59 protein-coding genes, 1 tRNA gene and 1 pseudogene (1 of these 61 only partly in view) are annotated in these 54,990 nt (G+C 67.3%); 41 read left to right on the top strand and 20 right to left on the bottom strand.

From position 1 onward, the window contains the following. The 3 genes from AB0F17_RS57395 to AB0F17_RS57385 form a co-directional block, all read left to right on the top strand. Window positions 1-461: the 3' portion of a carboxymuconolactone decarboxylase family protein gene (locus AB0F17_RS57395; protein ID WP_358042979.1), read on the top strand. Its footprint begins 13 nt before the window's first position; only the last 461 of its 474 coding nucleotides appear in the window; its start codon lies beyond the left edge, outside the window; its stop codon occupies window positions 459-461. A gap of 190 nt (window positions 462-651) precedes the next feature. Continuing rightward, on the top strand, window positions 652-996 hold the full coding sequence (locus AB0F17_RS57390; RefSeq protein WP_358042976.1) for a hypothetical protein: 345 nt from the start codon (window positions 652-654) through the stop codon (window positions 994-996). 444 nt (window positions 997-1,440) lie between these two features. Beyond that, complete coding sequence (locus AB0F17_RS57385; RefSeq protein ID WP_358042973.1) at window positions 1,441-1,707, top strand: hypothetical protein; 267 nt, start codon at window positions 1,441-1,443, stop codon at window positions 1,705-1,707. A gap of 163 nt (window positions 1,708-1,870) precedes the next feature. On the opposite strand, the gene AB0F17_RS57380 is transcribed toward AB0F17_RS57385, so the two are convergent. Beyond that, window positions 1,871-2,089 carry a hypothetical protein gene (locus AB0F17_RS57380; protein WP_358042970.1) on the bottom strand — a complete coding sequence of 73 codons (219 nt, stop codon included), beginning with the start codon at window positions 2,087-2,089 and terminating at the stop codon, window positions 1,871-1,873. A gap of 559 nt (window positions 2,090-2,648) precedes the next feature. Between AB0F17_RS57380 and AB0F17_RS57375 the strand changes: the two genes are divergently transcribed. After that, complete coding sequence (locus AB0F17_RS57375; RefSeq protein WP_358042967.1) at window positions 2,649-3,059, top strand: VOC family protein; 411 nt, start codon at window positions 2,649-2,651, stop codon at window positions 3,057-3,059. A gap of 269 nt (window positions 3,060-3,328) precedes the next feature. Here the strand turns inward: AB0F17_RS57375 and AB0F17_RS57370 are convergent, their stop codons facing one another. Then, entirely contained in the window at window positions 3,329-4,351 is a 1,023-nt protein-coding gene (locus AB0F17_RS57370) for an aminoglycoside phosphotransferase family protein (protein WP_358042964.1), read from the bottom strand. Between the two features lie 29 nt (window positions 4,352-4,380). Here AB0F17_RS57370 and AB0F17_RS57365 point away from each other — a divergent pair, with 29 nt between their 5' ends. The 10 genes from AB0F17_RS57365 (at window position 4,381) to AB0F17_RS57320 (ending at window position 14,151) form a co-directional block, all read left to right on the top strand. Further along, window positions 4,381-4,785: a RidA family protein gene (locus AB0F17_RS57365; protein ID WP_358042961.1), complete on the top strand. Its 405-nt coding sequence runs from the start codon at window positions 4,381-4,383 to the stop codon at window positions 4,783-4,785. Between the two features lie 70 nt (window positions 4,786-4,855). Continuing rightward, window positions 4,856-5,779, top strand: coding sequence for a serine hydrolase domain-containing protein (locus tag AB0F17_RS57360; RefSeq protein WP_358042958.1), 924 nt, complete (start codon window positions 4,856-4,858; stop codon window positions 5,777-5,779). 258 nt (window positions 5,780-6,037) lie between these two features. Continuing rightward, window positions 6,038-6,832 (top strand): phosphatase PAP2 family protein, encoded by a 795-nt coding sequence (locus AB0F17_RS57355; protein WP_358042955.1) that lies wholly within the window; start codon window positions 6,038-6,040, stop codon window positions 6,830-6,832. Between the two features lie 367 nt (window positions 6,833-7,199). Then, window positions 7,200-7,823, top strand: coding sequence for a hypothetical protein (locus AB0F17_RS57350; protein WP_358042953.1), 624 nt, complete (start codon window positions 7,200-7,202; stop codon window positions 7,821-7,823). Window positions 7,824-7,849: 26 nt separating this feature from the next. Continuing rightward, the gene (locus tag AB0F17_RS57345) at window positions 7,850-8,791 is read left to right on the top strand and encodes a hypothetical protein (RefSeq protein ID WP_358042950.1); all 942 of its coding nucleotides are present in this window, start codon (window positions 7,850-7,852) and stop codon (window positions 8,789-8,791) included. A gap of 294 nt (window positions 8,792-9,085) precedes the next feature. Then, window positions 9,086-9,355, top strand: coding sequence for a hypothetical protein (locus tag AB0F17_RS57340; protein WP_358042947.1), 270 nt, complete (start codon window positions 9,086-9,088; stop codon window positions 9,353-9,355). Next, window positions 9,345-10,475: a helix-turn-helix domain-containing protein gene (locus tag AB0F17_RS57335; protein ID WP_358042943.1), complete on the top strand. Its 1,131-nt coding sequence runs from the start codon at window positions 9,345-9,347 to the stop codon at window positions 10,473-10,475. The genes AB0F17_RS57340 and AB0F17_RS57335 overlap by 11 nt, the downstream gene beginning before the upstream one ends. Before the next feature lie 94 nt (window positions 10,476-10,569). Next, window positions 10,570-11,793, top strand: a complete 1,224-nt coding sequence (locus AB0F17_RS57330) for a thiolase family protein (protein WP_358042940.1) — start codon at window positions 10,570-10,572, stop codon at window positions 11,791-11,793. A gap of 4 nt (window positions 11,794-11,797) precedes the next feature. Continuing rightward, window positions 11,798-13,333 (top strand): AMP-binding protein, encoded by a 1,536-nt coding sequence (locus AB0F17_RS57325; protein WP_358042937.1) that lies wholly within the window; start codon window positions 11,798-11,800, stop codon window positions 13,331-13,333. Window positions 13,334-13,335: 2 nt separating this feature from the next. Continuing rightward, the gene (locus AB0F17_RS57320; protein WP_358043051.1) at window positions 13,336-14,151 is read left to right on the top strand and encodes an SDR family oxidoreductase; all 816 of its coding nucleotides are present in this window, start codon (window positions 13,336-13,338) and stop codon (window positions 14,149-14,151) included. Here the strand turns inward: AB0F17_RS57320 and AB0F17_RS57315 are convergent. Further along, the gene (locus AB0F17_RS57315; protein WP_358042934.1) at window positions 14,093-15,343 is read right to left on the bottom strand and encodes a M20 family metallopeptidase; all 1,251 of its coding nucleotides are present in this window, start codon (window positions 15,341-15,343) and stop codon (window positions 14,093-14,095) included. The genes AB0F17_RS57320 and AB0F17_RS57315 overlap by 59 nt on opposite strands. Window positions 15,344-15,424: 81 nt before the next feature. Here AB0F17_RS57315 and AB0F17_RS57310 point away from each other — a divergent pair, with 81 nt between their 5' ends. The 4 genes from AB0F17_RS57310 (at window position 15,425) to AB0F17_RS57295 (ending at window position 20,045) form a co-directional block, all read left to right on the top strand. Beyond that, a complete protein-coding gene (locus AB0F17_RS57310; protein ID WP_358042931.1) occupies window positions 15,425-16,465 on the top strand; it encodes an Lrp/AsnC family transcriptional regulator in 1,041 nt (346 codons plus the stop codon). 79 nt (window positions 16,466-16,544) lie between these two features. After that, entirely contained in the window at window positions 16,545-17,762 is a 1,218-nt protein-coding gene (locus AB0F17_RS57305) for an alpha/beta hydrolase-fold protein (RefSeq protein ID WP_358042928.1), read from the top strand. Continuing rightward, window positions 17,755-18,915, top strand: a complete 1,161-nt coding sequence (locus tag AB0F17_RS57300) for a serine hydrolase domain-containing protein (RefSeq protein ID WP_358042925.1) — start codon at window positions 17,755-17,757, stop codon at window positions 18,913-18,915. Before AB0F17_RS57305 ends, AB0F17_RS57300 begins: the two co-directional genes overlap by 8 nt. Beyond that, window positions 18,912-20,045 carry a hypothetical protein gene (locus tag AB0F17_RS57295; RefSeq protein WP_358042922.1) on the top strand — a complete coding sequence of 378 codons (1,134 nt, stop codon included), beginning with the start codon at window positions 18,912-18,914 and terminating at the stop codon, window positions 20,043-20,045. The genes AB0F17_RS57300 and AB0F17_RS57295 overlap by 4 nt, the downstream gene beginning before the upstream one ends. A gap of 7 nt (window positions 20,046-20,052) precedes the next feature. Here AB0F17_RS57295 and AB0F17_RS57290 read toward each other — a convergent pair whose 3' ends face one another. Continuing rightward, complete coding sequence (locus tag AB0F17_RS57290) at window positions 20,053-21,300, bottom strand: MFS transporter (RefSeq protein WP_358042919.1); 1,248 nt, start codon at window positions 21,298-21,300, stop codon at window positions 20,053-20,055. A 91-nt stretch (window positions 21,301-21,391) separates the two neighbouring features. On the opposite strand from AB0F17_RS57290, the gene AB0F17_RS57285 reads away from it, so the two are divergent. Next, on the top strand, window positions 21,392-22,294 hold the full coding sequence (locus AB0F17_RS57285; RefSeq protein WP_358042916.1) for a LysR family transcriptional regulator: 903 nt from the start codon (window positions 21,392-21,394) through the stop codon (window positions 22,292-22,294). A gap of 92 nt (window positions 22,295-22,386) precedes the next feature. Next, the gene (locus AB0F17_RS57280) at window positions 22,387-22,875 is read left to right on the top strand and encodes a phosphotransferase (protein ID WP_358042913.1); all 489 of its coding nucleotides are present in this window, start codon (window positions 22,387-22,389) and stop codon (window positions 22,873-22,875) included. Between the two features lie 795 nt (window positions 22,876-23,670). Here AB0F17_RS57280 and AB0F17_RS57275 read toward each other — a convergent pair. Both AB0F17_RS57275 and AB0F17_RS57270 read right to left on the bottom strand, forming a co-directional pair. Further along, entirely contained in the window at window positions 23,671-24,003 is a 333-nt protein-coding gene (locus AB0F17_RS57275; protein ID WP_358042910.1) for a helix-turn-helix domain-containing protein, read from the bottom strand. A gap of 4 nt (window positions 24,004-24,007) precedes the next feature. Further along, entirely contained in the window at window positions 24,008-24,370 is a 363-nt protein-coding gene (locus AB0F17_RS57270; protein ID WP_358042908.1) for a type II toxin-antitoxin system RelE/ParE family toxin, read from the bottom strand. Window positions 24,371-24,989: 619 nt separating this feature from the next. Here AB0F17_RS57270 and AB0F17_RS57265 point away from each other — a divergent pair. Both AB0F17_RS57265 and AB0F17_RS57260 read left to right on the top strand, forming a co-directional pair. Continuing rightward, window positions 24,990-25,268: a hypothetical protein gene (locus AB0F17_RS57265; protein WP_358042904.1), complete on the top strand. Its 279-nt coding sequence runs from the start codon at window positions 24,990-24,992 to the stop codon at window positions 25,266-25,268. 359 nt (window positions 25,269-25,627) lie between these two features. Further along, the gene (locus AB0F17_RS57260) at window positions 25,628-25,993 is read left to right on the top strand and encodes a hypothetical protein (RefSeq protein WP_358042901.1); all 366 of its coding nucleotides are present in this window, start codon (window positions 25,628-25,630) and stop codon (window positions 25,991-25,993) included. 221 nt (window positions 25,994-26,214) lie between these two features. On the opposite strand, the gene AB0F17_RS57255 is transcribed toward AB0F17_RS57260, so the two are convergent. Together AB0F17_RS57255 and AB0F17_RS57250 are read right to left on the bottom strand one after the other, a co-directional pair. After that, on the bottom strand, window positions 26,215-26,793 hold the full coding sequence (locus tag AB0F17_RS57255; RefSeq protein ID WP_358042899.1) for a hypothetical protein: 579 nt from the start codon (window positions 26,791-26,793) through the stop codon (window positions 26,215-26,217). A 43-nt stretch (window positions 26,794-26,836) separates the two neighbouring features. Beyond that, window positions 26,837-27,106, bottom strand: a complete 270-nt coding sequence (locus tag AB0F17_RS57250) for an inositol monophosphatase family protein (RefSeq protein WP_358042896.1) — start codon at window positions 27,104-27,106, stop codon at window positions 26,837-26,839. Window positions 27,107-27,330: 224 nt separating this feature from the next. Between AB0F17_RS57250 and AB0F17_RS57245 the strand changes: the two genes are divergently transcribed. The 3 genes from AB0F17_RS57245 (at window position 27,331) to AB0F17_RS57235 (ending at window position 29,059) form a co-directional block, all read left to right on the top strand. Beyond that, the gene (locus AB0F17_RS57245; protein ID WP_358042893.1) at window positions 27,331-27,591 is read left to right on the top strand and encodes a CopG family transcriptional regulator; all 261 of its coding nucleotides are present in this window, start codon (window positions 27,331-27,333) and stop codon (window positions 27,589-27,591) included. Next, window positions 27,588-28,001, top strand: a complete 414-nt coding sequence (locus AB0F17_RS57240; protein ID WP_358042891.1) for a PIN domain-containing protein — start codon at window positions 27,588-27,590, stop codon at window positions 27,999-28,001. Before AB0F17_RS57245 ends, AB0F17_RS57240 begins: the two co-directional genes overlap by 4 nt. A 692-nt stretch (window positions 28,002-28,693) precedes the next feature. Beyond that, window positions 28,694-29,059, top strand: coding sequence for a hypothetical protein (locus AB0F17_RS57235; RefSeq protein WP_358042888.1), 366 nt, complete (start codon window positions 28,694-28,696; stop codon window positions 29,057-29,059). A 246-nt stretch (window positions 29,060-29,305) separates the two neighbouring features. Here AB0F17_RS57235 and AB0F17_RS57230 read toward each other — a convergent pair whose 3' ends face one another. Continuing rightward, window positions 29,306-29,590 carry a hypothetical protein gene (locus AB0F17_RS57230; RefSeq protein ID WP_358042885.1) on the bottom strand — a complete coding sequence of 95 codons (285 nt, stop codon included), beginning with the start codon at window positions 29,588-29,590 and terminating at the stop codon, window positions 29,306-29,308. A 368-nt stretch (window positions 29,591-29,958) separates the two neighbouring features. Between AB0F17_RS57230 and AB0F17_RS57225 the strand changes: the two genes are divergently transcribed. Then, entirely contained in the window at window positions 29,959-30,519 is a 561-nt protein-coding gene (locus tag AB0F17_RS57225; protein WP_358042882.1) for a GNAT family N-acetyltransferase, read from the top strand. A gap of 118 nt (window positions 30,520-30,637) precedes the next feature. On the opposite strand, the gene AB0F17_RS57220 is transcribed toward AB0F17_RS57225, so the two are convergent. The 3 genes from AB0F17_RS57220 to AB0F17_RS57210 form a co-directional block, all read right to left on the bottom strand. Beyond that, window positions 30,638-31,462 carry an inositol monophosphatase family protein gene (locus AB0F17_RS57220; RefSeq protein ID WP_358042879.1) on the bottom strand — a complete coding sequence of 275 codons (825 nt, stop codon included), beginning with the start codon at window positions 31,460-31,462 and terminating at the stop codon, window positions 30,638-30,640. After that, window positions 31,459-31,995, bottom strand: a complete 537-nt coding sequence (locus AB0F17_RS57215) for a DUF5919 domain-containing protein (protein WP_358042876.1) — start codon at window positions 31,993-31,995, stop codon at window positions 31,459-31,461. The genes AB0F17_RS57220 and AB0F17_RS57215 overlap by 4 nt, the downstream gene beginning before the upstream one ends. A gap of 294 nt (window positions 31,996-32,289) precedes the next feature. After that, window positions 32,290-33,597, bottom strand: a complete 1,308-nt coding sequence (locus AB0F17_RS57210; RefSeq protein WP_358042873.1) for a hypothetical protein — start codon at window positions 33,595-33,597, stop codon at window positions 32,290-32,292. Between the two features lie 839 nt (window positions 33,598-34,436). On the opposite strand from AB0F17_RS57210, the gene AB0F17_RS57205 reads away from it, so the two are divergent. From AB0F17_RS57205 to AB0F17_RS57195, 3 genes are all read left to right on the top strand, one after another. Continuing rightward, entirely contained in the window at window positions 34,437-34,649 is a 213-nt protein-coding gene (locus AB0F17_RS57205; protein WP_219529428.1) for a hypothetical protein, read from the top strand. After that, window positions 34,642-35,091, top strand: a complete 450-nt coding sequence (locus AB0F17_RS57200; RefSeq protein WP_358042870.1) for a type II toxin-antitoxin system VapC family toxin — start codon at window positions 34,642-34,644, stop codon at window positions 35,089-35,091. Before AB0F17_RS57205 ends, AB0F17_RS57200 begins: the two co-directional genes overlap by 8 nt. Window positions 35,092-35,368: 277 nt before the next feature. Continuing rightward, a complete protein-coding gene (locus AB0F17_RS57195; RefSeq protein WP_358042868.1) occupies window positions 35,369-35,992 on the top strand; it encodes a hypothetical protein in 624 nt (207 codons plus the stop codon). Here AB0F17_RS57195 and AB0F17_RS57190 read toward each other — a convergent pair. The 4 genes and pseudogenes from AB0F17_RS57190 to AB0F17_RS57175 form a co-directional block, all read right to left on the bottom strand. Continuing rightward, window positions 35,993-36,214 (bottom strand): annotated as a pseudogene (locus AB0F17_RS57190) (DUF433 domain-containing protein). Window positions 36,215-36,711: 497 nt separating this feature from the next. Beyond that, a complete protein-coding gene (locus AB0F17_RS57185; RefSeq protein WP_358042865.1) occupies window positions 36,712-36,966 on the bottom strand; it encodes a hypothetical protein in 255 nt (84 codons plus the stop codon). Further along, complete coding sequence (locus AB0F17_RS57180; protein WP_358042862.1) at window positions 36,967-37,338, bottom strand: DUF6247 family protein; 372 nt, start codon at window positions 37,336-37,338, stop codon at window positions 36,967-36,969. It lies immediately after the preceding gene. Window positions 37,339-37,854: 516 nt separating this feature from the next. Beyond that, a tRNA-Gly gene (locus AB0F17_RS57175) sits at window positions 37,855-37,928 on the bottom strand. A 98-nt stretch (window positions 37,929-38,026) separates the two neighbouring features. Between AB0F17_RS57175 and dcd the strand changes: the two genes are divergently transcribed. The 3 genes from dcd to AB0F17_RS57160 all read left to right on the top strand — a co-directional run bounded on the left by dcd (window position 38,027) and on the right by AB0F17_RS57160 (window position 40,941). Continuing rightward, window positions 38,027-38,602: a dCTP deaminase gene (dcd, locus tag AB0F17_RS57170; protein ID WP_358042859.1), complete on the top strand. Its 576-nt coding sequence runs from the start codon at window positions 38,027-38,029 to the stop codon at window positions 38,600-38,602. A 711-nt stretch (window positions 38,603-39,313) separates the two neighbouring features. Further along, window positions 39,314-39,931: a DUF47 family protein gene (locus AB0F17_RS57165; RefSeq protein WP_132627671.1), complete on the top strand. Its 618-nt coding sequence runs from the start codon at window positions 39,314-39,316 to the stop codon at window positions 39,929-39,931. A gap of 5 nt (window positions 39,932-39,936) precedes the next feature. Next, window positions 39,937-40,941, top strand: coding sequence for an inorganic phosphate transporter (locus AB0F17_RS57160; protein ID WP_358042856.1), 1,005 nt, complete (start codon window positions 39,937-39,939; stop codon window positions 40,939-40,941). Here the strand turns inward: AB0F17_RS57160 and mshD are convergent. Then, window positions 40,874-41,839, bottom strand: coding sequence for a mycothiol synthase (mshD, locus tag AB0F17_RS57155; protein WP_358042853.1), 966 nt, complete (start codon window positions 41,837-41,839; stop codon window positions 40,874-40,876). The two genes, AB0F17_RS57160 and mshD, sit on opposite strands and share 68 nt — an antisense overlap. Before the next feature lie 108 nt (window positions 41,840-41,947). On the opposite strand from mshD, the gene AB0F17_RS57150 reads away from it, so the two are divergent. Next, entirely contained in the window at window positions 41,948-43,732 is a 1,785-nt protein-coding gene (locus AB0F17_RS57150; RefSeq protein ID WP_358042850.1) for a bifunctional metallophosphatase/5'-nucleotidase, read from the top strand. Between the two features lie 99 nt (window positions 43,733-43,831). Here the strand turns inward: AB0F17_RS57150 and AB0F17_RS57145 are convergent, their stop codons facing one another. Then, window positions 43,832-45,178, bottom strand: coding sequence for a HAMP domain-containing sensor histidine kinase (locus AB0F17_RS57145; protein WP_358042847.1), 1,347 nt, complete (start codon window positions 45,176-45,178; stop codon window positions 43,832-43,834). 241 nt (window positions 45,179-45,419) lie between these two features. Between AB0F17_RS57145 and AB0F17_RS57140 the strand changes: the two genes are divergently transcribed. Both AB0F17_RS57140 and AB0F17_RS57135 read left to right on the top strand, forming a co-directional pair. Continuing rightward, window positions 45,420-46,409, top strand: a complete 990-nt coding sequence (locus AB0F17_RS57140; protein ID WP_358042844.1) for an NAD-dependent epimerase/dehydratase family protein — start codon at window positions 45,420-45,422, stop codon at window positions 46,407-46,409. Between the two features lie 49 nt (window positions 46,410-46,458). Next, window positions 46,459-47,865: a cytosine permease gene (locus AB0F17_RS57135; protein ID WP_358042841.1), complete on the top strand. Its 1,407-nt coding sequence runs from the start codon at window positions 46,459-46,461 to the stop codon at window positions 47,863-47,865. Window positions 47,866-47,879: 14 nt separating this feature from the next. On the opposite strand, the gene AB0F17_RS57130 is transcribed toward AB0F17_RS57135, so the two are convergent. Beyond that, window positions 47,880-49,649 (bottom strand): alkyl sulfatase dimerization domain-containing protein, encoded by a 1,770-nt coding sequence (locus AB0F17_RS57130; RefSeq protein ID WP_358042839.1) that lies wholly within the window; start codon window positions 49,647-49,649, stop codon window positions 47,880-47,882. Between the two features lie 99 nt (window positions 49,650-49,748). Here AB0F17_RS57130 and AB0F17_RS57125 point away from each other — a divergent pair, with 99 nt between their 5' ends. Genes AB0F17_RS57125 through AB0F17_RS57110 form a run of 4 tightly spaced genes read left to right on the top strand, consistent with a single transcriptional unit; the run spans window position 49,749 to window position 52,601 of the window. Beyond that, window positions 49,749-50,378: an HAD family phosphatase gene (locus tag AB0F17_RS57125; protein ID WP_358042836.1), complete on the top strand. Its 630-nt coding sequence runs from the start codon at window positions 49,749-49,751 to the stop codon at window positions 50,376-50,378. Then, a complete protein-coding gene (locus tag AB0F17_RS57120; protein WP_358042833.1) occupies window positions 50,375-50,848 on the top strand; it encodes a GNAT family N-acetyltransferase in 474 nt (157 codons plus the stop codon). Before AB0F17_RS57125 ends, AB0F17_RS57120 begins: the two co-directional genes overlap by 4 nt. Window positions 50,849-50,866: 18 nt before the next feature. Beyond that, window positions 50,867-51,805, top strand: coding sequence for a ribose-phosphate pyrophosphokinase (locus tag AB0F17_RS57115; protein WP_358042831.1), 939 nt, complete (start codon window positions 50,867-50,869; stop codon window positions 51,803-51,805). Window positions 51,806-51,824: 19 nt separating this feature from the next. Further along, window positions 51,825-52,601: an SDR family oxidoreductase gene (locus tag AB0F17_RS57110; RefSeq protein ID WP_358042828.1), complete on the top strand. Its 777-nt coding sequence runs from the start codon at window positions 51,825-51,827 to the stop codon at window positions 52,599-52,601. A gap of 417 nt (window positions 52,602-53,018) precedes the next feature. On the opposite strand, the gene AB0F17_RS57105 is transcribed toward AB0F17_RS57110, so the two are convergent. Continuing rightward, a complete protein-coding gene (locus AB0F17_RS57105; RefSeq protein ID WP_358042825.1) occupies window positions 53,019-53,444 on the bottom strand; it encodes a hypothetical protein in 426 nt (141 codons plus the stop codon). Window positions 53,445-53,686: 242 nt separating this feature from the next. On the opposite strand from AB0F17_RS57105, the gene AB0F17_RS57100 reads away from it, so the two are divergent. Together AB0F17_RS57100 and AB0F17_RS57095 are read left to right on the top strand one after the other, a co-directional pair. After that, the gene (locus tag AB0F17_RS57100) at window positions 53,687-54,496 is read left to right on the top strand and encodes a DUF5753 domain-containing protein (protein WP_358042823.1); all 810 of its coding nucleotides are present in this window, start codon (window positions 53,687-53,689) and stop codon (window positions 54,494-54,496) included. Continuing rightward, a complete protein-coding gene (locus AB0F17_RS57095) occupies window positions 54,493-54,705 on the top strand; it encodes a DUF397 domain-containing protein (RefSeq protein ID WP_358042820.1) in 213 nt (70 codons plus the stop codon). Before AB0F17_RS57100 ends, AB0F17_RS57095 begins: the two co-directional genes overlap by 4 nt. Window positions 54,706-54,990: the final 285 nt, after the last annotated feature.

Below are 54,990 nucleotides of genomic sequence, written 5' to 3'. Positions count from 1 at the left end.
TGAACGTCTTCGGCAACCCGACCGCGGGCAAGTTCCTGAAGCACATCATCTCGGCGGACAAGGTGCTCTCGGACTCGACGCTACCGGCGGCGACGCAGGAGCTGGTGAAGCTCCGCGCCAGTCAGATCAACGGCTGCGGCTTCTGCACCGACATGCACACCAAGGACGCCGCGCACGCCGGAGAGACCTCGGTCCGCCTCAACCTGGTCGCGGCCTGGCGGGAGGCCACGGTGTTCACCGACGCCGAACGCGCCGCCCTGGAGCTGACGGAGCAGGGCACCCGCATCGCCGACGCGGCCGGTGGCGTCACGGACGATGCCTGGGCGAACGCCGCCAAGCACTACGACGAGGACCAGCTCGCCGCCCTGGTGTCCCTCATCGCCCTCATCAACGCCTTCAACCGGCTGAACGTCATCATCCAGCAGCCCGCCGGCGACTACCAGCCCGGCCAGTTCGGATAACGAGCAACTCCCGGCCGGGACCGCCGGTGCCGTCTCGTACCAGCAGCAGCACCACACAGGCCAGGATCGGCTTGTCCCGGTCGATGGCGGGGGGATGCTCAGGCTCCTTTGTACCCTGGGTAGCAAGCGCGCCCTCGGGATCATCCCGGAGCCCGGAGCGCCCTCGCCAGAGGCGTGAAGGGGGTCGTCCATGCGCCTGTTGAGGCTCCTTGCGGGCTGGTACTGGCGATTAGATGCGTTCTTGGACGGCGACGTCAGGCCGCATCGCGGTCAGCGGTTCGCTGCGGCCCATCCTGTGCGCCTCGGGCTGATCGTGGGCCCTGCCTTTGGGGCGCTCATGGGCGTCATCGTGTTGATGTGTGCCGCGCTTGGAGCAAAGTACGCCTTCACCCTGTTCTCCCTGCTCTTTTGCCTCGGCGGTGCCGTCGTCATGGGGGTGTTCTTCGTGGGCTTGGGCTACCTCGGGCGCTGGCAGCAACGGCACTACGGGTACTACCCGCATGAGGTCCAGGATGAGCCCGGCAGCCATGCATAGCGGCCCGGACAGTTCTGCCCAGATCCCGCGTTGACCGGCGAGCAGGGATTCGGGTGACGTACCAGGAACAGAAAGCGCACCTCGGGCAGCACTCTGGTCAGCCACAGCAGATCAATGGCGTACTCGTTGTACTTGTCGCCCCACCTCGGCCGGCGGCCGTAGCACTCGAAGATTATCGATCGCGACAAGGCCGTGGCATCCTGATCGCCGTCCGCCACACGCCCGGCCGCCTCTCGCAGGACCTGTTCGGTACGCGCTGACCAGTTCGCCGCACCAGGTCCAGTCGCCGGCTTCCGGCGCATGGCGTGAAGGACCTCCTCCGCTCTGAAATGGCGGCATGCCAGGTCATCCGCCCTCAGCCAGCGTCGAAGCAGGTACGGCAACCGCCCGTTGACCGTGAACAGCCCACCGACGCGCGTAGGCGCTCCCCACGCGGGACAGTCGATGTTCTGGCAGTACGTGCTGCGCGACATTCCGGCGCTGCTCCTCGGCACGCACCGCCGCCTCCGACTGGCCGTGCCCACGGTGATCCTGGGCGGCGCACCGGACCCGGTGATACCGCCGGACCTCCTGCCGGGCGGCGAACGGTACGCCGACGACCTCACGGTCCGGGTGGTCCCGCCGGCGGGTCACCTCCTGCACGAGGAGTGCCCGGAGGTGGTGGCCGAGTCGTTGCGCGCGCTGCAGGCTCGTGTCGGCCGGTCGGCGTAAGCACCGACCGGTCGCGGCGCCTCCGCTCCCAGACGCACATGGACCGGTACACGGCAGACCACAGTGAGGTGATCGTTCGTCGGCGCCAAGGGATCGGTGGACTTAAGGGTCCGCGTCCGCGGACCTGCCGCTCACGATTGCCTCCCGAGCAGAAAGCTCCTGCTCACGTATCGCTGTTGCACCCCTTCAGCGCCACCACGTAGAGCGCCAACTCTTCTGTCGTGACGCTCTCCTCCCCCATGGGAGGCGGCCCCTCCATCACCTTCACGTCCATGTAGGGAGAGAACGTCGCAGTGATCTCAGGGACGGGCTGCTGCACCGTCGCTGGTGCATTCTCAGCGATCCAGGCATCGATCAGCTTGTCCGTATATGACGTCGACATCAGGCAAGACGCTCCGACCGGGGCCGCCGCTGTAATCGTGGGAACTGCGGCCAGGGCCATGCCAGCCACGACTGCGACGCGCCACCCCACTGCTTCCTCCCGGCTCTTCGATTACCGGCCTAGCATGCCCCGTCTAGATCACAGACGCGACAAGGGCTCAGCCGGTCACGCGGGCAATAGTTGTGGCTGTACAGGCTAGGGCTGCCGGAGTCCCACAACCCTGAACACACCTGAAACGCCACCGGAAGCCGGGGTTTCCACCGGGCCGGTCCCGGTTGCCGACGTTCTCCAGTACGTATTCGTCGGAGAGGGGAGTCGGCTGGCCGATGATCACGAGCCCCGTCAGGGAGTGTGAGCCCAGGGGGAAGGGCAGGCGCTTCCGCCGATGCCCCCAGTGGAGGAACAGCGCCTGGCATCGTGCACACGCCGCCACACCGAAGATACGCTCATAGGCCTTCGCCATGAGAGCGGGTGACGGGAATCGAACCCGCGCTGTGAGCACCCCCATGGCATGACGATGAGATTGCTGGGGTGTTCGGGGAACTGCCAGAGTGGCGAAGTGTCTCGACTTGTTCCTGAACTGATCTGCTCCGACATCCAGGCCAGCCTGGCCTTCTACCGCCTGCTGGGCTTCAGGATTCGCTACGAGCGCCCCCAGGAGCGATTCGCTTACCTGGAACGTGGTGGGGCGGACCTGATGCTGGAGCAGCCGTGGAGCCGGGACCGTCTCTACCCGCGCGCGGAACTGGACTACCCCTACGGGCGTGGGATCAACCTCACTGTCGAAGTGGATGACGTAGACCCGATTCACACCACGCTGCTCGCTGCCGGCCACGAGATGTGGCTGCCGTTGGAAGAGCGCTGGTACGAGCGCACCGTCGACTCCGTAGGCGTCCGCCAGTTCGCGGTGCAGGACCCGGACGGCTACCTACTGCGCATCTCTCAGCACCTGGGGACCCGCCCTCGATAACCACCCGCGGCTTCAACTCGGGCGCGCCCTCCCCAGCGGATACGCCGATTCTTGTGCGCCGACAGGTTGTCCAGAATCACGTAGGTCGGGGCGAGGAAGCCCGGAGGGGCCAAGATCAAGACGGGTCGAACCCGCGCTGTCAGCTTGGGAACTGCGAAGATCGCAGCTCGTGAGCGCTGTGAGCTGGGGAGGAAACCGGTTCTGAGCGACCGTGATTGACCCTGCCTAATTGCCGTTAATCGCACGACGACGATCGGGATCATTCAAGCTCAGACAGGCGATTTATCGGCCTGGATGCGTTCCAGGGTCCGTCGTCCCATCCGGCTCATGGCCGGGTTGGTTTCGAGGTAGTACCAGACAAGCCCCATCGCCTGCTCGAATGCCCACGCTTTGCCTCGCTCCCATTCAAGGTCGCCGCACTCGAGGTCCAGGCGGAGCACCTGCCGCGGCCCAGCCTCGAGCAGATGCCAGGCACTCACGAGATCCAGAGCAGGGTCGGCCGGTCCGAAGCCGCCGACGTCGAGAATCCCAGCCAGCCGACCAGCGGACACAAGCACGTTGCCGGGGATGAGATCACCGTGGGTCATCACGTCGCCGTCTTCGCGCGGCAGACTTCGAAGACTTTTCCATATCTGGCGAAGACGCCGAACGTCCAGGAGTTGTTCGCTGCGCTTGAAACAGGTCTCCATCCATACATCGTGTGATCGAAGGTCGCCTCCCCGGCCTTTGCCGGCGAACATGCGGCCATGCGTGTCGATCGTGCGCAGGTCATTGATGAGATCGGCCAGGTCGTGGGCGAATGCGACAGATTCGCCCGGGTCCTCATCGGTGGCCACGACGCCGGGCAGCCAAGTCTGCACCGACCATGGAAGTGGGTATCCCGCGCCGGGTTCACCGAGCGTGACCGGCTCGGGCGTGGGGAACCGCGTGCGACCCGCCAGCTCGCGGGCTGCTTCCGCTTCGGACTCCAGCCAACGCCGCGTTGAGTCGACGTGCCCGGCCTGTAGAGGGAACCGAGCTGCGAAGCGGTCGCCGATGCCGAAGATGGCGTTGACCGTCCCATGGGCAGCGATGCCTGTGATGGGAAGGCTCCGCCACTCAGGGAACTGCTCATCCACCAATGTGCGCACTGTCTCCGGTGACACTGTCAGCTGGTCGGCGTGCATCTTCACGCCGGAAGCGTTCCGCGTCTCAGCCTTCTCCTGCAACGTGTTTTCGGCCCTGTAGGGCGACTTGAGGCTATGCCGCGGGATGATCTTGAGGGATTCCGGTGAATTTAAATCGATGTACACCTCGCCGGGTGCGCTTGAATAATGAGCCGGTGATCGAAAGGTTCAATCCGTCGACGGTTCATGAACCGGCCGGCTACAGCCATGTGACCATCTCCAACGCCGACCGGCTCGTGCACCTGGCCGGCCAGTGTCCGCTCGACCTCTCCGGCGAGGTGGTCGGCGACCCCGGTGACTTCACCGCGCAGACCGAGCAGGTGGTCACGAACTGCCTTGCGGTACTGGCGGCAGCCGGCGCCACCCCCGCCGACGTGGTCCGGTCGGTGATCTACGTGGTGAGCCCGGACAGCGACATCCTCTCCGCGGTGTGGTGGCAGCTCAAGGCATCACCACTGGCTGAAGCCTTCACCACCGCCAGCACATTGCTAGGAGTGACGTCGCTCGGATACCAACGACAACTCATCGAGATCGACCTCACCGCGACACTGTCGGCCTGAACCGATGCCGTCGAACTCCGACCGAACTCCTGCACCACGGCTTCGTGACCGGACCGCCGCTCTGACCAGGATGGCCGGCTACGGCGCCCACGACCCGCTCATGGTCGGCGTACAGCAGGACAACGCACCGCCTGCCTTCCTGACCAGTGGACGGACCACAGCCGGGGAGCCGTTGACTGCCGGCACGATCGTCTACACCGCATCGCTGTCCAAACAGATTACGGCCGCCTGCGCGGCTCTACTCGTGCAACAGGGTCGGCTGGACACCGAATCAACTTTGGCGCAGTGGATGCCCGAGCTCCCCACGTGGGCGGGCACCGTGCGCCTGCGCCATCTGATCTCCCACACGAGCGGCCTGCCCGAGGTCGTCGAATTCGACGATCTCCATCGCGCGAAGCTCGACCGCACCACCGCCGGCGTCATCCACGCACTTGTCCGGCTCGACCACCTCGTCAGTACACCGGGGACCGAATACCGCTACTGCAACGCCGGCTACGTCTGCCTGGCCGTCATCATCGAACGCGCGGCGAGCCGGCCGCTGTCCGACTTCGCCCGCGAGCACGTGTTCGCCCCGCTCGGGATGGCCAACAGCCGGTACTGGTCCGGCCCGGCCCCGCATCCGCCCGGAGCCGCACCCCTCGACCCGCACTACCCGGCACCGCTGTCCCTCGGCGACGGCGGGGTCTGGTCCACAGCCCCGGACCTCATCCGCTGGAACCAGGCCCTGGAACGCGACGAGCTGGGCGTCTCCGCGCTCCTGCAAGCGCCCGGCCACCTGGACGACGGCACGCAACTCGACTACGCGTGGGCCCTCGGCGTCCGCGAGCACGCAGGCCGGCGGATCTACCGGCACGGCGGTAGCTGGGCCGGGCTGAGCGCGCAACTCGTCCGCCTCGCCGATCAGTGCTCCAGTTTCGTCATCATCGCCCTGGACGACGACGAGGACCGCACGGCCACTTTGGCCCAAGCCATGATCGAGGAACTCACAACCTAGAGTCGTCGCGAATCTCATCAGAGGGCGGTCCGGTAGGTCACGTCCGCGGCAGGAACACCAGCGCCCGATGCCCTCCTCATTTCGCGCTCGGGCAAGGTGCCGACAAGTTGCCCGGGATGAAACTGAGGATGTCTCGCCCGTGATCGTCGATGCCGAGACGGCACGGTGCGTGCGCGTAATCCACCGACTCGAGAAGTGCCAGGACCTGGGCGGCGAACGCGGCACCCGCTTCACGCGGGGTGAAATAGTGTGACCCGCGTGAGCCTGCGTGAGGTGGCCGCCGACCGGTTATCGTGCCTGGTCGCATGGGCCCGGTCAGCCGCACTTGTCGGGAGGATGGGTGGGCGCCCCGCACCCCTCGTCGAAGTGGCCGGCCTGCTGCTCGTGATCCTGCTCTTCTCGTGGCTTCATGCCATCGCCGGGAAGGACGTCGCAGCCGCGACCGCCAACGCTCTGGCCCTGCAATCCATAGAGCGGGCCCTCCACCTGGACATCGAGCTGAGGGCGAACCAGTGGCTGACCGAGCATCCATCCCTCATCCAGTTGGCGGTGTACTACTACCGCCTGTACTACCTCGCGATCATCGGTGTGCTTGTGTGGGTCTACGTCCGGCACGCCGATGTCTACATCAAGGTCCGCCGGACCCTCGTCGCGATGCTGGTCCTCGTGCTACCCGTTTTCTGGGCGCTGCCCATGTCGCCCCCACGGTTCGCCCTACCGGGCGTCGTCGACATAATTGCCGGGCACGACCTCTTGGGCGGCCATGCTTCGCGAGGGATCGAGAACGGCCAGAACCTGTATTCGGCGATGCCCAGCATGCATGTGGGGTGGTCGTTGTGGTGCGCGTATGCCGCATGGTACGCGCTGCGCGCCTCCCACCCACGGCTGGCGCTGCTGTCGTGGATCTTCCCGCTGGGTATGACGGCAGTTGTGCTCATCACGGGGAACCACTACGTCCTCGACATCGCCGGAAGCGCCGTGTTGCTGGCCGTCTCCATCGCTGTCGTATCAGTGTGGGGCCACCTCACCGAGCACCGACGTGCTGGGGGTTGAGCGCCTACGATCTTGCCGTCCGCCACCCACACCAGGTCGATCGCCGCTGAGCCGAACATCCGAACGTTTCCTCGCCCGAGGAGAGACAGGCCGTAAAGCCATGGTCATGGAACGCAACAGGTACCGGCCATCGGCCGCCCGCCGGGCGTCACACTGCTGTCCGCGGCCATCGCCGTGTTCTCCTTCGATCTTGGACTGCGCACTCGAAGGATCACGCGATGGCCGCCTCCCCATGAACGCGAAGGCGATGCGGTTGAGCGGGGTGTGGGGCACTGAGCTGGGCGTACGGCCGGACGGGAGTGACCGTGATCGACCGCCCGTCGCCCTGTCTGATTGCACACGACCAGAGCCCTGACCTCGGAAGGCCATGATCGGTACGCTGCTCGTCATGGGAGACGGTGCGGCATCTCTGCGGCTGGTGGACGTAACGTCGGCGTTAGAGGCGGCTCTCACCGCGCTGAAGGCTGTGGGGGCCGATCCGATGTACCGCGTGGGTGGCACAAGTGCCGCTCTGCTGCAAGGTGTTCATCTTCCTGTCGGAGATGTTGACGTCTTGGTGGCTCGGCGCGAGGACGTGGACACGGTCGCTGCCGCTCTCTCGTCCTTTCCCTGTCTGTATGCGGCATCTTGGTTCCCCGAGAGTTCGCAGTATTTCGCTAGGTACGAGGTGAACGGGGTCCAATTAGAGATCAGCACGGTCGAGCACGAGACCGACTCCGATGAGATGGAGTGCATTGGCCGTGGCCCGTGGCAGCACTACGTCTTGATCACGTGTGGCTCGCATCGTGTTCCTGTGGTGCGCCTGGAACTGCGGTTGGCCACAGAACTCTTGCGTGATCGGTCCGATCGATACGAACCTCTCCTCGACCACATGGCCACGCAGGGGTTCGATGCTGATCTTCTGGATAGGGCCATGGCTGCTCGCGGTCTTTCGGTGGAACGACAGCGCTTGGTTCACGACCGCCTAGCCTCCTCGCCCGACCGGCCCTGATCACCAAAAACCCGGCTGGAGGAGCGTTGCCCCACTTACTGTTCACAGATCACCGTGACGGTGACCTGGACGAGTTGCATCTGCGGATGGAGCCGTCCGCCTCCGGCTATCCGGACGTGGCCGGCTGCGCCGCCGAACTTGCCGACCTGCTCGCCGCCGCGCCCAGCGGACCTCGCGTCCTCACGGTCGGCACCACAGTCCGCCACACGGCCCGCTATCGGGAGGTGATGGATGTTCTTGTCGCGATGCGACCGCCTGTGGAACGACTGTATCTGGGGGACTACACGTACCCAGATAAGTGGGGCGAGGTCATACCTGAGGACCTGGACAAGGACGGTGAGGGTTGGGTGACCGAAATCGAGGTGCCCGATGAGTTCTGGCCGGCTATGCGCACCCTGCGCCACCTGGTGCTCCACGGCGACCGCCTGCGACTCCACGCGATACGGTCTCCGGCCCTGACCCGCCTGGCGATCCGCTGCGACACGATGTCCCCGCGGTGCGTCGCCGACCTCGGCGGTGCCGGCCTTCCCGCACTCGACGCCCTGGAGATCTGGCTCGGCAACTACAACTATCAGTGGAGCGGTGGCATCTTCGGCTCGTATACCGGCACCGCCGCTGACCTGCTGCCTCTTCTCGCGGCCGACGGCTACCCTGCTCTGCGACACCTCAGGTGCTGCGCCGACATCGCCGACGAACTGGTCGAGGCACTCGCCGGGTCCCCCCTGCTGCGCGACCTCGACACGCTCGACCTTTCCGGAGGTGGGCTGACCGACCGCGGAGCCCGATTCATCGCCGCGAATCAGCTGGCCTTCTCGGGCCTCCGGCGACTCGATCTCGACGGCAACATGATCGGTACGACTGGGCAACGTCTTCTCGCGAATACGGTCGAGGTCGCCCACCTTGGCACCCAACGCGAAGAGTTTCACAGCAAGCTCGTCAAACCGCAGCGTGCCCTGCTGTTCGGCTGACACACGGCAGGGCAGTGATCGTGGGGACGATGTAGGTTCCCGGGGCATGCTCGAACTGCATCGGCGTCGCGCGGATGTAAAAGGACGACGAGGACGGCAGAGCGGCGGGGGTCCCATCACCGGACGGCCAACAGGAGTGGGTCCTGTCGGTGGCGGTGACGCAGTTGGGCGGTCGTCCGGTGGTGGTCTCCGGCGGCCGCAACGGTACGGTGCTGGTGTCGGACCTGGCCACCGGCACTCCTGTCGGCAAACTCCTCGACGGTTACCAAGGACCGGTCCGGTCGGTGGCGGTGGGTGGGGCAACTCGACGGCCGCCCGGTGGCGGCGAAGGAGATCACACGGTGGGTACGGGACCTAGCCAGCGGCGAACCGACCGGCAACCGCACTCCCGCCACCTCGGAGCGGCTCACCGCCCTGGAGCTCCAGATCGCCCGCCTGGCCGCCCAGAACCGCGTCGGCCGGCTGTCCCACCGCACCGTGAGCACCCGCCGCGCTACCGCGCGTTCCGCACATTCGGCATCTCCTCGCGCGGCCGGCTCCGAGACGTGCTCCCATGACGCGTGAGGCGTTCGACCTTGCCGTGCGGCGGCTCGCGAGTGACGGCGACCTGCTGTTGGAGCGCACGCTCGTTCTGCTGGGCGAGCTGGCGTCGTACGCGCCGATCCCGTCGGCCGCGCTGGCGGAGTCGGCGCGGCGCAACCTCGACACGGCGGTGCGCACACTGCGATCCGGGCGGGAGCTCGCGCCGGAGGAGCTGCCGGAGTCCGGCATCACCCGTGATCGGGCGCGGCAGGGCGTGCCGATCGAGGACATGCTGTGGGGCTACCGCGCGAACATCGGGGTGATCCAGCGGCGGTTCATCGAGATCGCCTTCGCCGAAGGGGTCGCCCCGGAGTTGACGCTCGACGGCTCGCGGCTGCTGTGGTCGCTGGGCGACGCGTTCACGCACCAGGTCATGCGCTGGTATCAGGAATGGACCGTCGAGCAGGCCCTGCGCGACTCCCATCTGCGCGAGGAGTTCGTCCGCGACCTGCTGACCGGCACGATCGGCCAGGCTGACCTCGGCCGCCGCTGCGCCGCCTATGGGCTGGACGAGTTCGGGCGGTACGCCGCGGTGCGCGCGCGGGGCGAGAGCAGGGGCGGCGTCGAGGAACTGCGGCGCCTGCTCGAACGCGGAGGCAGCGCGCCCGGCAGGCCGGCGCTGATCGCCGTGCTCGGCGGCGACTGCGCCGGAGTCGTGGCGCGCAGGCCCGCGCCCGTGCCGGGGCTGGTGGTCGGCATGGGGGCGCGAGTGCCGCTGGCCCGGCAAGCCGAGTCCTTCCGTACCGCGGGCAACGTGCTGGAAACGGCCACGCGGCTGCGTACCGAGGGGGTGTTCGCCCTGGAGGACCTCTCGTGGCGGGTCGCCGCCGCGAACGCCCCCGAGGTCGGGGCCTACCTGGTGGAGCGGTACCTCGCGCCGCTGCGCGAGCACGGGGAGTTCGGCCGGCAGTTGGAGGTGACGCTGCGCGCCTATCTCGACAACGGGCAGAACATCGCCCGCACCGCGGCCGCCCTCGTCGTGCACGTCAACACGCTGCGCCATCGCCTGAACAGGTTCACCGAGCTCACCGGGGCATCGCTGGCATCCACCGAGGTGATCGTCGAACTGGCGTGGGCCCTGGAGTTCGACGCCCTCGGCTGATTGGACCATCGCACAACCATGGTCGGCGGTTTCGACCTCGACGCCCGATTCGTCGGCGCGCCAGCATGGCTGGTGATCGAAGGAGTTGGTCGAGGTGAGTGAACCCGTGTGGATCGCCGGGGCCGGCATGACGGCGTTCGGCGTCCATCCCGACCGCGGCGTGCGGGATCTGGTACGTGAGGCGGTGACCGGCGCGCTGGACGACGCCGGGTTGACCCTGGGCGAGGTGGAGGCCGCGTTCTACGGCAATACCGCGCAGGGCGCGCTGGAGGGCCAGCTGATGGTGGGCGGCCAGATCGCTCTGCGGGCTCTGGGGACGCGGCGGATTCCGGTGTTCAACGTGGAGAACGCGTGCGCCACCGGGGCGACGGCGTTGCACCTGGCGGTGAACCACGTCCGCGCGGGCGCCGCGGAGGTCGCGCTGGCTGTCGGCGTGGAGCGGATGAACGTCGGCGACCGGACAAGGACCATGAAGGTCTTCGAGGGCGGGTACGACGTGTCGGCGCCGGAGGAACTGGAGCGCGTGCTCGCCGAGCTCGGCGGAGACGTCGACGACTCCTCGGTGGGCCGCCGGAGTGTCTTCATGGACATCTACGCCGCCATGGCCCGCTCCCACATGGCGGCGTTCGGGACCACGCGGCGCCAGATCGCGGCGGTGGCGGCGAAGAACCACCAGCACGCGGTACACAACGAGAAGGCGCACTACCGGGTCGCGATGACCGTGGACGAGGTGCTGGCGGGGCGAGCGCTGTCGTACCCGCTGACGGTACCGATGTGCTCGCCCACCACCGACGGCGCCGCGGCGGCCGTGGTGGTCGGCGGCCGGGCGCTGGCGCGGCTCGGCTCGCGGCGCTCGGTGCGCGTGCTGGCCAGCGTCGTCGGCACGGGCGACACCCGCGCGCTCGGCGACCACGACCGGGCGATCACGAGGCTGCTCGCGCAGCGGGCGTGGGAGCAGTCGGGAGTGGGGCCCGAGGACGTGAACGTGGCCGAGGTGCACGACGCGACGGCGTTCGCGGAGATCGCGCAGACCGAGCTGCTCGGGCTGTGCGCGATGGGAGAGGGCGGCCACGCCGCCGAGTCGGGTGTCACGTCGCTCGGCGGACGCCTGCCGGTCAATCCCTCGGGCGGCCTGGAGTCGAAGGGCCATCCGCTGGGGGCGACCGGGCTCGCGCAGGTGTATGAGCTGGTCACGCAGCTTCGAGGCGAGGCCGGCGCGCGGCAGGTGGCCGGTGCGCGGGTCGCGGTCGCCGAGAACGGCGGCGGGTTCCTCGCCGGAGAAGAAGCGGTCGCCGCGATCACCGTGCTGGGCGGGTGAGGGCATGGCGATCATCGACTTCTTCGACCGAGGCTGGCGGCAGAACCCGTCCGGGGCGGCGTACGTCATGCACGAGCACACCTGGACCTACGAGCAGGCCGGCCGGCTCTCGTGCCGGATCGCGCACGCGCTGCTCGCCAAGGGGTTCGCCCGCGAGACCAAAGCGGCCGTCCTGTCCCCCAACGACCCGGTCGCGTGGATCTGCGTGCTGGGGATCTGGCGCGCCGGTATGACGTGGGTGCCGTTGAACCCGGCCGCCCCGATGGATGACAACCGCCTCCTGCTCGACAGGTTCGACTGCGAGGTCGTGTTCTTCCACAGCTCACTGGAGCCGGTGGTGGAGCGGCTCCGGCCGATGCTGCCGGGGGTGCGACAGTACGTCCGCGTCGACTCGCTGGCCGACTTCGTCGAGGGCGCGGACGACAGGCCGCCCACGGTCCGGTACGACCTGGACGACGTGGTCGCGGTGGCCCCGACCGGCGGGACCACGGGCCTGCCGAAGGGCGTGATGAACACCCACCGGAGCTTCGCGGCGTCGTTCGCCCACCAGATGCTGGCGATCTCCTACCGGGCCGACGAGCCCATCGTGAACCTCGCCGCCGCGCCCATGACCCACGCGTCGGGGCTGCTGACCATGCCGGTCACCGCGCGCGGCGGCACCGTCGTCATCCTGGACAGGGCCGAACCGGCTGCCGTACGGGAGGCGATTCAACGGCACCGGATCACCGAGCTGTTCCTGCCTCCGACCGTGATCTATCGCATGCTGGAGCTGCCCGGGATCGACCGCGGCAGCTTCCCGTCGCTGCGTTACCTGCTGTACGGCGCCGCACCCATGTCGACGGAGAAGCTCGCCCGCGCGATCGGGGTGTTCGGCCCGGTGCTGATGGAGTGCTACGGGCAGATGGAGGCGCCCGCGGCCATCTCGTTCCTGCGGCCCGAGGAGCACTTCGTCGACGGCGAGCTCGCTCCGCCCGAGCGGCTCTCCTCCTGCGGCCGGCCGTACCCGCTGATCAGCGTCGAGATCCGCGACGCCGCGGGCCGCCCGGTCGAGAGCGGGGAGCCGGGTGAGATCTGCGTCCGGGGCGACCTGGTGATGAAGGGCTACTACAACGCGCCCGAACTGACGGCCGAGACCGTGGCGGACGGCTGGCTGCGCACCGGCGACATCGGCTTCCTCGACGAGGGCGGCTACCTGCACATCACCGACCGGGAGAAGGACATGATCATCTCTGGCGGATTCAACGTCTACCCGAGCGAGGTCGAGCAGGTCATCTGGGCGCATCCCGCGGTCCAGGACTGCGTGGTCGTCGGCGTGCCGCATGACGACTGGGGCGAGGCCGTCAAGGCGGTCGTCGAGCTCAATCCGGGCGAACAACTGACCGAAGGCGAGCTCATCGACCTGTGCAGGCAGCGCCTGGGCGGCATCCGGGCGCCGAAGACCGTCGACTTCGTACGCTCGCTGCCGCGCAGCGCCAACGGGAAGGTCCTGAAGAAGGCCGTCCGTGAGCCGTACTGGGCCGGGCGCGAGAAGCGGGTGTGACGATGGGAGAGCTCGACGGCAAGGTCGCGATCGTCACGGGAGGCGGCTCCCTCGCCGCCGGGATCGGCAACGGCCGAGCGGCCGCGGTACGGCTCGCGGAGTCGGGCGCGCGGGTCGTCATCGTGGACATCTCCGACCGGAACATGGCCGAGACGCAGGAGCTGATCGCCGACCGCGGCGGGGAGTGCCTGTGCGTGCGGGGCGACGTGTCCCTCCCCGACGACTGCGCCGCGATCGTGCGACGCGCGGTCGAGACCTGGGGCCGCGTCGACGTGCTGGTGAACAACGTCGGTGTCGCCGGGCCACCCGGCACCGCGGTCGACGTCGATCTCGACGCCTGGGACGCCTGCCTGCGGGTCAACGTCACCTCGATGATGCTCATGTCGCGGTTCGCGATACCGCGGATGCGCGCGGCCGGCGGCGGCTCGATCGTCAACCTGTCCTCGGCCGCCGGGCTGATCGGCGGTCATCCATCCCTCGCCTACAGCACGGCCAAGGGCGCGATCGTCAACCTGACGAGGAGTATGGCCGCCGCGCACGGACCGGACGGCATCCGCGTCAACGCCGTCGCGCCGGGCTACATGTACACGCCCAACGTCTACGCCCAAGGGCTGAGCGAGGACGACCGTGAGCGCCGCAGGCTGGCGGCGCCGCTGCGGACCGAGGGCACGGGATGGGACGTCGGTGAGGCCGTGCTCTTCCTCGCGGGCGAACGCTCCCGGTGGATCACCGGAGTGGTCCTGCCGGTGGACGCCGGTCTCACCTCGGCCCTGGCCGTACCCGACTCGATGACGGTGCAGTCGCCGCGGCCTCGTTGAGCCGACTCGATGACGGTGCGGTCGTGGCAGCCTCGTTGAGCCGGCGCGCGGCGAGTTCGGCGAGCAGTCGCGCGCCGTCGTGCAGCACCCCGTCGTCGAACCTCGCGAAAGGGGAGTGGTTCTCGTGGGCTTCGCCGGGATCGCATCCGGCCGGGCGGGCGCCGAGGAACACGAACGCGCCGGGGACCCGGGCCAGGACGCGGGAGAAGTCCTCCGACGCGGGGTGCGGGTGCGGCATCGTGGCGAACCGCTCCGCGCCGTAGAGGTCACGGACGACGCCGGCCGCGAAGCCGGTCTCGGCGTCGTCCGTGACGGTCACCGGGAGTTCGGCGTCGAAGCCGACGTCGGCCGTCGTGCCGTGAGCGGCGGCGATGCCGTTGATCAGCTCGGTCAGGAGTCGCCTGGCCTCGGCCCGGTGGCGCTCGGAGTAGCTGCGGATCGTGGCCTCGAAGTACGCCGACGATGGGATGGCCGTGCCGTGCGAGCCGGCCGACACATGGCCGACAGTCACGATCACCGGATCGAACGCGTCGAACCTGCGCGTCACCAGGCTCTGCACCGCCGTGATCATCTCCGCCATCGTGGTCACCGGATCCAGGGCGCGATGAGGCGCCGCGCCATGGCCGCCCTTACCGTGCACGGTGACCCGCATCCGCGCGTTACCTGACAGGATCGCGCCGGAACGAGTGGCGAACATGCCGCTCGGCCGTACGGACTGCACATGCAGCGCGTACGCCGCGACCGGCTGAGGCCCTGCCGCTTCCAGGACCCCTTCGGCGATCATCTTCGCGGCCCCGTCGTGTCCTTCCTCGCCTGGCTGGAACATGAGGACCACGTCGCCGGGCAGATCGTCCCGGGTGGCGCACAGCAGGTGCGCCGCCCCCACGAGCATCGCCGTGTGCAGGTCGTGCCCGCACGCGTGCATCGCCCCCGGGTTGCGGGACCTGTAGGGGACGTCCGCCTGCTCAGTGATCGGCAACGCGTCCATATCCGCACGTAGCAGGACGACCGGCGCGCCGCCGGTTCTCGAACGTCCCCGCAGCACGGCGGTCACCGAGCTCAGCGTTGTTCCGCGGGTCACCTCCAGCGGGAGCCCGGCCAGAGCGCCCAGTACCCGCTGCTGGGTGCGGGGGAGCTCCAGCCCCAGTTCGGGATCGGCGTGCAGGGATCGGCGCAGCTCAGTCAGCATCATCCTCTGATTACCGCCACTTATGGTGGTGGTGAACCGTAATCATCAGTGGATCGGCATTTCCTCGCCGGAGGTGAAGGATTCGTGCGCCAGGAGCTCGACGAGCACGACCTCCGGCTGATCCACGCCGTCCAGCTCGCCCCCCGCGCGCCCTGGACGATCGCCGGACCGGCCTGCGGCCTGCACCCGATCACCGCCGCGCGTCGCTGGCAGCGGCTCGTCGACCGCGGCCTCGTGTCCGTACTGGTCACGCCGGGGCCGAGCCTCATGCGCCGGCTTTCGCCCGCGTACCTCGACCTGGACTGCCGCCCCGGCGATCGGGCGGCCGTCATCGCCGCCCTGCGGGTCAATCCGCGAGTCGCGTCGATCGCGATCGCCGCGTCGGGTCGCAGCCTCGTCCTGACGCTGATGGCCGACTCCCCGCACGCGCTGGCCGACCTCGTGATCGACCAGATCGGCGCACTTCCCGGCGTCCTGCGCACCGAGCTCTACCCGATCACCCAGGTGTACGGCGAGGGCAGTTCCTGGCGCCTCGACGCCCTGGACCGCGACGAGATCAAGCAGCTGGATCGGCGGCCCGACCCCGGATCTCGGCCGATCGCCGTCTCCGAGCGGCACCGGGCCCTGTTCCGCGCACTCAGCCTGGACGCCCGGGCCCCGGCTGCCGTCCTCGCGCAGCAACTCGGCGAGAGCGCCTCGACGACGACCCGGAGACTCGCGGCGATGCGGGCCGCGGGCCTCATCTCGATGCGATGCGACGTCACCCCTGAGGCGGCGGGCTGGCCGATCCTCGTCAACTACCTCACGCGCGTGCCCGCCGGAGTCCTCGAATCCGCCGGCCGGGCGCTGGCGGCGTTGCCGGAGAACCGCGGCACCTTCGCCATCGCCGCACGGACCAACCTCTTCGTCAGCCAGTGGCTGCGCGGGATGCCGGACGTCCAGAGCGCCGAGGCGCGTATGACCGCGGCCATCCCCGCTCTGGAGGTCTGCGACCGGATGGTCACGCTTCGGACGGTCAAGCGGATGGGTCGCATCCTCGACGCGGACGGGCGGTCGATCGGGGTGGTTCCGCTCGACCCCTGGCACGATTCCGTCATCTCGCGGGCCGAGATGGCCGATCCCTAGCGATGGGCCGTCCGTCCGCACGGCTGTGCTTGGGTTCGTGGAGTCGGAAGGCGTCACGACCAGGAGAGGCTGGCAAGGTATGGAAGACGGCCCGCGCATCAGGGCTCTGCTGGAGTCGGACGACCCACTCGCGGCCGAGGCGGCACTCTGGGCCGACCTGCGATCGGCCGGCACGCCGCTGATCGAGCCCCATCCGGATGATCCGGACGCGTGCCTGGTGACCTTCCTCTGGTTCGCCGACCGGCCGGTCGAGCGGGTCGTCGTGAACGAGACGGTCAGTTCGCTCCCTCCGGAGAGCCGCACCCTGTCCCTGGCGCCGGGTACGTCCACGTGGTTCGCCACGTGGCCGGTGAAGTCGGATGTGCGGACCACCTACCACTTCGAGATCTTTGCCGGGTCCGGCAGTGAGCGGATCGGCGACGAGCACGCCCGCGTACGCGAACCGCACGACTACAGTCTGCTCGGCTCCCCGGAGTCGGTCCTGGTCTGCCCCGGTGCCGAGCCACTCTCCTGGGCCGACCGCCGCCCGGACACGCCCCGCGGGACCGTGACCGGTGCGCTCCTCGGCGACGGCCGGGAGGTGTGGGTGTACACGCCACCGGGCTACGACCACCTCGCCGACCCGCTCGACGTCCTGGTGGTCCTCGACGGTCACGCCCGGCACAGCGCCGTGACGGTCCTGGACAACCTGCACGCCGACGGTCGGATCGCACCCACGGCGGCGATCCTCGTCGGGCAGCGCGATCGCAACGCCGAGCTGACGTGCGACGCGGACTTCTCCCGCTTCCTCGCCGGGGAACTGCTGCCGTGGGCGCGGGAGGCGTACCACCTGACCACCGATCCGGCCAGAACCGTCATCGCCGGCTGCAGCCTGGGCGGACTGTGCGCGGCCTACACCGGCCTGCGGCACCCGGAGGTCTTCGGCAACCTGCTCATGCTTTCGGGGTCGGTCTGGTGGGACCCGGACACTCTGCGGGAGTACTTCCAGCTCGCCGGCTCCGGCCCGCGCGCGATCGGCACCAGGTCCAGGACACCCGCCATCATCGGGGAGTACACGCGGGCGGAGCGGGCCCCGATCCGGATCTACCAGGACGTCGGGGCGTTCGAGACGGGACCGCCGCCCGCGACTCCGCACCAGATCCACGCCAGCAGGCATTTTCGCGACGTGCTCACCCTCAAGGGCTACGACTACGTCTACCGTGAGTTCGCCGGAGGCCACGACGAGACATGGTGGCGCAGCCGCCTCGGCGACGGCCTGATCTGGCTGACGGACCCGCGAGGAGCCGACCGTGGCTGACCTCGGAGGCACGTACACGAGCAGGTTCGCGAAGCTCGCCGAAGAGTTCGCCGGGCGGCTCGACTCGGACGGCGAACTCGGTGCGTCGATCGCCGTCGTGCACGAGGGCGAACTGGTCGTCGACATCTGGGGTGGCTGGACGGACGAGGCCAGGACGACACCGTGGGCCGAGAACACCATCACCTGTGTGTGGTCCTCCACCAAGACCGTGATGGCGCTCGCCGCGCTGATGCTCGTCGACCGCGGTCTGCTCGACGTGCGAGAGAAGGTCGCGACCTACTGGCCGGAGTTCGCCGCTGCCGGCAAACAGGACATAGAGGTCCGGCACCTCCTGGCCCACACCTCCGGACTGCCGGCCTGGGACCAGCCGGTCACGCTCGACGACCTCTACGACTGGGACCGTTCCACCGCACGGCTCGCGGCCCAGGCACCCTGGTGGGAGCCGGGCACCGCCTCCGGCTACCACGCGCTCAGCCAGGGCCACCTTGTCGGCGAGGTGCTCCGCCGGATCACCGGCCGTTCGCTCAAGGAGTTCGTCGCCCACGACATCGCCTCCGCGCTGGACGCCGACTTCAGCATCGGCGTGCCACGCGCGGACTACGGCCGGGTCGCCGACGTCGTCCCGCCGCCGCCACGGCCGGTCGACCTCACGGCGCTCGATCCCGCCGGTGTGACGTTCAGGGCGTTGACCTCACCGGCCCCCGACGCCGCCGCGAGCTGGACAGACGAGTGGCGCGCCGCGGACATCGGCTCGGGCAACGGGCACACGAACGCTCGCGCACTCGCCCTCATCCAGTCGGCGGTGTCGCACGGCGGCGTCGCGCGGGGTCACCGCCTGCTGAGCCCGGAGACGATCGAGCTGATCTTCGACGAGCAGGCCAGCGGGGTCGACCTCGTACTCAGCGCGCCGCGGCGGTTCGGTGTCGGCTTCGGCCTGACCATGCCCGAGGTGCTGCCCTACCTGCCCGAATCCAAGATCTGTTTCTGGGGCGGATGGGGTGGCTCGGTCGTTGTCAACGACCTCGACCGGAACCTGACCATCGCCTATGTGATGAACAGGATGGACGGCGCAATCGCCCCGGGCATCATCGGCACCCGGCAGAGCGTCGCCTACCTGACCACGGCCTTCGACTGCGTGGAGGGACGCCGATGATCCGGCTGCCGACGCCCACGGGTACGCACGCCGTCGGAGTCCGGGATCTGGAGTTCGGTTCCCAGCTCCTGACCCGGGCGTGGTATCCGGCACCCGCCGGGACCGCCACTCCGCCGCGCGCCTACGCGGTCGGGCCCGAGCGAGAACTCCTCCTCGCGTGGACGGCCCGCCGCAATCCGGGCTGGGACGCGGCGACGTCCACGGCCCTCCTCGCCGACGCGACCACGAACAGTCACGCCGACGCCCCCGTCCTGCCGGGACGCCACCCGGTGATCGTGTTCTCCCACGGCGCGGACCTGTATCCCGCCCAGAACACCGCACTCATGGAGGAACTCGCCTCACACGGATTCGTGGTCGTCAGCGTGCTCCAGCGGGGCGGCGGGTTCGCCGCCCGCCCCGACGGATCGACGCTCGACACCGGCCAGACGTTCCTGAGCGCCGCCGCCGACCTCTTCGCCCGGATCGAGGGCTTCATGCGCGCGGGCAATGACATCGACGCCCGCTTCGCGTGGTTCAACGAGTTGTGGGCGACCGGCGAGGTGGTCGCCGTCGCCAGGGACTGGCGCGACCGCATGATCGCGGTCGCCGACGCGCTCGAAGGCTCGCCGGCTGACGACCTCGTGGCCGCCTGCGACCTGTCGAGGCTTGCCTACGCCGGCATGTCCTTCGGCGGCTCGGCCGCCGTGAGCGCGGCTCACGCCGATCCGAGGGCCCGCGCCGCCGTCAACCTCGACGGGGTGCACTACGGGAGCGACCTCTTCGGCCGTCCGGCCCGCGTGCCGATCCTCGCGCTCTCCGCCGACCAGGCCAACGTCGCGGACTACCGCGAGGGGGGAACCGACCGGTACTACTACAACGACTTCTTCTACGAGGACTTCGCCGGTATGGGCCTGCGCGAGGACATCGTCCGGATCAAGATCAAGGGCACGATGCACCGGGACTTCACCGATCTGACCTTGATCCCCGGCAAGCGGCACCTCGACCGTCTCGGCTCCGCGGACGGAGAGCGGGTCACCCGGCTCGTGTCCCGGTTCACGCTCGAGTTCCTCCGCCGCTTCGTCCTCAAGGAGGAGCCGGAATGGGAGGTCACGGACGTGTCGCACATCCGTGCGTGGGCCCGCAGGCCATGACGTCCTCTCATGAACCGGTCGTCCGGCTCCTGCCCGAGATGCCGGCGACAGCCGCGCTGACCACGGCGAGCGCCGCTCCCACCCACATCACCGCGGAGATCGACACGCTGTCCACGATCCGGCCGCCGGCGAACGAGCCGAGCGCGATGGAGACGTTGAAGGCACCGACGAAGAGCGCAGTGCCCATTTCGCCGCCGCCCGACCGCATGATCCAGAGCTGCAGGGTCACCCCCACGCCGCCGTAGCCCAGGCCCCACACCATGAGCACGATCAAGGGCAGGCCGATCAGGGGCAGCGCCGCCACGGAGAATGCCATCAGCACGGCCAGCGTGACCAGGACCGGCTTGGGGTTCCTGGCCGCCCATGCGCCTGCCGCGAAGTTGCCGGCCACGCCCGCGGCGCCGTACAGGAGCAGGGCGGTGCTGACGAGGGCGGGACCGGCGTGCGAGACCTGCTCCAGGAACGGCCGGACGTAGGTGTAGGCCGCGAAGTGGCCGGACACGATCAGGACGGTCAGAACGAGGACGACCTTGAGCGGGCCGGAACGTACCGGCCTGGACGATGAGCTCGCGGTCGTGGGTGGCCGAGAGGAGAGCCACGTGAGCCGCCCCTCCGACGCGCGGGCCGAGGCCTGGCGGGGCACCGGCTTGGACGGGTGGGCTCGAGGTTCGCCGGGCAGGGGCGGCAGGGTGGTGGCCAGCAGCGCGAGTAGGGCCAGGGCCAGCACCCCCATGGCGATGAACGCGGTCCGCCACCCCGCGAACGACGAGATGAACGTCGCCACGGGCACCCCCAGTACCGACGCCACCGACACCCCGGCCAAGATGATCGACGTGGCCCGCCCGACGGACCCTTCGGGCACCAGCCGCGGACCGAGTCCGGCCGCGAAGGCCCAGAACCCGCCGATGCTCACCCCGGTCAGCACCCGGGCGGCCATCATGACGGGGTAGTTCGGCGCGAACGCGCCCGCCAGGTTCGCCACCGCCAGCAGCGCCATCAGCCCCAGCAGCGTGCCGCGCCGGTCGAGCCGCCGGGTGGTGATCGCCACCACGGGCGCGGACACGGCGGCGACCAGTCCGGGCGCCGACATCATCAGCCCGGCCGTCCCGTCGGAGACGCCGAGAGTGGCGGCGATCGAGGTCAGCAGGCCAACGGGCAGCATCTCGCTGGTCACGATGGTGAAGGTGCCCACCGCGACCGAGAACACGGCGAGCCAGCGCGCCCGGGTGCCGGCGGAAACATCAGTCATGGTCATGCCGGCCAGCTTTCCGCCGGCCACCAGCGGGAACAATGGCGAAGGTCGAAGGCTTGGTTTAGGTGGACTAAACGATCAGACGGAGGTGGCGATGGAGTTCAGGGAGCTGGAGTGCTTCGTCGTGCTCAGCGAGGAGCTGCACTTCGCGCGTACGGCCGAGCGCCTCTACCTGTCACCCGGCAGGGTGAGCCAGCTCACGCGCTCGCTGGAGACCAGGGTCGGCGGCCTGCTGTTCCACCGGACCAGCAGGCGCGTGCGCCTCACACCCCTGGGCGAACGTTTCCTGGCCGACCTGCGCCCCTCCTACGACGGCCTCGCGAACGCGGTCAGCCGGGCCAAGGCGGCCGCCCGCGAGGTGACAGGCGTGATCAGGCTCGGCTTCCTGGCCACGCCCACGGATGTCGTCACCGGCAGCGTGCGTGCCTTCGAGCGCCGCTACCCGGGGTGCGAGGCGGAGCTGGTGGAGATCCCGCTCTCCGACCCCTTCGGCAAGTTGCGGGCCGGGCAGGTGGACATCGCGTTCACGCTGCTCCCGGTGGACGAGCCCGACCTGGCGACGGGTGAAGGACTGAACCGGGTCTCGTACCAGCTCGGCGTCTCCTCGCGCCACCCGCTGGCCGCCCGTGCGAGCATCGGCGCGGAGGAACTGGCCGGCGTACCCCTGATCGGTCTGGACGGCCCGGCTCCGCGCACGTGGCGCGAGCGTGCGGCACCGTCCGCAACCCCTTCCGGCCGTCCCATTCCCCTGGCCAGTACGGTGGCCACCAGCCAGGAGGGCCTGACCCAGGTGGCGCTCAACCGGGGCGGCATGCTGTTCTGCACCCCCACGGCGGCTCACCACAGGCGGCCGGATGTCAGCTTCGTCCCCGTCACGGGGCTGCCTCCCTCGATCCTCGGCCTGGCTTGGGTGAAGGCGGCGGAGACGGCGGCGATCCGGGCGTTCAACGAGGCAGCCGTCGGGTACGCGCTCGGAGTGGCGGCCCTGGTGGCATAAGACATAACGGGCGCCATGAAAGCGGAATCGAACCCGCGCTGTCAGCTTGGGAATCGGCTGCTGATCTACCTTCTGTAACCTGGGAGACGGGGATGCGGCTCAGCGGCGGTCACGAGACCGTGAGCACCGCCTTCTGGGCGGCCACGCTTCCCCAGCTTTCCGGGCTCATCGCCCGTCGCGCCGAACTCCGGGATCAGGTCAGTGCACTACCGCCGGTCTTCGTCCATGGGGACTGCCACACCGACAACATCGTGCACGCCGCGGGCTCGCCGGTCTTTTGCGACTGGCAGTCGACCGGAGTCGGCCGGCCCGTCTCCGACCTGGCCTTCCTCAGTGTGCGCGCAACCCCCTCAGGCACGGTCGTCCCCCGGGCGCTGATCGATGCCTACTTGGACCATAGCCCCGGCGACCGCGGCCTTCTGGAACGCGCCCTGGTGGCGGAAGAACTCGCCATCTTGGTCTTCCTCTGGCCGCCCTACGCCGCGTTCAACAGCCCGGCGGGGATCGCTCGTGTCCACTCCAGGGCACGCGAACTCGCGGAGCGACACCTCGGCGAGGCGGCCCACGAGAAAGGTTGCTGACGTGAAGTTGAGCGACCAAAGTCGATCTTCCAGTCTGCATATACGCCCAGACTTCCGTCTTCCAGGCAGCGCAAACCAACGCTGATCCAGCGCACTTCACCGTCACCACGGAATGCGAACCCAACTGCTACAGCGAACTCCTCGCCCCCACACGGGCAGGCACACTCATCAAGGTCGGCCTCACCCATACAGTCGGCACTGTCAGCGACATAGGAGGCATCCCCACATACGACGCAGACACGTTGTACGCACCCCTCAACGTCATCGGCCATGACGTTGAACTTCTTACCGGCACATCCAGCGCACACTGCCTCACTCACCCGCTCGACGGCGTAGCCGCCCGGCTGGTACTCGCGGAGAAAGTCGGCCAGATCCTCGAAGTCCGCGCCTCGCCAGAGATCGCCCGACATGTCGATCGCCATAGCGTCTGAGTTTATGACCGTATCAGGCAGAAAAGAATCAAAGCCAGGCTGGGAATCCATCCCTGACCTGGCTTTCCACAGTTTGGAGCGGGTGACGGGAATCGAACCCGCCCTGTCAGATTGGGAATTGCAGGGATCCTGGCTCGTGGGGGCGTTGACCTGGAACTGAGGCTGGTCGTAAGTGACCGTGGTTGACCCCTCGTCACCGCCCTTAATGGCACAACGATCAGCCCGCGACCTGCTGTTCTTCGTACGCCGCGCACCCCCTGCCCGCCTGATTCATCCTGTCTTCCGTCGACCCGCCCGACGGGGAAGCGGGCCAGTCTTTCGCATCACGTCAACCGTGTAGGTCGGTACCACGGCACCCCCTTCCTCACGCGGCAGTGATGGCCCGAAACTCCACTGACGCGGAGACGTCACCGTGCATCACTACATCAATCTCCAACGCCGCTGCCAACCGCACCATCAATGGAATCGTCGGCATGTGAGCTCCACCCTCCAAGCGGGAGACTTGCGGCTGCGTCATGCCCGCCCGCTCGGCCAGCTCCGTCTGCGACAGGCCCAACTCGATCCGGCGGCGGTGGACAGCCGCGCCGAGTTCCTGCCCCAGCCGCGCCTCCTCCACCATCGCGGCGTACTCGGGGCTCACTTCCTCACCGGCAAGCCGCTTGGCCTTGATCGTCTTCCACTTGCTATGTCCGGCCATCCCTTCAGCTCCTTCCCTCATAGGTCCAATGCGCGGCGCCGTGCTCCAAGCCGCCGGCCATGCACTCAGCCATCGCCTTGCGGGCGCGCTCCACATCGCGCGGCTGTCTGTCTCGCGTCTTGTAGAAGGCGGTCAGCAACACCGCCCGGCGCCCCTCGGCCAGCCAGTAGGTGAGGCGCACCGAATGGTGTGCGATATCGAAGCGCAACTCCCACAACCCCTCACCCAAGTCGCGAGCATGACCGTACGGCATCCGGTCGCCGAATTCAGCGAGCCGTTCGACAGCGGCGTGATCCCGGTCGGACAGAGTGTCCAGCCAAGCCTCCACCGCTGGCTCCAGCTCGATGTCGTACAGCTCTTCACACATGCAACGCAGTATATATGCCAAGCTTTGCATAGTCCGACTTCTGCAGGGCGCGGCGACCATGCGAGATGAACTGTCATCAAGGTCAACGACTCCGGCTTCGTGGGGGATGATGACGCTTGCGGCGGTGTCCCAAGCGTTGTCACTCGAGATGATGTCGGCGTCGATCTTGCCGTCTGCCACCCTGCGCAACGAGTCGGCCCAGGGATCAAGCGGCGGCAATCTTGCGACGACCCGGCGGGAAGGCCCGGAAGGGACAATTCGAGCTATCAGCGAGGCCCGCTCGGGTGGGGCATTAGCCAGCCCACCCTGTAACCAGGCAACGGGAGGCCGAGGGCGAGCGTCGCGAGCGAGGTTGTCCTGGGGTCGAAGGGGGCGGAGCCCCCTCTGGCACGCGGACGGCGGCGCGCGAAGATCGTCGTAAACAAAAAATGCGGCCCCTCGCGGGGCCGCCCAGTTGGCCGTAACCAACTTCGTGTGCCTCCATGCTAGCTACGGTCACTTCAAGAAGAAGACTGCGCGGTGCCGGGACTGCGGGGCCCGCTGGACATGCGAGTGTGACCCGCCTCAGACGTTCCACACCTATGAGGAGAAGCTGACCGACGTCGCCTTGGCGGTGGCCATGACCATGGACGCGGCCTCCGGTTACGGGGATATGTCGGTGCTGCTGTCGACCGACACGGACTTTCGCCCGGCGGTGGAGGCATCGCTTCGGCTTGCTCCCGCTCGACCGGTTCTGATCGCCTGCCCGCCGGGTCGGGTTGGTCCCAAGCATGACTTCTCGGGGCAGGTCATCGCATTCGCTATCCCGGAGGAGCACTTGGAAGCCTCGTTGCTGCCGGTCGAGGTCACAGGGCCTGATCGGCGCACCTACAAGCGTCCGGACAAATGGAGCGGGTGACAGGAATCGAACCCGCGCTGTCAGCTTGGGACCTGCATCGATCACGGCCCGCTGGGGTTCTGAGCTGGGCAGCGAGCCGGTCCTGAGTGACCGTGATTGACCCCTCGTTGCCCCTCTTAATGGCCCGGCGATCAGCCCGCGACCTCGTGTTTCTCGCGCAACGCGCGTACCCCGGCCGCCTGATCATCCCGTCTGCCGTCGACCCGCCCGCAGGGGAAGTGGCCCTGGTCTGCTCGGCTTGTCCCGGGTCGATGGCGGGCGGGATGATCAGGCTTCCACCTCAGCCCTCTACGGTTTCCCGATCCGCGCGGCGATCATCCCGGAGCCGGAGCGCCCCTGCCGGAGGCTATGGTCTGCCCATGCCGGACTTTGAAGCATGGGCGCGGCTTTCCTTGTGGGAGCAAGCGGATTCCCTCGTGGGTGACGCCGAGATTGTGATTGATCGTCCTGCGGGCACCCCGCATCCCAAGGTACCGAGCTTCATCTACCCGCTGGATTATGGCTTCTTGTCGGGGACTCAAGGCGGGGACGGTGAGGGCATCGATGTGTGGGTCGGCTCGTCTCCGGTGCGGACCGTGTCGGCGGTGGCCTGCACGGTGGATCTACTCAAGCGGAACGCAGAGGTCAAGTTTTTGTGGTGCTGCTCATCGGATGAGATCGCGCTGGTGGAAGGTTTCTACGCCCCTCAGCCTCAAGCGGCTGTGGTGATCCACCGGCCGAGATGAGCAGGGCCGCGCGGCTCTGGCGGCGGCGTGACGGTGGTCGACACGGTGGCTCGGTACGGCGCGGTGCGGCTACGGCGATGCCCCGCGCGGCGCTCGTGCCGTGACCGGCCCCAGGCCGCAGCGCGGCGTGGGGACGCTGGCACGGGGCGTACGGCGGCGCGGCGCGCCGCCGCTTGATACCTCATAAGAACAATTCGGCAGGCAATCCGGTGATGGTGTGGTCAGTCGAAGTCGGTGCAGAAGACATACCAATTGCTGGTCACGTGATCGATGGTCGAGACATCGATGTCCTTCGTGTGACCGTCTGGGGCATGGGCGAATCCGCACTTGGTGAGGAACCCGCCGCTGCCTGAGATGTAGAGCTGGGTGACGCCTTGCCACCGCCTCGCGCTGTCGAGGGTGAATAGACCAGCGCGGCCATTGTTCTGGGACCACTGCGCCTGTTCGGGGAGGGCGTTCGCGTAGTCGGTGAGTGGAGCTTCGGAGATCAGGAAAGCTGCTCGCATCGGTATGCCGAAGGTGGCCAGTGCGAAGGTGACGGCTGCAAGGAGAGGCGGCACGAGAACCAGCACCCGCCTGCGCCGAAGCCTGCCGATGGCAAGGAACGCGACCCAGGCGCACAACGACAGCAGCCAACCGAAGACGGCGATCATGATGAGCGTGAATTCGCCACCGGGTACGGCTACAGCGAAGGCGGTCATGATCGAACTAGCGATCACCGGCCCCAGGGCCGTGAGGTACGACCACCCGCGATTGCGAGATAACCCGCTCTGAGGCCGCGAAGTCGAGAGATCGGTCACGATGAGGACGATATGTGACGATTACTGGTCGGTGTGGACGCCGCTAGCCTCTGGCGGTCTTCTGAGCCTCGGCCATGAGCTCGACGAGATCGGCCACGAGCTTCGGACTGGCGGCGATGGTCGCGTGGGAACTCATGCTGTGCGGGCTGCCGTCGATGTCCACGACTGCGGCCCCGGCCTCTCGGGCGATCAGTACGCCTGCGGCGGTGTCCCACGGGTTGTTGGTGAGCATGATGCAGGCATCCGTCTTACCGTGGGCAACCCACGCCAGAACTACGGCTGCTGAGCCGTACATCCGAACCCGCTGTGTCACTGCTTTCCGGCCGAGTGCTCTGAGCGGGCATGGCGAAGCGGTTGTCCCAGAAGGCCGTGCCCCTGTCCGTTCTGGCGATGATCCGGCACGTGGTTAACAAGCGCTCTCAGCGAAGGGGAAGCGCGCGCTCAACTCTCGCCGATGCGCAACCACCGACGGCGGCCCTCCCAACGTTAACAAGGCAGTCGCGACGCCGCAGGAGGATAAGCGGTAGGATAAAGGGTATGAGTGAGCCTACTGGAAAGTATTCGATCACCATGCCGCGCGACATCGCCGAGGCCGCCCGGTCCCGGAGTGGCCCTTCCGGCCTGTCCGCCTACGTCGCCGCAGCCGTCACCCGCCAGATCGAGCGCGACAATCTCAACGAACTCATCCAGGTCGCCGAGGCCGAGCACGGCCCCATCACTGACGACGAAGTCCAGGCACTGCGCGACCAACTCCACCAGGCCCGGCGGGGACAGGCCAATGATGGGGCGGCCGCGTGACCCGTTCTCCCGCTGCTCCCGGCGGCACACTTGTCCTCGATAGCGAGGGACTGGCCAAGGCCGTCCTGCGTGACCGTACGGTCACCGCATGGCTCGCTCTTGCCCGTGCCGACGACCTTCGCGTCATCACCTCTGCCGCCACCCTCGTCGAGGTGGTCCACCCCCGTGTCAACCGGCCGGCCCTGGAGTGGACGCTATCCCGCCTTGTCATCGAGCCGGTCACCGAACCGATCGCCCGCCACGCCGCCACGCTCTTGTCTGACGCCAGCCTGCACGGGCACAAGTACGCCATCGATGCCATGCTCAGCGCAACCGCCCTCGCTGCCCCCAATCCCGTCACGGTCCTCACGTCCGACCCCGAGGACCTCACCGCCCTGTGCGGCGCACGCGTTACCGTCATCAAGGTCTGAGTCGCATTCTGGGCCTGCTGGTTCCGACAGGGTGATCATCTGGCCTAATGACACGCAGGGCTCAAGAATCCTGGACAACAACAAATCCCAGGCACCGAATCCATTGGCTACCTGGGCTTTCTCGCTTGGAGCGGGTGACGGGAATCGAACCCGCGCTGTCAGCTTGGGACTCTTTCAAGATCATGGCCTCTGAACAAGGGAAACGCTGACCTGGGCATATGCCAGTCGAGTGACCGTGAGTCCCGCGACTCCCCGTTGATCGCCGTCCGAACGGGCACGCAGCGGGCACGGCCTGGCGGCCCGCACGAACTCCACTCGCTCTGCTCGGGCATCTACCTCACCCACCTACAGCCCTACCGGCGAGTGACTCGTGATCACAAAGGGTTGGACAGCGCCTCCGCGCGGACAAGAAGATCTCGGCATGGGAACCGACATCCACGGATTCATCGAGTGCCGCACATGGACTCCCGGTCTCGATGTCGGCGAGACCGCTTGGGTTGCTGCTATCTCGCTGAAGATGTTGGTTGGTAGAGACTACGACGCCTTCGATTGTCTCTTCGGGGTTCGCGACTCAGGCCACTGGCGACCGATCGCGGCCGATCGCGGCCGATCGCGGGCTCCCCCAGGATGCGTCGGAGATCACCAAAGCGGGTTTGGCGGAATGGGGGGAAGCTGCCTTTGGTGTCACGTGGTTGAACTGGGATGAGATCACCGCGATCGACTGGGATGAACCCGCGCTTCGTCCGACCAACGTAGCCCAGTACCGGCAGCTTCCCGATCAGAGCCTAGAACTCGTTTACTGCTCGGTATGGAGCCGCAGATTCGCTCGGGTAAGTGGCGTGGATACCTTGACGGTCGACCCTTATCAGGTTGCTGTGCTGTGGGATGAAGGCACCGAGTGGAGGGACAGAGACACCGTCTTCCGTGTTGAGCGTGCCACGCGCCGCCGTGCCGTACCGCCCGACAGCCTCTGGCACGGGGTATGGACAGTCATGCGTACGCTCGCGCATGTTCACGGAGACGATGCTGTCCGCTTGGTGGCCTGGTTCGAGGAGTAGACGATCCGGCATGCCGAACAGCACTTTTCGTGCGTGGAGCGGGTGACGGGAATCGAACCCGCGCTGTCAGCTTGGAAATAGCAACGATCATCCGATGTGGGGGCGCCGAGCTGGGCGGGAGTTCGGTCCTGGATGACCGTGGTTGACCCTTCGTTCCCTTGGCCAATTGCACGTTAATTGCACGGCGATCATGTCGCTGACCTGCGCTCTTCGAGCCAAACCATGAGTTTCCCTCGCTGCGGTTCCCTATGCGGACGCGCGTCGGCGAAGGAACGCCATCGGGACGCAAGACAAGGTAGTGATAACCATCAGCGCAAAGAGGGGCAAGGCGTCGATTCGGATGTTCATCTGCGGCTGGAAGGCGGACATGTACCACTCGTCCAGCGCCGCCAGGAACCAAGCTGCTGCTGGCCATAGGAGATAGTGCCCTCTCCGCTGCTCACGGCGGAGAACCCAGGACAAGGCAAGGAAGACGACTACGCCCAGTGTCAGAGGCACGGTCTGGTACAGCATCCCGATCATCTCGTACATGCGGGTCTCTCGGTCGGAGGGTACAAATCCCGGTCAATATAGGTTGCCGCGTAGTGCGCGCATCATCCTGCCTGATCATCCCGTCTGCCGTCGACCCGCCCGAAGGAAAAGCGCCAGGGCCATGGGGACAAGGTGGAGCGCCCCACCGGACGAATGATCTGGCACCCGTTTGCCCTGGTCTGCTCGGCTTGTCCCGGGTCGATGGCGGGCGGGATGATCAGGCTTCCACATCAGCCATCTACGAACCTCACGCCCGAACGGCGATCATCCCGGAGCCGGAGTGCCCCTGCCGGAGGCAGAACTTGTTTGCTGGAGGGTTGCTCACCTTCCTTTGTGCGGTGTTCATTAGACCGTTCTAGAATCGGCCGATGATCTCGCTGACGACTGAGCGGCTCCTTTTGCGTGGCCCAAACGAGGGCGATATTGATCCGCTCGCCACGATGAATGCTGACCCGGAGGTCATGCGCTACATCGGGGATGGGTCGGTGTTGCCGTTGGATCGCGATCGGACTGCGGCTGGAGTTGCCCGTGCTCAGCGAGAATGGGAAGAGTGCGGCTTCGGCCTGCTCTCCGTGGTCGTGCGGGAGACTGGGCAGCTCGCCGGGTGGGTGGCGCTGACGGTGCCGACCTTCCTTCCCGAGATTCTTCCTGCGGTGGAGATCGGGTGGCGTCTGAGTCGCCAACACTGGGGGGCCGGCTATGCCACGGAGGCCGCTGGGGCGCTGCTGCGATTCGGGCTCATCGACTGTGGTCTCGACCGCGTCGTTAGCGTCCGGCATGTCGACAACCTTCGTTCAAAGCGAGTCATGGACAAGCTCGGTATGCGGTTTGGGCTCGAAACCGTCATGCCTGGGCATGGCCAACCTGTCGCGGTCCACGAGATCACCCGTGCTGAGTTCGATGCTTTCGAGATGACGACGGCTCCGTAGGACGGCCTCACGCGTGAGTTCTTTTGGCGTAGGGTCCGTGTGTCGGGCCAGGTCGCGGCCCGAGTGGCGGGCCGCGCGCGAGAACGGCCCCCAGGCCGCACGCGCAGCGTGCAGCCAACTATTCGGCAGTGCGCTGGCTGTATCTCGCAACCTGGCGGGCCTCAGCGATGAGTTCGACGAGGTCGGCTACGAGCTTCGGGCTTGCGGCGATGGTCGCGTGAGCGGTCATGCTGTGCGGGCTGCCGTCGATGTCGACCACGGTGGCTCCGGCCTCGCGGGCGATGACGACGCCTGCGGCGGTGTCCCATGGATTGTTGCTCAGCATGATGTTGGCGTCGATCTTGCCGTCCGCCACCCACGCCAGGTCAATCGCGGCTGAGCCGAACATCCGAACGCGCTGAACCCGCGCGGCCAACTCGTGAGTCAGAGCGAAGCGAGGCCGGTTACGCTCCAGAGCGTCCTCCCCCACGGCATAGTCGCCCAGGGCCACGATGGCGGCCTCCAAGTCGCGGGCGTCACTCACCCGGATGTCAGAGCCGTTGGCTTGGGCTCCTGCCCCTTCTGCGGCGATATAGCGGATGCCGAGCAGCGGCAGGTCAATGACTCCGAGCGTGGGCATGTCCTTGTCCACCAGTCCGAGAGAAACGCCGCAGAGCGGGATGCCGTGCAGGAAGTTGGCCGTCCCGTCCACCGGGTCCAGCGCCCACATCAGGCCATCACCAATGTGGCTGACGCCCTCCTCTTCACCGAGGAATCCGATCTCCGGCGTCTCTCGGGACAGGAACTCGCGTACGGCCTGTTCGACGGCGTAATCCACTTCCGTGGCCATGTCCCGGTCGCCCTTGGCAGTGACGACGCCGGGAGCCTTGGTCCGGATGATCTCGCTGGCCATCGAGACGGCGTGTTCAGCGATGGGAAGGAGGGACCTGGCGTCGATGGTCATACGGGTTCGCTCCGCTCCCACATCTCGTTGAACACCTGGTCGAAGACGGGAAACAGGCCGTCCGCAGCGGTGTTACCGCTAATCACCAAGGTAGGCGAGTCGACTCCGCGGGCCTGCGGCAGGTATGGCTTCACCACGCAGAACGCCCGGTCCACGATCAAGAGGTTGAACCGGATCGTCTCGTCGTAGACGTGCAGTTCAAGGCGCTGAGCCGATGCGGTGTCGAGCCGGTCGCGCAACCTGGTCAGCATGGTGATGTTGAGCGCCGTGAGGGTCGTCAACGTGCTGTCTGTGTAGCGCTCTTCTACCTCGCGTGCGCGAATCGCCTGGCCCTTCGGGTCAAGGAAGAGGCACCGGATCCGGGTGCCGGAGTCCAGCAGGCACCTGAGCTGATGATCGGGATAACCCTGGCAAAGCACGTTGAGCGACAGGCCCGCCGCATTGATCTCCTTCGCGCTGTCGAACAGAGTCGAGGCGGGATAGACGGAGGAGAAAACAGAGCGGCTGCGGAAGACAGCGGTCACATCGGCCATCTGCGGCATGGCGCAGATCTCGGTCTCGGGACCGGCGCTTCTGGCTGGCTCCGGCTCTGTCCTCGGCGTGGGTACTTCGACGGTGTTCGTGGAGAACAGTTCGTGGGCCGACCTGCTGCTCGGCCTACTGTGTGCGCAAAAGTCGCACGTCTGATCGAGCATGCCCGTACGGCTGGCGGGCTTGGCGTTCGCTGCTCAGCAACAGGCGAGTCGGTCGTCGAACTCGGAAACGTCCGCCTCGGCGGTTGCGACGAGCCGCCGCATGCGGTCGGCGTTCCTTCCAGGGCAGGGGCCTTACAGCCTGCTGGCCACCCGCTGCGCCACGGAGGCGATGCGCCCGCAGCGCTCGCGCGGATCGAAGCGCTGAACATCATCGGGCTGAGTCATCCACAGCGTCACCAGGAATCGCCCCTTCCGGAACACCAGCGCGCCGGCCGATCGCGCATAGGGCCGGGTCACGCAGTACGACTCCTCGCCCGCAGTACGGGTCAGCCGCTGCCCACCGTCGAGCGGCCTGGTGAAGTCGATAGAGTGCGCGGGAGCGGCATCGGCCATATAGCTGATGACCTCAACCTGCAGTTTGTATCGGTCGGTGAGGTAGTTGTCCCCTGTGCTCCGCTCGCACCGTGTGTAGACGTAGGCGTACTCGTTCTGGTCGGGGATGCCTGTGCCGATGCTGAAGTTCGTCCTGCCGGCCGCGCTGCCGAACTCCTCCCCGACGAACGGCGCGGCCGGCCGGTGGAACAGCGTCTGGAAGTCCTTGGCATCGATGAGGGCGCACGCGGGCGCCGGCTTCGCGGTGATCAGAGGGCTGTCATAGGCGATAGAAGGGATGCCCGCCGGATCCGCCGAGCGCTCCACCAGGTTGCCGGCGATCGTCTCCAGCAGCGCCCGCTTGAGCTTCTCCTGCTGGGGTCCGCGCTGTAGCGACAACTCCACTTGCACGACCGTGTTCTTCAGCCGTAGAACGTAGTGCAGGTAGTCGATGGTCTCGTTCACTCGGCTCGAGCTGCGCTTGCGCTCCCGCACCGTCACGTCGCCGATCGCCGGCCTCGTACTGTAGCGATCGAAGGAGTAGTCCATGGCGCGGGAACTGGTGTAGCTCTCCTGAAAAACCGCGATCTCCACCGGGGACTTCGGCCACAGCACGTACTTGCAGCTGTTCGGCGGGTCGGTCGGGACGAACAGCCCGCCCTTCTCGATCGGACCATCGCCCTGCCCATCGAAGTAGGAGCGCCGGTACGATCCGATCAGGGGATTGGGGTGCAGAAGCAGCCCGAGCTTGTTCAGATCCGCGAACGTCAGCAGAGTGCAGGCTGAGATGACCGGTGAGCCGGCGTACCGGCGCGGCGAGCGGCCGGGTTTCGCCACCAGCGGCCCAGGATCGGCGATCCCCTCCGCCTCCTCCCCTTTCAGCTCGTCGTAGCCGTCACGCTCGATCGTCTTCAGCTTGGCGCCGCCCTCGGCGATGTCCCGCCCGGGCTCCGGCGAGGCGGTGCGGTCTCCCCCTGCGATCGGACGGACATCGCCTCGCAGCTTGGACACCGCCACGAAGCCGACGGCGATCACCAAGGCGGCTATCAGCAGCCCTGAGACGCCCAACAGCGCCGCCGTACACCCCGAATTCCTGCGCCGCCGCGGGGGCGGTGGCCCTCCAGGCGCATACGGCGGGCCAAACGGGTAGGGCGGTTGCGGCTGCTGCGCATTCCCGTATACGCCCTGCGGCCCGCTTCTGGCATGGCGCGGTTGGCCCTGCGGCTTCCACGCGCCGGGCCCGGCCTGGGAGGGCGGCTGTGCCACGATGCCTCCGTTCGCTGATCGCTACTAGCTCGGTCCACCGGCCTCCGTATAGGAGCCCAGCAAAGGGGGAGCGTAGCTCTCCAATGGCGACCAGCCGTAACACTTCCGGCTTTGGTGAACCTTTCAGGCCAGGCTCTGCAGAGGAAGAACGAATAGCGGCGGTTTTCGCACCTCACACCCGTCCGCCGAGGACGTACGTGATGAACCGTCTGGTGCCTGGCGCCTCGAAATGGAACAAGGTGGAGGTGCGCCACGAGGCGCCACCGTTTCCCGCGACCTGGTCTTGATCGGCGCGAAGCGGCCCCTGAGCGAAGGCCATGCAGTTGAGCGGAACGTGGGGCCGCGCCCCCACTGGACACAGTCTGAGCTCTCAAGCGCGAAGCGCCCATTGGAGAAGGCCTTGCTTGTGGAGCGGGTGACGGGAATCGAACCCGCGCTGTCAGCTTGGGAACTCTTTCAAGATTACACAGGCTGAGCTGGAGAAACACTGACCTGGGCGTATGCCGGTCAAGTGACCGTGAGTCCCCCTGAGCCTCCGTAGATCGCTCTGCGAACGGGCACACAACGGGCACGGCCACCGGTCTGCCTCGCCCTGCACAAATGGCCAGGGAGACGAGCCTGGCGAGGCGTAGATTCCGAGCATGAGCGCGATGCGTGAAGAGTTGCATGCTCTGGTCGATCGGCTTCCGGATGACCGTGTCCAGCCGGTTCTCGCACTTGTCCGCGAGAACCTCGAGACGGCCGGTCGGCGTGAGCGAGCGCTGGCCATTATGGAGCGGGTTCAGGAGCGGATGCGCGGTGTGACGGGCGTCGACGAGGAACTGGACCGTCTCCGGGAAGGCGCGCGTGGCTGACGCGTACGTCGTGGACACTGGTGTGTTCCTACGGTGGTTCGTCGATCAACCTGGCCACGAGCACGCCCGCCAGATCCGGGACGACTTCCTGCACGGCCGGGTAAGACTGAAAACAGCGGACTTCGCGCGGATTGAGGTTGCCGGAGTGCTGCGCAAGAAGGGTCTGCTCGCGGGTCGGCTGTCCGCAGATGAGTTCATTGCGACCGTTCGGATCATTGACGAGCTCGGTGTCCGGGTTTATCCCGTGGACGCCGACCGTTTGGAGCGGGCCGCCGCCCTGGCGGTGCGGTTGACGTTGCGCATGTATGACGCTGTCTTCGCACAGCTTGCTCTCGATCAAGAGATTCCGCTGCTGACCACCGACGCAAAACCCCACCGGGCGCTTGATGGCGTCGTCGAGACCGAACTTCTTAAGACGCAGGACCTCAGTGATCACCGCTGAGCGGTGGGACCGAACGCTGTTACACGAACGCTGGAGCGGGTGACGGGAATCGAACCCGCGCTGTCAGCTTGGGAACTGCATCGATCAAGGCCCGCTGAGGCGCTGAGCTGGGTAGAAGGCCGGTCCTGAGTAACCGTGGTTAACCCCTCGCCACCCCTCCTAATAACCCGCTAATGGCCCGACGATCAGCTCGATCCCCTTTGAGATAGCCGTACATCGTCGGTACCTCGCGGAGATCTCTCTTGCCGGGCTTGATGCAGTGAGGCGACACTGCGACGTGCACTCCGATGAGCGAGCCAATCAGGTGGTCGACGAGTTGACGGGTTATATCTACACAGCATTGCGCGACGGCGGCCTTGGAGCCGGGCCCGTCCTTGAACTGGCGTCCTTACTGGAGGAATGGGGCGTGAACACTCCGGCTACGCGGGAACTCCTCGAACGCCCTGCTGCCCATCTGACCACGGCCGACCTGACCCGCCTGGGCGAGAGCCTTCTCGGCGACATCCACTTCGCGCCGTCCTTCGCCATTGAACCCCGTCTGTGGACGACGCTGGAGCACGCGCTAGAGGTCGTGGAGCGCGACGTTCGCACCGGAGGAATCAACGGCACGCTCCGCTTGGTCACCCACGACTGGGACAGCAGAGGTTTCGCCTGGGTGGAGTTCCAGGGTGGCTATCACGGCAACGGCATCCCGCCCATCTTGGGAAGCGACACTCAAGGGGCGCTCGCAGATGTCGCCGATGCCGCCCAAGAAACGATCATGGAGCTCATCTGGAAAGTCTGGCCTGTCTGCGCCACGCACGATCGTGGCCTGTACGCCGGATGCGAGCACGGTACGGCCGTGTGGCGGTGCACTAGCGATGGAGGGCATACCGTCGCACCAGTCGGTGAACTGCCTTGATCACACTGGCGCATGGGAATGTACGTTGGTTGAGGCCACCGCGTATTCAAGTCCCTGTTTGATGTCCTCGCGCTCCAGGTCGGGATAGTCCGACAGGATCTCATCGAAGGTTCATCCGGCGGCAACGAGCCGAACCACCGTCTCCACGGTGATGCGCAGCCCCCGGATGGTTGGGTTGCCTTCGAGCTTGTCGGGGTCGACGGTGATCCGATCGAAGTTCATGATCTCTCCCCTCCATCCTGATAGTGCCAGGTTGAACCAGCGGTAGCAGCCGCGATACGCGCAGCGGCACGGTGGCAGTGAACGCTCGAACCTACGTAGCTTTACCGGTTCGACTCAGGCCAACGAAGTAACCACCCCAGACGGCCAAGCAGTCGGGGAGTTCGAGGGGCGGTAGCCCCTCGACTTGCGGTTTGGGGGTGTGGGGGCCGCGCCTCCACTAAAAAACTGTCTGAGCCCTTGAGCGCGAAGCGCCCATAGGAGAAGGCCTTGCTTGTGGAGCGGGTGACGGGAATCGACCCGCGCTGTCAGCTTGGGAAGTCTTTCAAGATCGTGGCTTCCGACCCTGAGAAACGCTGACCTGGGCCGATGCCGGTCGAGTGACCGTGAGTCCCCGCGACTCCCCGATGATCGCCGTCCGAAGGACACGCAACGAGCACGTCTGTAATTGGACCGCCGTGGCCTTGGTTGGCCGGCTCTCTCGTTGTTTCTGAGCTCGGTCAGCCGTGCCAGACCACTTGGATAATCTCTACTAAACGCCGGTACTCGACAATCAGGTACGTGATCATCCCCGCGCCACCTTCGCCGAAGGTGTGAGTCCGCATAGGTGCGTCAGGCCGCTCCCTCACGAATGGGTTGCCGTTCCAAGGGGCAACCTGCAGAAATACGGTCGCCTCGAGGAAGGGTGCGAGAGCTTCGGCGGGCAGGGCCGCGATCTGCTCATCTACCTGCTTGCTCTGGCCGACTGTGTACATCTATAGGTCCAGCTTCATGCCAAGCTCAGCAGCCCGCTCGGCCAAGACCTCACGTAGCGGGCGGCCTTGGACGTACTCGCCACTCTCTATCTGCTCTTGCACTCGAGCAGCATGCTCCAAAACCTCTTCGTACTCGCCAGTCGCCTTCATCCTGGCCATATGCCACCAGTGAGCCAGCAGGCCGTTTACGGGTGAGAGGTCCAGCTCCTCGGTGGCCTTGGCCATGGCCTGCCGGTAGTCCTTGTCGAAGTGACCGCGATCGGCAGGAGGCAGGCACGCACGGATGTTACGAGGACTCCGATCACCGTTCAGCGACTCAACGATCTGATCGGGAGTCCTCGCGATGACCGGCTCGTACGGCTCAGCTGTCACGTTGCCACCTCCGGCTGAAAGCGTCCCAGCTACTGATCAACTGGACGCATGCCTACGCCATCGAGCTTAGCCGCTTGCTGACCCTCGAACTCGTGAAGTGCGGCTACGCCCTCCGTCGCTACACGCCAGACGGCGGCGGTCAGGGCGCGGCTCGTGCTGTAGCAGTCGTGGACCAGCCCTCCAGTTCCCCTGACCTGGTTTCGGACACGCTGGACAGAGCGAGATCGGCTTGCCTTGACGCAACAAAGCCCAGGCACTGAATTCAGCCTTACCTATTCGACTCAGGCCAACGGATTGACACCCCGGACAGGACTAGCGGTCGGGGAGTTCGAGGGGCGGTAGCCCCTCGACTTGGGGTTTGGGGCGGGAGCCCCAATAGACACCGTCTGAGCTTGATCGGCGCGAAGCGCCCCATGAGCGAAGGCGATGCAGTTGATCGGGGTGTGGGGGCCGCGCCCCCACTAAAACTGTCTGAGCTCTTGAGCGCGGAGCGCCCATAGGAGAAGGCCTTGCTTGTGGAGCGGGTGACGGGAATCGAACCCGCGCTGTCAGCTTGGGAAGCTGATGTTCTGCCATTGAACTACACCCGCATCGGCCGCAACCGCGACCACCACTCTAGCGGAAACTCGGCCCACATCAGCCAGCCGTGCCCCCAAGTTTCCCGCTGGCACGCGGTAGGTTGCTCTGCGTGCTGCTATCTGACCGCGACATCCTGGCCGAGATCGACTCGGGGCGACTCGCCCTCGATCCGTTCGAGCGGGACATGATTCAACCGTCCAGCATCGACGTCCGGCTCGATCGGTTCTTCCGGGTGTTCGAGAATCATCGGTATCCGCACATCGATCCGGCCGTAGAACAGCCGGATCTGACGCGGATGGTGGAGCCCGACGGGGATGATCCGTTCATTCTGCATCCCGGGGAGTTCGTGCTGGCCTCGTCGTACGAGGTGATCAGCTTGCCTGATCACCTGGCGTCGCGGCTGGAGGGGAAGAGTTCGCTGGGGCGGCTTGGGTTGTTGACGCACTCGACCGCCGGGTTCATCGATCCGGGCTTCAGTGGGCATGTGACGTTGGAGCTGTCCAATGTGGCCACGTTGCCGATCAAGCTGTGGCCGGGGATGAAGATCGGGCAGTTGTGTGTGTTCCGGTTGAGTTCTCCGGCTGAGCATCCATATGGGTCGGCGAAGTACGGGTCTCGGTATCAGGGGCAACGTGGGCCGACGCCGTCTCGATCTTTTCGGAACTTCCACCGGACCAAAATCTGACGCCCACGGGGTGAGGGGTCGGCTGGGGTGGGCGGCCCGTGAAGGCGGTTGCTCACGCTTGTTGCCGGTGGGTGCGATCTTGTCCGCGCTTCCTGGAGGGCGTCTCGTGGGAAAAAGCTCTTGAACGGCTGCTTCTCGGGACATCGTCGTCCAGGAGGCTCTTTACGGGAAAGCAACCTCTAGCGTCGGGAGCAGTCACAAACCCGTCAGATGCAGCTCCAGGCCCGTCAGTAGCAACTCCAGGCCCCGTCAGATCAGGTGGCGGACCCCAAGCCCGCCAATAGCGGCCCCAAGCACCCTCGAGGAGCTCCTGCGGGCCCCTCAGGAGCAGCTCTGAAGGAGGCCCGACCTACACGCGGCCGCCCCGCACGCAGCCAGCCCGCACGCAGCCACGCCGCACGCAGCCGCCCCCTCCCCAGCCAACCCCGCCCGAAGAACCCACCCCACCCCCAAAGACACGCCCGACACGCACCACCGGTCTAGCGGTGGTCCGGAAATGTCACCAAGATGGACTGGACAACGCCGTGACCGAAACCCCCGGTCAAGCCTCCCCAGCTCGCCGCGGGAAAAAGGGCGATCAAACTACCGACAGGCCCGGTGTCGCACGCCAAACGGAGGGTAGCCACTAGGAGAAGGGGACATGAAGTTCGCATTTCACCTGGTAACCCGTACTCTCTACCACGGACCATCCCCGCACATCTGGAGAACGACGTGCGCCTGCGTCTCACGCCACGTGAGGACAGCTACTACGACCTGTTCGCCGACTCCGCGAACAACCTGGTCACGGCATCCCGCCTTCTGGTCGAGATCATCAGCGACGGATCGGACAGGGAGACCCTGGCCGAAAAGATGCGCGCTTGCGAGCACGCCGGGGACGAACGCACCCATGCGATCATGAACCGGCTCAATGAGAGCTTCATCACCCCGTTCGACCGCGAGGACATCTACCGCCTCGCCTCGAACCTCGACGACGTGATGGACGCCATGGAAGCGGCGTCCGATCTCATCGTGCTGTACCAGATCGACCACCTCCCCAAGGACGTCGTCCGCCAGGTGGAAGTCCTGGAGCGGGCCGCGGAACTGACCGCCGAGGCCATGCCGCGGCTGCGGTCGATGAAGAACCTCAACGAGTACTGGATCGAGGTCAACCGGCTGGAGAACCAGGGCGACCAGGTCTACAGGAGGCTGCTGGCCAAGCTGTTCAGCGGCGAGTACGACGCGCTCACGGTCATGAAGATGAAGGAGGTCGTCGACGCGCTGGAGGAGGCGGCCGACGCCTTCGAGCACGTCGCCAACACGGTCGAGTCGATCGCGGTCAAGGAAAGCTAAGCTCAGTGGACCTTTCGCTCGTCCTCGTCATCGGTGTGGTCGTCATCGCACTGGCCTTCGACTACACCAACGGGTTCCACGACGCGGCGAACGCCATCGCGACCTCGGTCTCGACCCGCGCGCTCACTCCCAGGGCCGCGCTGTTCATGGCCGCCGCGATGAACTTCATCGGCGCCCACCTGGGCACCCAGGTCGCCGCGACCGTCGGCAAGGGCATCATCGACGCGCCGGACGGCTCGCACGGCCTGGTCATCGTGGCCTCGGCGCTCATCGGCGCCATCTGCTGGAACCTGATCACCTGGTACTTCGGCCTGCCCTCCTCCTCCAGCCACGCCCTCATCGGCGGTCTGGTCGGCGCGGCACTCGCGTCGGCCAGCACCGTGCACTGGGACGGCGTGCTGGAGAAGGTGGTCCTCCCGATGGTGCTGTCACCGCTGCTCGGGTTCACGCTCGCCGGCGCGATCATGATCGCGATCTATTGGATCTTCCGCAACAGCCAGCCCGGCAAGACCAACCGCGGCTTCCGCTACGCGCAGACCGTCTCGGCCGCGGCGATGGCGCTCGGCCACGGTCTGCAGGACGCGCAGAAGACGATGGGCGTCATCTTCCTGTCCCTCGTCGTCGGCGGGTACATCAATCCGGGGTCGGAGATCCCGCAGTGGGTCATCCTCGCGTCGGCGGGGGCGATCTCGCTCGGTACGTACTCCGGAGGCTGGCGCATCATGCGTACGCTGGGCCGCCGGATCATCGCGCTCGACCCGCCACAGGGCTTCGCCGCCGAGTCCGCGGCGGCAGTGGTCCTGTACACGGCGGCGATCGGGTTCGGGGCGCCCATCTCCACGACGCACACGATCACCTCGGCGATCATGGGGGTCGGCGCCACCAAGCGGCTCTCGGCCGTGCGCTGGGGGGTCGCGGGCAACATCGTGACGGGATGGATCCTTACGATTCCGGCTGCGGCTCTGGTGGCTGCGGTGTCCTACTTCGCCCTGCACTGGGTGATTGAGTAGCGGCATACATCACGTCGACGTCCCAGCGGTCGAAGCCCAGGGACTCGTACAGGCGGATCGCCGCCGTGTTGGCCTCGTCCACGTAGAGCATCGCCTGGGCGAGGCCGCGCGCGCGTAGATGGTCCAGGCCCGCCAGTGTGAGCGCCTTGCCCAGGCCGGTGCCCTGCTGTGAGGGGTCGATGCCGACGACGTACACCTCGCCGATCGGCTCGTGGCCGTGCTCGGACGAGCCGTGGATCTTGGTCCAGTGGAAGCCGGCCAGCCGTTCGCCGCGGAAGGCCAGGAAGAAGCCCTCCGGGTCGAACCAGGGCTCCTGCTCGCGCTGGCGCAGGTCGTTCGCCGTCCAGGCGCCCTGTTCGGGGTGGTGGGCGAAGGCCGCGGCGTTGACCTTGAGCCACGCCTCCTCGTCCTGATCTGGTACGAAAGTACGCAGCCGTACCCCGTCGGGCAGCTCGAAAGAGGGCAGCGGCGTGGACAGCGACCGCCGCAGCTGCCAGAGCGAGCGCACGCGCTCGAACCCGGCCGATGCCGCCAGCGCGCCCGCGCCCTCATGATCGCCGTGCGCCCACAGGCGCAGGCTGCCACCCGACTTCTCGAGTACGGCCCGCAGCAGCCGGGTGCCGTGCCCCTGCCGGCGGTGGGCGGGGTGGATGGCCAGTTCGCCGCTGGGGCCTTCGACCTCGTCGGTGGGGTCTATGTGGGCATAGCCCACCAGCGTCTCGTCGTCGTACAACAGCAGGGAACGGGCCTGCGGATCGCCGCCGTAGCGCAGGTGGAGCATGACATGCTCGTTGAGCGGGCGGACGCCGTCGGCCTCCGTCGCCGCTTCCACCACGCCGAGCACCTGGGTGATTTCGCGGTCATCAAGTCGTTGTCTGATCTCCACGTGCGCTGTCACAGCACGAACTCTAGGCGTACGCCTGGCAAATAACGCCATGTGGCAGGCCGATGAATCGTTACCTTTGCGACATTGGCTGCATGGCTTCCCGCCGTAACGTCTAAGGCCATGACCCCACGTTCCCTCCTCCGGCTCGTCCTGGCCGGAGCCGTCGCCGCGGGCGGGTTCGCCGCGGCGACCGCCCCCGCGGACGCGAGCAAGGCACCGAAGACCGTTCCGGTCCGGCTGCTGGCGCTCAACGACTTCCATGGCAACCTCGAACCCCCGACCGGCTCCTCCGGCCGGATGGTCGACGAGACGGGCGCCACCGTCGAGGCGGGCGGCGCCGCGTACGTCGCCACGCACATGAAGGCCCTCACCGACAAGAACACGATCGCGGTGGCCCAGGGCGACCTGATCGGCGCGAGCCCGCTGATCTCGGCGGCCTACCATGACGAGCCGTCCGTCGAGTTCATGGGCAAGATCGGGCTCAAGGTGGCCGCGGTCGGCAACCACGAGTTCGACGAGGGTTACACGGAGCTGCGCCGGATCATGAAGGGCGGCTGCCACCCGGTGGACGGATGCTCGCCCGCCGGTCCGTGGAAGGGCGCCCAGTACGACTACGTGGGCGCGAACGTCCTGTTCAAGAACCCGAACGAGAAGACCGACGCGCTCGCGGCGCTGGGCGCGCAGCAGGCGCTGGCCAAGAAGCTGATGAGCGACTGGGGCGTGCCCGCCCTGCCGCCGGTCAGCGTCAAGTGGATGAACGGCGTGCCGATCGGCTTCATCGGCCTGGTCACCCAGACGACCCCGAACATCGTCACGGCCGAGGGCATCAAGAACCTCAAGTTCGTGGACGAGGTCAAGGCCGCGAACCTGGCTTCCAAGCTGCTCAAGCTGGTGGGCGTCAAGGCCCAGGTCGTGCTCGTGCACGAGGGTGACCAGGTGACCGCGGGCCAGTCGCCGGACGCGTGCAGCGCGGTCCCGGGCGCGGGCAACCGCATCGCCACGCAGGTCGACCCCGAGATCGACGTGATACTCAGCGGCCACTCGCACCAGGCGTACCTGTGCAGGGTCAAGGACCCCGCCGGCCAGGACCGCCTGTACTCGCAGGGCGGCTCGTTCGGCCGCGTCATCACGCAGGTCGACCTCAACGTGAACGTCAAGACGCGGGACATCGACCGCGCCTCGGTGGTGGCGGACAACCACGTAGTGACCCGAACAGTCGCCCCAGATCCCGAAATTTCTGCCTTCGTGCAGACCTGGAAGGATCGCGTCGCCCCGGTCGCCAACAAGGCCGTCGGCCGGATCACCGCGGACATCACCAACACCGCCGCCCCCAGCGGCGAGTCGCCGCTCGGCGACCTCATCGCCGACGGCCAGCTCGCCGGCACCAAGACGGGCGGCAACGCGCAGATCGCCCTGATGAACCCGGGTGGCGTCCGAGCCTCACTCACTTACGCCGGCTCGTCGGCGGGTGAAGGCGACGGCGTGGTCACCTATGGCGAGGCGTTCACCGTGCAGCCGTTCAACAACCTGATGCAGGTCGTGACGCTGACCGGTGCGCAGCTCAAGACGGTCCTGGAGCAGCAGTTCACCGGTGGGCCGAACGCCCAGCCGTTCACCAAGATCCTCCAGCCGTCGGCGAACTTCACCTACACCTACAGCAGCGGCGCGGCGTGGGGGTCCAAGGTCTCGAACATGAAGATCGACGGCGTCGCGGTGACGGACACGCAGACGATCCGGGTCGCGGCGAACAACTTCCTGGTCGGCGGCGGTGACGCCTTCCTGGGCTTCAGGGACGGCACGGAGCTCTGGAGCGGGCCGCTGGACATCGACGCCTTCGTCGACCAGCTGGGCCGCGACAACCCGATCGCTCCGCCCGCGACGAACCGCATCACCAGCACTCCCTAGCGAAACAACCTGAAGGGCCCGCTTCCGATTTCCGAAGCGGGCCCTTCACTGCTTTCACCACCCTCGACGTGTTCGAGGGCGAGCCGGCGGTGAACCCGCTCACACCGGTGAATAGCCTTCCACGTACAGCGGGAGGCGGGTGACGAACTGGGCGCCGGGAAAGTGGTCGCTGATCGTCAGGCTGCCCTGGTGCGCCAGGGCGATCTCCCGCGACAGGGCCAGGCCGAGGCCGCTGCCGTCCTTGTCCTTGGCCCGGGCTTCGGGCAGGCGGGTGAAGCGCTCGAAGACGCAGTCCCGATACTCCGGCGCGATGCCCGGCCCGTCGTCCGTGACCTTGATGATGACGGCCTTGTCCCATTCGTCCACTGCCACCTGGAGCTCGATCCTGGCGCTCGCGTGCCTGGCGGCGTTGTCGAGCAGGTTGGTCAGCAGCCGGTCAAGCTGCAGGGGAGAGCCCAGGACGGGGGCCGTACCCGGCGCGTCGGTGATGATGCTGACGGCACCTCCCGCGCGGCGCCGCTCCTGTTCCTCCGCCAGGCGGCAGGTGTCGACGACGTGCCGGTCGGTGACCGCGCCCGCGTCCAGCCGGGCCAGCATCAGGAGCTCGTCGATGATGTGGGTCAGGCGGTCGGCGGACATCAGGGCCTTGGCGCCCGTCGAGGGCCAGTCCGTGTCGTCCGGGTAGGCGGTGGCGACCTCCAGCTGGGTGCGCAGCGCGGTGATGGGGCTGCGGAGCTCGTGTGAGGCGTCGGCCACGAAGCGGCGTTGCGTCTCGGCGGAACGTTCCAACCGCTCGAGGGTGTGATTGGTGGTCGCGGCCAGTAGGGTGATCTCGTCCCCGTTGTCGGGTACGGGAACCCGGCGGCTCAGGTCGTGCCCGGTGATCTCGGCCAGTTCGGCCCGGATGCGCTCGACCGGGCTCAGGGCCTGGCCGACCACGGTCCAGGTGATGCTCCCGACGATGACCAGCACCAGGGGGATGCCGAGGAAGATCATGGCATAGAGCCACCCCAGCGCCCGGTCTACATCGCCCAGCGACGCCGCGCCGTACACCGTCACCTTGCCGTAGGGCGTCTGCGACTCCATGGCCATGATCAGGTATTTTTCATCGGGCTCTATGACCTCGGGGTCGCCGGTGAGCCGGCCTTCGGTGGCGTAGATCGTTTCCGGCTTGGCCAGCCGAAGGTCCGTGATGGGGGGCTTGCCCCGCAGGTTGTGGCTGGCCGCCAGGACGGTGCCCTCGCGGGAGACCACCTGCAGGAGGTGGACACGGGGCGACGTGGGCAGCATGCTGCGTAGCTGGGTCGTCCGGGCGTCACTCGCGACCCGCCGTACGTCCAGCTCCACCCTGGTCTGCACGGCGCCGCGGAGGCTGCCGGGCAACGTGGCAAGGGTGATGAAGGCCGTCGCGGTGAGCACCACGGCCGCGATCAGAGTAGCAAGCACGGTCAACCGCGCCCGGATCGAGCGAGGAAAGATCCTTTTCAGCAACCAAAGGCCCCCTATATCACTGTCTGTAATCCCATACCCATTAATGACGCTTAAACCGCTATTGGGCCCTACCTGCTGATATATCTACTTTTGCAGTGCTAAGGAGTAGCGCAGAGTGACATGATTATGCTTTCGGCGGTTCCGCTGTCAGCGTGCACGGCTACCGGGCGGCCGCCATGGGCGGCAGGGTGTGGGCATGAGACTGCTGGTGCTGGGCGGGACGGAGTTCGTGGGGCGGGCCTTCGTCGACGAGGCGCTCGCCTCCGGCTGGGACGTGACCGTGTTCAACCGGGGCAAGCACGCCCCGCCACCCACGGTGACGGCGCTGCGGGGCGATCGGGCGGAGGCGGGCGGGCTGGCCGCGCTCGGCACCGGTGAGTGGGACGTCGTGGTCGACACCTGGTCGTGGGCGCCGTCCGCCGTACGCGACGCGGCGGCGCTGCTGGCCGGGCGGGCGGGACACTACGTCTACGTGTCCAGCCGGTCCGTCTACACCTATCCGACGGCGGCCGGTGCCGGGGAGGACGCTCCGGTGGTGGAGGCGTCGGCCGATGACGGCGATGAGGCGGGTTACGCGCGGTTCAAGGCCGGTGGCGAGCTGGCCGCGGTGGCGGCGTTCGGGGAGCGGGCGCTGCTGGCCCGGGCGGGGCTGGTTCTGGGGCCCTACGAGAACATCGGGCGGTTGCCGTGGTGGTTGAGCAGGATCGCGCGGGGCGGGCCGGTGCTCGCGCCGGGGCCCGCCGGGCTGCCCCTGCAGTACGTGGACGCGCGCGACCTGGCCCAGTGGTGTCTTGAGGCGGCCGGCGACGGGCTCGGCGGGGCGTACAACGTGGTGAGCCCGTCGGGGTTCGCCACCATGGAGGAGCTGCTGGAGACCTGCGTCCGCGTGACCGGGTCCGGGGCCGAGCTGCGGTGGGTGGAGCCGGAGGCGATCCTGGCGGCCGGTGTGGCGCCGTGGACCGACCTGCCGATCTGGCTGCAGGGCGACGATCACGACAGCATGCACCGGGGTGACGTGTCGAAGGCGGTGGCGGCGGGGCTGCGGTTCCGGCCGGTGGCGGAGACGGTGGCCGACACCTGGGACTGGCTGCGGAGCATCGGCGGCCGGGCGCCCATGCGTACCGACCGGCCGCCCGTCGGTCTGGATCCGAAGGTGGAGGCCACTTTGCTGGAGCTCGGCGGCTGATCCGGCATCCGCTCTGGGGCAGGCGAGATTCCGGGTGTAACGTCCGATCATGGACACGATGACCGTTGAGCAGAACGGCATCAACGCCGTTCCGGCCGCCGAGCGGCATGGTAAGCCCGCGGACCTGTTCTGGCCGTGGGCCGGATCCAATCTCTCCCTCTTCGGCGTCGCCTTCGGTGTTTACATCGTCGGGCTGGGCCTGGGGGTCTTCCCGGCGATCATCACCGGGGCGATCGGTTACGCGCTGTCGTTCGGGCTGGTCGGGCTGGTCGCGATCGCCGGCACCCGGTCGGGGGTGCCGACGATGACGCTCGGCCGCGCCCCCTTCGGCTACCAGGGCAACAAACTGCCGGCCGTCCTTTCCTACGTCTCGAACGTCGGCTGGGAGATCGTGCTCGTCACGCTGTCGGCGCAGGGCGGCGCGGCGATCCTGCACCGGGTGGCGCCCGGCATTCCCGGCACGACCGCCGTGGCGGTCTGCTTCGCGGTCGCCGCGCTGGTCGTGATCGTGGTCGGCGTGTACGGCCACGCGTTGATCATGGCGGTGCAGCGGTACCTGACGTACGCGTTCGTCGTGCTGACCGTCGTGTACATGATCCTGATGGCCCCGAGGCTCGGCACCACGCTGGACACCACCGCCGGGCCCGGCGCATGGGTGGGCGCGGTCATCTTCGCGATGACGCTGCTCGGCCTGGGCTGGGTCAACTGCGGCGCCGACTACTCGCGCTACCTGCCCGCCGGCTCCAAGCCGTCGTCGGTGGCCCTGTGGACGGCGGTGGGCGGGGCGGTGCCGCCCATGGTGCTGCTCGTCTTCGGCGTGCTGCTCGTCGGCGGCGACCCCAAGCTGGCCGAGGCCGCGGGCGCGGATCCGGTCGGGGCGCTGGCGAGCGCCCTGCCGACCTGGTTCCTGCTGCCGTACCTGCTGACCGCCATCGGCGGATTCCTGGCCGGGGCGATCATGGACATCTACTCGTCGGGGCTGTCCATGCTGGCGCTGGGGGTGCCGATCAAGCGGCACTACGCGGTGCTCGTCGACGGCGCGCTGATGGTGCTCGGCGGCTACTACCTGCTGTTCGTCTCCTCCAGCTTCCTGGCGACCTTCCAGGCGTTCCTGGCGATCATCGGGGTGGTGATGGCCGCCTGGGTGGCCGTCTTCCTCGTCGACATGTGGCGGTGGCGCGCGGGCGGCCGGTCCTACGACGAGCGGCTGCTGCGCCCCGGCGCGCCCGCCCTGAACTGGTCCGGGGTGATCTCGCTGGTCGTGGCGTCGATCGTGGGCATCGGGCTCATCACCTCCTTCGACCCGAACATCGCCCGCGTGGTGGGCTTCCTGATGAGCGACCAGCTGAAGGCGGGCACGTTCGGGGCGGCCAACATCGGCGTGGTGGTCGCGCTGGTGCTCGCCGGGATCCTCTACTACGTGATCTCCAGCCTCGCGCCCCGCCGTCGCGGCTGACCACCCAGGACCACCTAGGCGGTCACGATGGCGAAGTCGGGCATCGGGTGGTCGAGCACGGCCACCAGCCGCCGCAGCACCCCGATGTCGCCCTCCCGCTCGACCCGTTCGACCCCCCGGCCGGCCAGCAGGCCGAGCAACTGTGCCTTGGTCAGCCGCAACGTCAGGTCGACCGGCCCGTCAGGCGGGTCGGCCCGCTGGATGAGCGCGCCGTTCGACAGCGTGGTCCGATACCGCTCGCCCAGATCGGTCAGGTACCAGTCGATGGACAGGCTCTCGTTCCAGGCCCGCGGCCCGTCGACACGGATGGCGATCGAGTCGAGGATCTGGTCCACCCCGAGCGCGTCGACCAGACCGGGCGCGGCCCGCTCCGTGGCGGCCGGCACGACGCCGTCGCTCAGCTCCAGCGCGCCCGTCAGGTAGAGGTTGCGCCAGGTGCCGTTCTCCGCGGCGTGCCCGAGCCGGGTGTACACCTCGGCGAGCAGGTCGCGGGCCTCCTTGTTGCCCTCGTCGGCGAAGACCGCGTGGTTGAGCAGCTGCGCGGCGAAGCGCAGGTCGTGCTCCTTGAGGTAGCCCCTGGCGAGGGTGACGACGGCTTTCCCGCCGCCGAGGCACGCCACGTAGCGGATCGCGCTCTCCCTCGGCGGGTGCTCCCACAGGTGCGCGGGATTGCCGTCGAACCAGCCCAGATAGCGCTGGTAGATGGCCTTGACGTTGTGGCCGACCGGGCCGTGGTAGCCGTGCGTGTGCCAGACCTGCTCGAGACCGGGCGGCACCCGCATGGCCTCGGCGATCTCCGCCCCGGTCAGGCCCTTGTTCATCAGCCGCAGGGTCTGGTCGTGCAGGTAGGCGTACAGGTCGCGCTGCTGCGACAGGTAACCGGCGATCTCCGGCCCGCCCCAGATGGGCCAGTGGTGCGAGGCGAAGGCGACGTCGAACTCCCCCGCGAACAGTGTGACGATCTCGTCGAGCTGCCGGGCCAGGTCCTTGGTGTCCCGCAGGGGCAGGAGGTTGTGCTGGTTGCGGGTGGCGTTCTCGCCCAGACACACAGCCCGGTGGCCGGGCAGGTACAGGGCCAGCTCCGGTGGCGCCTCGGCGAGCTGGAAGATGATGCGTACCCCGTCGACCGTCTCCTCCTGTCCCGTGCGTTCGACGTGGACCGTGGGGGTTATGAGGGAGATCGTCCCTGGCTTGCCCAGGGACGTGCCGATCTGGCCGTCCGGTGACCGTTCGAGGGCCTGGCCGTACAGGTAGACGGACCGGCGGGCCGTGGCGGACCAGGCGTGGAGGTGGTCGCGGGCCACGCTCCGCAGGAAGCCCGCGGGCGCCAGGACCGGCACGCCGCCGCCGGTGACGCCGCGTACGCCGCCGAAGTGGTCGACGTGCGGATGCGTGTAGATCACGCCGGTCACCGGCCGGGCGCCGCGATGGGCTCGGTACAGGCGCAGCGCCGCGGCCGCGCACTCGGTGGAGATGAGCGGATCGATGATGATGACACCGGTGTCGCCCTCGACGATCGACATGTTCGACAGATCGAAGCCGCGTACCTGGTACACGCCGTCCGTCACCTCGTACAGCCCCTGCCGGGCGGACAGCCGCGCCTGCCGCCACAGGCTGGGATGCGCGCTGCCGGGACACTCCTGGTCCAGGAAGGCGGTGGAGTCACCGTCCCAGATGACCTTGCTGTCGGCGGCGCTGACCACCGCCGGGCTGAACTTCGCGACGAAACCACGGTCCGCCGCCGCCTCGAAGTCACCGTGATCGTGGAGTGGAAGGTCCGCCATGACCGGGCCCATTCCCGGAAACCGGTCAACGCATATCCTCGATAATGGGCAATCCCGACAAAGACCGCAGCAGTTACAGGGGGTTTCGTGGAAGCGTGCGTGTTCGATCTCGACGGGGTGCTCGTCGACTCCGAGCCGGTGTGGGAGGAGGTACGACGGGCGTTCGTCGCCGATCACGGCGGCACCTGGCAGGAGGACACCCAGTCCAGGCTCATGGGCATGAGCACCCAGGAGTGGGCCGCCTACCTGCACGAGCTCGGTGTGGCGCTGCCTGCCGACGAGATCGCCCGCGGCGTGGTGGACCAGATGGCCGAGCGCTACCGTCACGGCGTACCGCTGATGAAGGGGGCGCCCGAGGCGGTGCGGCGCCTGGCGGACGAGCTCACGCTGGGCCTGGCCAGTTCCTCGCCGCGCGCGCTGATCGAGGTGGTCCTGGACGCGGCCGGGTTCCGTGACCGCTTCGCCGTCACCGTCTCCACCGAGGAGGTGCCGCGCGGCAAGCCCGCCCCCGACGGCTACCTGGCGGCGACCGCCCAGTTGGGCGTCGATCCGCGCGCGTGTGTGGCGGTGGAGGATTCGAGCAACGGCCTGCGCTCGGCGCACGCCGCCGGGATGCGGGTGATCGCCGTCCCCCATCCCCGCTATCCGCCCGCCCCTGACGCGCTGGCCCTCGCCTGGAAGGTCGTCCCCGACCTCGACTCCCTCACCTTGGCGGCGCTCGCACGATGATCAGACTCAGAACTCCCACCGACCTCGACGCGTGTGTGAAGGCCTTGGCCGAGGTGCAGGCCGCCGACCGCTACCCCGTGGACTGGCCCGACGATCCGCACGGCTGGCTCACGCCCGGCGACCTGCTCCGAGCCTGGGTCGCCCTGGATGAGGAGGGGGCCGTCGTCGGCCATGTCGGGCTCGCTCAGGTCGAGGAGCGGGTGGCCGAGCTGCTCGGCACGCCCGTCCGCGCGTCCGTGACCCGCCTGTTCGTCACGCCCTCCGCCCGGCGCGGCGGACTCGCCGCCCGCCTGCTCGACACCGCCCACGCCGCCGAGGGCGGGCGTCTCACGCTGGAGGTCTCCGACGAGGGCACAGCGGCCATCGCCGCCTACGAGAGGTACGGCTGGCTGCGCGTCGCCACTTCCCGGGCCCGATGGCACAACTCGGTCGGTCAACCCGCCCTGGTGCACCACTACCTGAGCCCGTGAAGCTATCCTTTCGGAATCGTGCGAGACATCACGGTATTCAGCGGCAGTGCCCACCCTGATCTGGCTGAGGAGATCTGCTCCCACCTGGGCACCCCGCTCCACCCGGTCAAGGTCAACCGCTTCGCCAACGACGTGCTGGAGGTCCAGCTCCAGGCCAACTGCAGGGAACGCGACGTCTTCATCATCCAGCCGCTGGTGCCGCCCGTACAGGAGAACCTGGTCGAGCTGCTGCTCATGCTCGACGCCGCCCGCGGGGCGTCCGCGGCCAGGACGACCGTCGTGATGCCGCACTATGCCTACGCCCGAAGTGACAAAAAAGATGCGCCGCGCATCTCCATGGGGGCCAGGCTGGTGGCGGACCTGATGGTGGCGGCGGGCGCCGGGCGGGTGCTGACGATGACGCTGCACTCGCCGCAGGTGCACGGCTTCTTCAGCGTGCCGGTCGACCACCTGCACGCGCTGCGCGAGCTGGCCGCCCATTTCCGCCAGTACGACCTGTCCAACACCGTCGTCGTCTCCCCCGACCTGGGCAACGCCAAGGAGGCCTCGCACTTCGCCCGGCTGCTCGGTGCCGACGTGGCGATGGGCGCCAAGCAGCGCTTCAGCGACGACCGGGTGGTGATCAGCTCGGTGATCGGCGAGGTCGAGGGCAAGGACGTGATCGTCCTGGACGACGAGATCGCCCGGGGCACGACCGTCATCGAGCTGCTCGACCGGCTGCGCGAGCGTGGCGTGAACTCCGTACGCATCGCGTGCACGCACGGGCTGTTCGCCGACGGCTCGATCGAGCGGCTGAGCGCGCTGCCCGAGGTCGAGGAGATCGTCTGCACCAACACCGTGCCCGTGCCCAAGCCCACGGACAAGCTCACGGTCCTGTCGATCGCCCCGGCGCTGGCCGAGGCGATGCGGCGGATCCACGACGGCGAGTCGGTGAGCGCGCTGTTCGGGACACCGTGAATCACGACATGCTCCTCTGATGGTTGATACGAAACTCGCGGGTCAGACCGTGCTCGTCACCGGCGCGAGCGGAGGAATCGGTGCGGCCGTCGCGCGGGCCTTCTCGGCCGAGGGGGCGCGGGTGGCGGTGCACTACTTCAGCGAGAGATCCGCTCCTCCGGGTGTCACCTGGGAGCACATCACCCCCGCCGCAGACGTCGCCGAGGCGCTGGCCGCCGAGCTCCGTGACGCGGTGGCCGTACCCGCCGACCTACGTGAACCGGATGCGGCGCGGCACCTGCTCGACGAGGTCGAGCGGCGGCTGGGGCCGGTCGACGTGCTGGTGAACAACGCCGCGCACTGCGAGAGCCCGGACTCGTTCGGCTCCCTCACCGCCGATGGCCTGCGCCGCCATTACGAGGTCAACGCGATCGCCCCCGCCCTGCTCGTCTCCGAACTGGCGAGGCGGCAGCGAGACGGCCACCGGCCGTGCGTGGTGAACGTCTCCACGGACGCCGCCCGCGCCTTCCCCGGCCAGATCGGGTACGGGACGTCCAAAGCGGCGTTGGAGGCCCTCACCCGGGCCGCCGCACTCGACCTCGGCGCCGCCGGGATCCGGGTCAACGCGGTGGCTCCCGGCCCGGTGCAGACCGGTTGGATGGACGCCGAGATGTACGCGCGGGCGGGCGAGATGGTGCCGCTGGGCCGCGCGGGCGAGCCGGCCGACATCGCCGACGCCGTCGTGTTCCTCGCCTCGCACCAAGCCTGCTGGATCACCGGTCAGGTCCTCCAGGTGGCCGGGGGCCACGCGCTCTAGGCGAAGCCGCCGTTTGCTTCGTTGATCCACTGCCCCTGCGGGGATCAGGGGAAGTCGACGAGGTGGGCGGCGTCCCGGGGGTGAGAGCCCCCGCCTGGGAGCGGCCGGCGGGTCTCAACCAACCAGAGAGAGACTTGTTGCGGCCTTCGTCGTTACCAGATTCAACGACGAAGGCCGCCCACAAGGCCCACTTCAGGAGACAATATGGCGGCCTGTCTCCCATTCCCGCCGCTCGGCGGTGGGGCCAGGGGGAGCGTGACCAGCCGTGGCGGTGGCACTCGGCTGGTCACGAGGATCAAGGAGTGGGGAATTGCTAGGTCACACCACACAACGCGGCGGCCGAGCGGAGTGACATACGTGCCGCACCGCATGGATAGCCTGCTGACGATGTCGAGGCCACGGCCCGCTTTTCAAGATTCACGGCATTTCTAGGAGGTAGCCGGGAATGCGAGCGGCGGCTTTGGCCGGCTGGCCCTCCGGTTCGATGTAGCGTTTATCTGGCAGAAGGGCGTTGTCCTGGCCGACCTGCGCCACGTCCACCATGTACGCGCCCGACCGAATCGAAATGCGAACGATGGCAACCCGCCAGCCCTGGGGAGCGAAGACCACGAGTTCCGGCGCGTACCGCTCCAAGGTGCTGGACGAAGAGGCAGCGCAGTCCGCGGAGGCCAGGGTGAGCTTAAGCCATTCGACGATGCACGTGCGCATCCCTCGCTTGTCCAGCAACGCTCGGAGTTCGGCCAGGGCCTCGTCATGCCTGGCCGCGATCTTGTGATTGATCTTCTCGTGAATTCGAGGTGCGTGGGAAGCTTCGGCCATTCTCTCCAGCAGTTCGCCGGTCATTGCGTGTCACCGACCATTTTCGTGGTTGGGTACGGTTCGGGATGACCTGACGTGAGGGCTTTGACGTTGCTGCTCGCTTAGTCATCTCGGAACGTACACGATGCATCTGTGTCTGTGGGGTTACGCGTCCCAAGCATGGCCCTGGCTGCCATGGATGTCTCTGGAAAAGCCCCTCCAAAATCCTCACAAGCTGTGTTTGACTTTGTACGTACGGGAGTGCGGAGTCAGAGAAAGGGTGTGGCATGGCAGAAGATGGGAATAACCACGCCAAATCCGCCAGGGAGGAGTATGGGCGACGAATGCACAAGTATCGGACGGGAAAGGACCTCACTCACGCCCGTCTCGCCCTTCTGGTCCCTTGTAGCGAGAGCCTGATAGGTGCGGTGGAGCGCGGCACCAGGTCACCCACCGAGGGTTTCACTCGGCAGCTTGAGCGGGTTTTCGGGCTGGATGGGGAGCTGTTGGGTCTGCTTCCCGCCCTCAGGGCCCTGAGCCCGAAGTGGTTCCGCCGGTGGCACGAGATCGAATCCTCAGCGCGGGTCATCCGCACCTACGAACTGGCGCTTGTCCCTGGCCTTCTCCAGACAGCGGACTACGCTAGGGCCATCTTCCAAGGAGAATCAGGCGCGATACCGGAGGAAGTAGACAAAGCCGTCAAGATGCGACTCCAACGACAGTCCATCATCCGCAGGCCGAACCCTCCTGCGCTGTCGTTCATCCTTGATGAGAGCGTCATCCTCCGGCAGATCGGCGGACGCGAGGTGATGCGGGCGCAGCTCGGATATCTACTGGACATGATGGCCCGCCCGTGCGTTACCGTGCGAATGGTCCCCTTGGCGACTGGAGCGACGGTGGGCCTGATTGCCCCGTTCGTGATCGCACAGGATGACAGCACCTACGCGGCGTTCCTGGAGAACGCCGAGAGCGGAGAGGTTATCCAGCAGGCTGACATGATCCGGAAGCTGAACGAGCGCTGGGAACTGCTGTCTGGCCTGGCACAACCCACATACGAGACGGAAAAAATCATCCGGGGAGTGATGGAAACGCTATGACGCCTGAACAAGAGTTGGCGACCGCTGCGTGGCGGAAGGCAGCAGCCAGCGGAGGAACGGGGGGCAACTGCGTCGAAGTGGCGCCCCTCAACGGCGGTCGTGTTGCTGTGAGAGACAGCAAGGATCGCAGCCGGCATGCTCTGGTGTTCACCGCAGCGGAGTGGGCAGCCTTCAGGGACGGCATGACCAAGGGAGAGTTCGACTTCTAGTCGGACGACAGACAGGGGGTTGCCCATCGGGCAGCCCCCTGTCTCATTCCCAGGATCCCTACATGTGGCGTATGGATCCACACATACACGCTGGACCTACATGGAGACGTTCGCCTGCGGGGATACTAATTTGCACGATCTCCTCTACGCGGAGGCTCAAATGACCTTGACGCAAGATCAGCCCATACGCCCAGGGCGATTTCAAAGTCGAACGGCTGACGGTTCGATGTGACTCTGTGTTATCAGTGGGAGAGCTCGGAGAGGGTTGCGGCCAATCGCCTGAAC

The sequence above is a fragment of the Nonomuraea sp. NPDC026600 genome (assembly GCF_040638335.1).
Taxonomy (GTDB): Bacteria; Actinomycetota; Actinomycetes; order Streptosporangiales; family Streptosporangiaceae; genus Nonomuraea.
The sequence above is the reverse complement of the archived record's forward strand: the minus strand, read 5'-3'. Positions and strand labels throughout refer to the sequence as shown.

What these genes read in the sequence shown, in the direction of transcription:
- AB0F17_RS57265 (WP_358042904.1), top strand. Translation starts at nt 24,990, where the DNA reads ATGACCATGGACGCGGCCTCCGGTTACGGGGATATGTCGGTGCTGCTG.
- AB0F17_RS57295 (WP_358042922.1), top strand. Translation starts at nt 18,912, where the DNA reads ATGATCCGGCTGCCGACGCCCACGGGTACGCACGCCGTCGGAGTCCGG.
- AB0F17_RS57385 (WP_358042973.1), top strand. Translation starts at nt 1,441, where the DNA reads ATGTTCTGGCAGTACGTGCTGCGCGACATTCCGGCGCTGCTCCTCGGC.
- AB0F17_RS57380 (WP_358042970.1), bottom strand. Translation starts at nt 2,089, where the DNA reads ATGTCGACGTCATATACGGACAAGCTGATCGATGCCTGGATCGCTGAG.
- AB0F17_RS57285 (WP_358042916.1), top strand. Translation starts at nt 21,392, where the DNA reads ATGGAGTTCAGGGAGCTGGAGTGCTTCGTCGTGCTCAGCGAGGAGCTG.
- AB0F17_RS57270 (WP_358042908.1), bottom strand. Translation starts at nt 24,370, where the DNA reads ATGTGTGAAGAGCTGTACGACATCGAGCTGGAGCCAGCGGTGGAGGCT.
- AB0F17_RS57390 (WP_358042976.1), top strand. Translation starts at nt 652, where the DNA reads ATGCGCCTGTTGAGGCTCCTTGCGGGCTGGTACTGGCGATTAGATGCG.
- AB0F17_RS57130 (WP_358042839.1), bottom strand. Translation starts at nt 49,649, where the DNA reads ATGGCGGACCTTCCACTCCACGATCACGGTGACTTCGAGGCGGCGGCG.
- AB0F17_RS57280 (WP_358042913.1), top strand. Translation starts at nt 22,387, where the DNA reads ATGCGGCTCAGCGGCGGTCACGAGACCGTGAGCACCGCCTTCTGGGCG.
- AB0F17_RS57225 (WP_358042882.1), top strand. Translation starts at nt 29,959, where the DNA reads ATGATCTCGCTGACGACTGAGCGGCTCCTTTTGCGTGGCCCAAACGAG.
- AB0F17_RS57275 (WP_358042910.1), bottom strand. Translation starts at nt 24,003, where the DNA reads ATGGCCGGACATAGCAAGTGGAAGACGATCAAGGCCAAGCGGCTTGCC.
- AB0F17_RS57150 (WP_358042850.1), top strand. Translation starts at nt 41,948, where the DNA reads ATGACCCCACGTTCCCTCCTCCGGCTCGTCCTGGCCGGAGCCGTCGCC.
- AB0F17_RS57120 (WP_358042833.1), top strand. Translation starts at nt 50,375, where the DNA reads ATGATCAGACTCAGAACTCCCACCGACCTCGACGCGTGTGTGAAGGCC.
- AB0F17_RS57335 (WP_358042943.1), top strand. Translation starts at nt 9,345, where the DNA reads ATGACGCGTGAGGCGTTCGACCTTGCCGTGCGGCGGCTCGCGAGTGAC.
- AB0F17_RS57100 (WP_358042823.1), top strand. Translation starts at nt 53,687, where the DNA reads ATGGCAGAAGATGGGAATAACCACGCCAAATCCGCCAGGGAGGAGTAT.
- AB0F17_RS57185 (WP_358042865.1), bottom strand. Translation starts at nt 36,966, where the DNA reads ATGTACACAGTCGGCCAGAGCAAGCAGGTAGATGAGCAGATCGCGGCC.
- AB0F17_RS57360 (WP_358042958.1), top strand. Translation starts at nt 4,856, where the DNA reads ATGGCCGGCTACGGCGCCCACGACCCGCTCATGGTCGGCGTACAGCAG.
- AB0F17_RS57135 (WP_358042841.1), top strand. Translation starts at nt 46,459, where the DNA reads ATGGACACGATGACCGTTGAGCAGAACGGCATCAACGCCGTTCCGGCC.
- AB0F17_RS57205 (WP_219529428.1), top strand. Translation starts at nt 34,437, where the DNA reads ATGAGCGCGATGCGTGAAGAGTTGCATGCTCTGGTCGATCGGCTTCCG.
- AB0F17_RS57325 (WP_358042937.1), top strand. Translation starts at nt 11,798, where the DNA reads ATGGCGATCATCGACTTCTTCGACCGAGGCTGGCGGCAGAACCCGTCC.
- AB0F17_RS57320 (WP_358043051.1), top strand. Translation starts at nt 13,336, where the DNA reads ATGGGAGAGCTCGACGGCAAGGTCGCGATCGTCACGGGAGGCGGCTCC.
- AB0F17_RS57245 (WP_358042893.1), top strand. Translation starts at nt 27,331, where the DNA reads ATGAGTGAGCCTACTGGAAAGTATTCGATCACCATGCCGCGCGACATC.
- AB0F17_RS57350 (WP_358042953.1), top strand. Translation starts at nt 7,200, where the DNA reads ATGATCGGTACGCTGCTCGTCATGGGAGACGGTGCGGCATCTCTGCGG.
- AB0F17_RS57290 (WP_358042919.1), bottom strand. Translation starts at nt 21,300, where the DNA reads ATGACCATGACTGATGTTTCCGCCGGCACCCGGGCGCGCTGGCTCGCC.
- AB0F17_RS57140 (WP_358042844.1), top strand. Translation starts at nt 45,420, where the DNA reads ATGAGACTGCTGGTGCTGGGCGGGACGGAGTTCGTGGGGCGGGCCTTC.
- AB0F17_RS57220 (WP_358042879.1), bottom strand. Translation starts at nt 31,462, where the DNA reads ATGACCATCGACGCCAGGTCCCTCCTTCCCATCGCTGAACACGCCGTC.
- AB0F17_RS57215 (WP_358042876.1), bottom strand. Translation starts at nt 31,995, where the DNA reads ATGGCCGATGTGACCGCTGTCTTCCGCAGCCGCTCTGTTTTCTCCTCC.
- AB0F17_RS57095 (WP_358042820.1), top strand. Translation starts at nt 54,493, where the DNA reads ATGACGCCTGAACAAGAGTTGGCGACCGCTGCGTGGCGGAAGGCAGCA.
- AB0F17_RS57230 (WP_358042885.1), bottom strand. Translation starts at nt 29,590, where the DNA reads ATGTACGAGATGATCGGGATGCTGTACCAGACCGTGCCTCTGACACTG.
- AB0F17_RS57110 (WP_358042828.1), top strand. Translation starts at nt 51,825, where the DNA reads ATGGTTGATACGAAACTCGCGGGTCAGACCGTGCTCGTCACCGGCGCG.
- AB0F17_RS57105 (WP_358042825.1), bottom strand. Translation starts at nt 53,444, where the DNA reads ATGACCGGCGAACTGCTGGAGAGAATGGCCGAAGCTTCCCACGCACCT.
- AB0F17_RS57305 (WP_358042928.1), top strand. Translation starts at nt 16,545, where the DNA reads ATGGAAGACGGCCCGCGCATCAGGGCTCTGCTGGAGTCGGACGACCCA.
- AB0F17_RS57260 (WP_358042901.1), top strand. Translation starts at nt 25,628, where the DNA reads ATGCCGGACTTTGAAGCATGGGCGCGGCTTTCCTTGTGGGAGCAAGCG.
- AB0F17_RS57315 (WP_358042934.1), bottom strand. Translation starts at nt 15,343, where the DNA reads ATGATGCTGACTGAGCTGCGCCGATCCCTGCACGCCGATCCCGAACTG.